56 protein-coding genes (1 of these 56 only partly in view) are annotated in these 57318 nt (G+C 65.8%); 19 read left to right on the forward strand and 37 right to left on the reverse strand.

Features of this window, described 5'->3' with window-relative positions:
- Positions 1-238 precede the first annotated feature (238 nt).
- The 4 genes from NP3_RS12865 to NP3_RS12880 all read right to left on the reverse strand — a co-directional run bounded on the left by NP3_RS12865 (position 239) and on the right by NP3_RS12880 (position 3996).
- Positions 239-1105, reverse strand: a complete 867-nt coding sequence (locus tag NP3_RS12865) for a class II glutamine amidotransferase (protein ID WP_063040982.1) — start codon at positions 1103-1105, stop codon at positions 239-241.
- A 521-nt stretch (positions 1106-1626) separates the two neighbouring features.
- Entirely contained in the window at positions 1627-2322 is a 696-nt protein-coding gene (locus NP3_RS12870; RefSeq protein ID WP_063040984.1) for an NAD(P)-dependent oxidoreductase, read from the reverse strand.
- A 12-nt stretch (positions 2323-2334) separates the two neighbouring features.
- Positions 2335-2907, reverse strand: coding sequence for an NADPH-dependent FMN reductase (locus NP3_RS12875; RefSeq protein ID WP_063040987.1), 573 nt, complete (start codon positions 2905-2907; stop codon positions 2335-2337).
- Positions 2908-2925: 18 nt separating this feature from the next.
- Positions 2926-3996, reverse strand: a complete 1071-nt coding sequence (locus NP3_RS12880; RefSeq protein ID WP_063040989.1) for an NAD(P)/FAD-dependent oxidoreductase — start codon at positions 3994-3996, stop codon at positions 2926-2928.
- Positions 3997-4146: 150 nt separating this feature from the next.
- On the opposite strand from NP3_RS12880, the gene NP3_RS12885 reads away from it, so the two are divergent.
- Positions 4147-5052, forward strand: a complete 906-nt coding sequence (locus tag NP3_RS12885; RefSeq protein WP_245720910.1) for an RNA polymerase sigma-70 factor — start codon at positions 4147-4149, stop codon at positions 5050-5052.
- A gap of 75 nt (positions 5053-5127) precedes the next feature.
- Here the strand turns inward: NP3_RS12885 and NP3_RS12890 are convergent, their stop codons facing one another.
- The 3 genes from NP3_RS12890 to NP3_RS12900 all read right to left on the reverse strand — a co-directional run bounded on the left by NP3_RS12890 (position 5128) and on the right by NP3_RS12900 (position 6405).
- Entirely contained in the window at positions 5128-5757 is a 630-nt protein-coding gene (locus tag NP3_RS12890; protein ID WP_063040993.1) for a hypothetical protein, read from the reverse strand.
- Between the two features lie 113 nt (positions 5758-5870).
- Complete coding sequence (locus tag NP3_RS12895) at positions 5871-6206, reverse strand: SRPBCC family protein (RefSeq protein ID WP_174566209.1); 336 nt, start codon at positions 6204-6206, stop codon at positions 5871-5873.
- Positions 6166-6405, reverse strand: coding sequence for a hypothetical protein (locus NP3_RS12900; protein ID WP_063040995.1), 240 nt, complete (start codon positions 6403-6405; stop codon positions 6166-6168). The genes NP3_RS12895 and NP3_RS12900 overlap by 41 nt, the downstream gene beginning before the upstream one ends.
- 209 nt (positions 6406-6614) lie before the next feature.
- On the opposite strand from NP3_RS12900, the gene NP3_RS12905 reads away from it, so the two are divergent.
- Both NP3_RS12905 and NP3_RS12910 read left to right on the forward strand, forming a co-directional pair.
- On the forward strand, positions 6615-9635 hold the full coding sequence (locus tag NP3_RS12905; protein ID WP_063040997.1) for an alpha-mannosidase: 3021 nt from the start codon (positions 6615-6617) through the stop codon (positions 9633-9635).
- Positions 9636-9829: 194 nt separating this feature from the next.
- The gene (locus NP3_RS12910) at positions 9830-12682 is read left to right on the forward strand and encodes an AfsR/SARP family transcriptional regulator (protein WP_157124282.1); all 2853 of its coding nucleotides are present in this window, start codon (positions 9830-9832) and stop codon (positions 12680-12682) included.
- On the opposite strand, the gene NP3_RS12915 is transcribed toward NP3_RS12910, so the two are convergent.
- Genes NP3_RS12915 through NP3_RS12950 form a run of 8 tightly spaced genes read right to left on the reverse strand, consistent with a single transcriptional unit; the run spans position 12600 to position 19155 of the window.
- Positions 12600-13139: a phage tail protein I gene (locus NP3_RS12915; RefSeq protein ID WP_063041000.1), complete on the reverse strand. Its 540-nt coding sequence runs from the start codon at positions 13137-13139 to the stop codon at positions 12600-12602. The genes NP3_RS12910 and NP3_RS12915 overlap by 83 nt on opposite strands.
- Entirely contained in the window at positions 13136-15112 is a 1977-nt protein-coding gene (locus NP3_RS12920) for a putative baseplate assembly protein (protein WP_063041002.1), read from the reverse strand. Before NP3_RS12920 ends, NP3_RS12915 begins: the two co-directional genes overlap by 4 nt.
- Positions 15109-15528, reverse strand: a complete 420-nt coding sequence (locus NP3_RS12925; RefSeq protein ID WP_063041098.1) for a GPW/gp25 family protein — start codon at positions 15526-15528, stop codon at positions 15109-15111. The genes NP3_RS12920 and NP3_RS12925 overlap by 4 nt, the downstream gene beginning before the upstream one ends.
- Positions 15529-15530: 2 nt before the next feature.
- Complete coding sequence (locus NP3_RS12930; protein ID WP_063041004.1) at positions 15531-15812, reverse strand: PAAR domain-containing protein; 282 nt, start codon at positions 15810-15812, stop codon at positions 15531-15533.
- A 19-nt stretch (positions 15813-15831) separates the two neighbouring features.
- Positions 15832-17664 carry a VgrG-related protein gene (locus NP3_RS12935; RefSeq protein WP_063041006.1) on the reverse strand — a complete coding sequence of 611 codons (1833 nt, stop codon included), beginning with the start codon at positions 17662-17664 and terminating at the stop codon, positions 15832-15834.
- Positions 17665-17666: 2 nt separating this feature from the next.
- The gene (locus tag NP3_RS12940; protein WP_063041007.1) at positions 17667-18416 is read right to left on the reverse strand and encodes a CIS tube protein; all 750 of its coding nucleotides are present in this window, start codon (positions 18414-18416) and stop codon (positions 17667-17669) included.
- A gap of 1 nt (position 18417) precedes the next feature.
- A complete protein-coding gene (locus NP3_RS12945) occupies positions 18418-18855 on the reverse strand; it encodes a phage tail protein (RefSeq protein ID WP_063041010.1) in 438 nt (145 codons plus the stop codon).
- An 18-nt stretch (positions 18856-18873) separates the two neighbouring features.
- Positions 18874-19155, reverse strand: coding sequence for a hypothetical protein (locus NP3_RS12950; RefSeq protein WP_063041012.1), 282 nt, complete (start codon positions 19153-19155; stop codon positions 18874-18876).
- 799 nt (positions 19156-19954) lie between these two features.
- On the opposite strand from NP3_RS12950, the gene NP3_RS12955 reads away from it, so the two are divergent.
- Positions 19955-20404 carry a hypothetical protein gene (locus NP3_RS12955; RefSeq protein ID WP_157124283.1) on the forward strand — a complete coding sequence of 150 codons (450 nt, stop codon included), beginning with the start codon at positions 19955-19957 and terminating at the stop codon, positions 20402-20404.
- Between the two features lie 1112 nt (positions 20405-21516).
- Here the strand turns inward: NP3_RS12955 and NP3_RS51145 are convergent.
- From NP3_RS51145 to NP3_RS12980, 5 genes are all read right to left on the reverse strand, one after another.
- Positions 21517-21723, reverse strand: a complete 207-nt coding sequence (locus tag NP3_RS51145) for a DUF6760 family protein (protein WP_063041016.1) — start codon at positions 21721-21723, stop codon at positions 21517-21519.
- On the reverse strand, positions 21672-22118 hold the full coding sequence (locus NP3_RS12965) for a hypothetical protein (RefSeq protein WP_218024848.1): 447 nt from the start codon (positions 22116-22118) through the stop codon (positions 21672-21674). The genes NP3_RS51145 and NP3_RS12965 overlap by 52 nt, the downstream gene beginning before the upstream one ends.
- Positions 22118-22561, reverse strand: a complete 444-nt coding sequence (locus NP3_RS12970) for a phage tail protein (protein ID WP_040699500.1) — start codon at positions 22559-22561, stop codon at positions 22118-22120. The genes NP3_RS12965 and NP3_RS12970 overlap by 1 nt, the downstream gene beginning before the upstream one ends.
- A gap of 21 nt (positions 22562-22582) precedes the next feature.
- Entirely contained in the window at positions 22583-24124 is a 1542-nt protein-coding gene (locus NP3_RS12975; protein ID WP_063041018.1) for a phage tail sheath family protein, read from the reverse strand.
- 251 nt (positions 24125-24375) lie between these two features.
- Entirely contained in the window at positions 24376-24831 is a 456-nt protein-coding gene (locus tag NP3_RS12980) for a MarR family winged helix-turn-helix transcriptional regulator (RefSeq protein ID WP_063041020.1), read from the reverse strand.
- 89 nt (positions 24832-24920) lie between these two features.
- On the opposite strand from NP3_RS12980, the gene NP3_RS12985 reads away from it, so the two are divergent.
- The gene (locus tag NP3_RS12985; RefSeq protein WP_063041022.1) at positions 24921-25868 is read left to right on the forward strand and encodes a quinone oxidoreductase family protein; all 948 of its coding nucleotides are present in this window, start codon (positions 24921-24923) and stop codon (positions 25866-25868) included.
- Between the two features lie 393 nt (positions 25869-26261).
- The gene (locus NP3_RS12995; RefSeq protein WP_063041026.1) at positions 26262-26870 is read left to right on the forward strand and encodes a DUF8020 domain-containing protein; all 609 of its coding nucleotides are present in this window, start codon (positions 26262-26264) and stop codon (positions 26868-26870) included.
- A gap of 59 nt (positions 26871-26929) precedes the next feature.
- Here the strand turns inward: NP3_RS12995 and NP3_RS47880 are convergent, their stop codons facing one another.
- Positions 26930-27148, reverse strand: coding sequence for a hypothetical protein (locus tag NP3_RS47880; RefSeq protein WP_157124284.1), 219 nt, complete (start codon positions 27146-27148; stop codon positions 26930-26932).
- Between NP3_RS47880 and NP3_RS13000 the strand changes: the two genes are divergently transcribed.
- The 3 genes from NP3_RS13000 to NP3_RS13010 all read left to right on the forward strand — a co-directional run bounded on the left by NP3_RS13000 (position 27139) and on the right by NP3_RS13010 (position 28664).
- Positions 27139-27372 (forward strand): DUF6879 family protein, encoded by a 234-nt coding sequence (locus NP3_RS13000; RefSeq protein WP_063041028.1) that lies wholly within the window; start codon positions 27139-27141, stop codon positions 27370-27372. The genes NP3_RS47880 and NP3_RS13000 overlap by 10 nt on opposite strands.
- Positions 27373-27816: 444 nt before the next feature.
- Positions 27817-28182 (forward strand): NsdA family TPR-like regulatory protein, encoded by a 366-nt coding sequence (locus NP3_RS13005; RefSeq protein WP_063041030.1) that lies wholly within the window; start codon positions 27817-27819, stop codon positions 28180-28182.
- A gap of 11 nt (positions 28183-28193) precedes the next feature.
- On the forward strand, positions 28194-28664 hold the full coding sequence (locus NP3_RS13010; RefSeq protein WP_063041032.1) for an SAM-dependent methyltransferase: 471 nt from the start codon (positions 28194-28196) through the stop codon (positions 28662-28664).
- A gap of 21 nt (positions 28665-28685) precedes the next feature.
- Here the strand turns inward: NP3_RS13010 and NP3_RS13015 are convergent, their stop codons facing one another.
- From NP3_RS13015 to NP3_RS47885, 10 genes are all read right to left on the reverse strand, one after another.
- Entirely contained in the window at positions 28686-30041 is a 1356-nt protein-coding gene (locus NP3_RS13015; RefSeq protein ID WP_063041034.1) for a TerD family protein, read from the reverse strand.
- A gap of 283 nt (positions 30042-30324) precedes the next feature.
- A complete protein-coding gene (locus tag NP3_RS13020) occupies positions 30325-30720 on the reverse strand; it encodes a hypothetical protein (protein ID WP_063041036.1) in 396 nt (131 codons plus the stop codon).
- 271 nt (positions 30721-30991) lie between these two features.
- Entirely contained in the window at positions 30992-34654 is a 3663-nt protein-coding gene (locus tag NP3_RS13025) for a phage tail protein (protein WP_063041038.1), read from the reverse strand.
- Between the two features lie 26 nt (positions 34655-34680).
- The gene (locus NP3_RS13030; protein WP_063041040.1) at positions 34681-35400 is read right to left on the reverse strand and encodes an eCIS core domain-containing protein; all 720 of its coding nucleotides are present in this window, start codon (positions 35398-35400) and stop codon (positions 34681-34683) included.
- 6 nt (positions 35401-35406) lie between these two features.
- Positions 35407-37491, reverse strand: a complete 2085-nt coding sequence (locus NP3_RS13035) for a PASTA domain-containing protein (protein ID WP_157124285.1) — start codon at positions 37489-37491, stop codon at positions 35407-35409.
- 113 nt (positions 37492-37604) lie between these two features.
- Positions 37605-39647 (reverse strand): ATP-binding protein, encoded by a 2043-nt coding sequence (locus tag NP3_RS13045; RefSeq protein WP_063041046.1) that lies wholly within the window; start codon positions 39645-39647, stop codon positions 37605-37607.
- Entirely contained in the window at positions 39644-40258 is a 615-nt protein-coding gene (locus tag NP3_RS13050; protein ID WP_063041048.1) for a Pvc16 family protein, read from the reverse strand. The genes NP3_RS13045 and NP3_RS13050 overlap by 4 nt, the downstream gene beginning before the upstream one ends.
- Before the next feature lie 13 nt (positions 40259-40271).
- Positions 40272-40886, reverse strand: a complete 615-nt coding sequence (locus tag NP3_RS13055) for a helix-turn-helix transcriptional regulator (RefSeq protein ID WP_040699842.1) — start codon at positions 40884-40886, stop codon at positions 40272-40274.
- A gap of 84 nt (positions 40887-40970) precedes the next feature.
- Positions 40971-41561 (reverse strand): hypothetical protein, encoded by a 591-nt coding sequence (locus NP3_RS46670; RefSeq protein ID WP_063041050.1) that lies wholly within the window; start codon positions 41559-41561, stop codon positions 40971-40973.
- Positions 41562-41570: 9 nt separating this feature from the next.
- The gene (locus NP3_RS47885) at positions 41571-41717 is read right to left on the reverse strand and encodes a hypothetical protein (protein WP_157124286.1); all 147 of its coding nucleotides are present in this window, start codon (positions 41715-41717) and stop codon (positions 41571-41573) included.
- A gap of 22 nt (positions 41718-41739) precedes the next feature.
- Between NP3_RS47885 and NP3_RS13065 the strand changes: the two genes are divergently transcribed.
- The 6 genes from NP3_RS13065 to NP3_RS13090 all read left to right on the forward strand — a co-directional run bounded on the left by NP3_RS13065 (position 41740) and on the right by NP3_RS13090 (position 47045).
- Positions 41740-43209, forward strand: coding sequence for a peptidoglycan DD-metalloendopeptidase family protein (locus NP3_RS13065; protein ID WP_084508542.1), 1470 nt, complete (start codon positions 41740-41742; stop codon positions 43207-43209).
- Positions 43206-43715, forward strand: a complete 510-nt coding sequence (locus NP3_RS13070; protein ID WP_063041052.1) for a hypothetical protein — start codon at positions 43206-43208, stop codon at positions 43713-43715. The genes NP3_RS13065 and NP3_RS13070 overlap by 4 nt, the downstream gene beginning before the upstream one ends.
- A gap of 10 nt (positions 43716-43725) precedes the next feature.
- Positions 43726-44220: a hypothetical protein gene (locus NP3_RS13075; protein ID WP_063041054.1), complete on the forward strand. Its 495-nt coding sequence runs from the start codon at positions 43726-43728 to the stop codon at positions 44218-44220.
- 94 nt (positions 44221-44314) lie between these two features.
- Entirely contained in the window at positions 44315-45556 is a 1242-nt protein-coding gene (locus NP3_RS13080; RefSeq protein WP_063041056.1) for a cytochrome P450, read from the forward strand.
- Between the two features lie 48 nt (positions 45557-45604).
- Complete coding sequence (locus NP3_RS13085) at positions 45605-46471, forward strand: LLM class F420-dependent oxidoreductase (protein ID WP_063041058.1); 867 nt, start codon at positions 45605-45607, stop codon at positions 46469-46471.
- A 106-nt stretch (positions 46472-46577) separates the two neighbouring features.
- Entirely contained in the window at positions 46578-47045 is a 468-nt protein-coding gene (locus tag NP3_RS13090) for a PaaI family thioesterase (protein ID WP_040699891.1), read from the forward strand.
- Positions 47046-47089: 44 nt separating this feature from the next.
- Here NP3_RS13090 and NP3_RS13095 read toward each other — a convergent pair whose 3' ends face one another.
- Genes NP3_RS13095 through NP3_RS13120 form a run of 6 tightly spaced genes read right to left on the reverse strand, consistent with a single transcriptional unit; the run spans position 47090 to position 52022 of the window.
- Entirely contained in the window at positions 47090-47932 is an 843-nt protein-coding gene (locus NP3_RS13095; protein WP_063041060.1) for an acyl-ACP desaturase, read from the reverse strand.
- A gap of 9 nt (positions 47933-47941) precedes the next feature.
- Entirely contained in the window at positions 47942-48775 is an 834-nt protein-coding gene (locus tag NP3_RS13100; protein ID WP_063041063.1) for an SAM-dependent methyltransferase, read from the reverse strand.
- A complete protein-coding gene (locus NP3_RS13105) occupies positions 48772-49032 on the reverse strand; it encodes an acyl carrier protein (protein ID WP_063041064.1) in 261 nt (86 codons plus the stop codon). The genes NP3_RS13100 and NP3_RS13105 overlap by 4 nt, the downstream gene beginning before the upstream one ends.
- Complete coding sequence (locus tag NP3_RS13110; RefSeq protein ID WP_063041066.1) at positions 49029-49556, reverse strand: PaaI family thioesterase; 528 nt, start codon at positions 49554-49556, stop codon at positions 49029-49031. Before NP3_RS13110 ends, NP3_RS13105 begins: the two co-directional genes overlap by 4 nt.
- A 3-nt stretch (positions 49557-49559) precedes the next feature.
- The gene (locus tag NP3_RS13115; RefSeq protein WP_063041067.1) at positions 49560-50348 is read right to left on the reverse strand and encodes a ferritin-like domain-containing protein; all 789 of its coding nucleotides are present in this window, start codon (positions 50346-50348) and stop codon (positions 49560-49562) included.
- Between the two features lie 24 nt (positions 50349-50372).
- On the reverse strand, positions 50373-52022 hold the full coding sequence (locus NP3_RS13120) for a fatty acyl-AMP ligase (protein ID WP_063041069.1): 1650 nt from the start codon (positions 52020-52022) through the stop codon (positions 50373-50375).
- A 225-nt stretch (positions 52023-52247) separates the two neighbouring features.
- On the opposite strand from NP3_RS13120, the gene NP3_RS13125 reads away from it, so the two are divergent.
- The 4 genes from NP3_RS13125 to NP3_RS13140 form a co-directional block, all read left to right on the forward strand.
- Entirely contained in the window at positions 52248-53486 is a 1239-nt protein-coding gene (locus NP3_RS13125; protein WP_063041104.1) for a cytochrome P450, read from the forward strand.
- Positions 53483-54694, forward strand: a complete 1212-nt coding sequence (locus tag NP3_RS13130; RefSeq protein ID WP_063041071.1) for a cytochrome P450 — start codon at positions 53483-53485, stop codon at positions 54692-54694. Before NP3_RS13125 ends, NP3_RS13130 begins: the two co-directional genes overlap by 4 nt.
- A gap of 50 nt (positions 54695-54744) precedes the next feature.
- The gene (locus tag NP3_RS13135; RefSeq protein WP_063041072.1) at positions 54745-56097 is read left to right on the forward strand and encodes an FAD-dependent oxidoreductase; all 1353 of its coding nucleotides are present in this window, start codon (positions 54745-54747) and stop codon (positions 56095-56097) included.
- A 91-nt stretch (positions 56098-56188) separates the two neighbouring features.
- Positions 56189-57318, forward strand: the 5' portion of a protein-coding gene (locus tag NP3_RS13140; RefSeq protein WP_063041074.1) for a cytochrome P450. It continues 133 nt past the right edge of the window; 1130 of the gene's 1263 nt are visible here — the first part of the coding sequence; it begins with the start codon at positions 56189-56191; the stop codon falls past the right edge of the window.

Consider the following 57318-nt stretch of genomic DNA (forward strand, 5'->3'; position numbering starts at 1 on the left):
CGGTCGGTAGATCTCGGCCGTGGATCGCCAAACCCACCGCTCGACCTCGGGCCGTGCGCGCACCGCCTCGGCGAGCGAGGGCTCGCGCAGCACCCGTCCGGCGGGCCGACCATCCTGCTCGAGCGGACACAGAGTCGCACCTCCGTCGCCCGTTTCCGCTACCGCCCATCTCACCTCCCGAGTCTTGCACTGGGGTAGGACATCTACCGCGGTAGCGGGTTCGGAACAGGCAGGTTGGTCACCGACCCGACTGTGCTGCCGCCGCACGGGTGTCGAGTTGTGCGAGCGAGAGTGGGTGGCGCGGTGCGGAATCCAGGACGGTGGTCGATCGGACGCGTAGCTGGTCGTCGACGTGGAGTAGTTCGCCGGGTGCGAGTGCTCGCCAGCGTGGGTCCTCGTCGGTGCGTTCGCTGGCCACCACGACCGCGGGGAATTCGCGCAGGTGGCCGCTTCGGGTCCGGATTCCGGCTCGTCCGGCTTGGTCCAGGTGCCGGTCGCCCTGCGGGCCGCCCGGTTCGCGTTCGAGGACGAACAGGCCGTGTGTATCGGGGTATCGGAGTGCCCACAGGTCTGTTGCCGTGGTGAGTACCAGGTTGAGGGCGTAGACGGGCAGTCGGTCCGCGATCCACCTGACCGCGTCGGTGATACCGGCGGTGACGTCGCCGTCGTGCTGATCGGTGCGCTTGGTGATCAGGGCGAAGAATCGTTCGGAATCGGTGTCGCCGTGTACCAGGTCCAGGTAGTCGCCGAGTTCGGAGTCCAGTTCGTCGAGGCCGTGCAGCACACCGTTGTGGGCGAACAGGCGGCCCCGTTGTTCGAACGGGTGGGTGTTGATGGGTTGCAAGCCACCCGTGGTGGCGTAGCGGATGTGCGCGACGAACGTCATCGATTCTCGTTCGCGCGCCTCCCGAGCGAACTGGACGTCCTGGTACGCGGCGATCGGTTGTTTCTCCACCAGCGGGGCCTCGTCGGCGGTGAAGGTGCCGAGGCCGACGCCGTCGGGTTCACGTCTGCTCTGTATCGACAGACTGTCCGGCGCATCCAGCAACCAGAACGTGGCCCGCACACGCCGCGGCGCGGCCGACAAACCGAACAAGCGACACATGGGACTCCTGCCTGGGCGTTGTCCGCGTGTGATGACTGTCCTGCGATCGTAGTCCCGGATCAGCCGATCTTTGCGTTCCGGTCCGAAATCCCCGGGTCCGGTCCGGATTTCCTGTCCGGCCAGCGGACCAGGCAGTTCAGGGTGCTGGCCGATGCGGCTTCTCGATCGAGAAGGAACGCGCTCATATCGTGATCACGACGCATCAGCGGGGGCGGGATGTCGGTAACCCCATGTGCGCAAGTGATTTCGATTCTCAGGGGGACTGGTTATGTGGGAGTGGAGCAAACATGTCGCAGAACACGCCGCCGCGGCGTGGACCCGTCGACAAGAGGAGTACCGACCGACGATTTGCGACCCGGAACCTGCACCAGACCGCACGAACAACGGCTGCGCCGCAGCTGAGGACGACGGTGGGGAACATCCGGCAGACAGTGCCGAGTAGGCGTCAACGTTCGACCGGAACCACCGTTGTCCCTGTGGGTTCGGCGTCGCAGACGGTGTCGACGCCGAACCCGGTCGGTTCAGCTCTTGGCGAGTGCTTCGCGGCGAATCCACTCGAGCAGGGTGGGGTTGTCGGCCGTGGTGATGACGCCGATGGTGGTGCGGACGTAGCGGTGGTCGTCCAGTAGGGCGAGCATGCTCGCGGCCAGGTCCGCGCGGGCGGTGAATCTGCCGTCGGCGTGGCCCTGGACGACGGTGTAGTCGGTGACCGACGGCAGGTGGTAGAGCCCGCTCGGGCGCACGATCGTCCAGTCCAGATCGGTGGATTGGATGAGGGATTCCATTCGCCGCATGTCGTCGTACAGGGTCTTACCCGCCACCCGCGTCACATATGGCAGTAGTAGGCGGTTGAACAGGAATCCGCCGTCGGAGTACGGGTGCGGATCGACTCCGCTCGAGCTGACCACGGCGAGCCGACGCACCCGATGCCGTTCCATCGCGGCGACAATATTGGCCACACCACGCGAATAGGTGCTGATCGGTTCCTTCCCCGCGGGCACCCCGAGCGTCGATAGCACCGCATCCCGCTCTGCCACGGCGGTGTCGACGGCCGCCGGATCGAGCACGTCGGCACCGACTACCTCGAGCCGATCATGTTGCAGTGGAAACGAATCCGGCTGCCGGGTGACCGCGGCGACCTCATGTCCGGCGGCGAGTGCCTGGCCGGTGAGCAGGCGGCCGGTGGGACCGTTTGCTCCGAAGACTGTGATACGCATGAAGATTCGCCTCTACGACACCAGAGCCGTGCGCAGCGGGGCCAGCGCCAGCGCCCACGCCAGCAACTCGTCGACCAGCCCGTGTACCGCCGCGACGTGCAGCTCACGCGGCTGGAAGTCGGTGAAATTCACGAAGTCCTCGCGCAGCGTCAGCGCCACCTGCGGCCCGATATCGGCCATCCGCAGCACACCTGCCTGCGCGCGCAGCTTCTGCACCGCCATCACCGCGCCGTAGATGCCGTAACCGACGTAGGCGACCGGCTTGCCGCCCCATTCCCTGTGCAGGAAGTTTATGGCGTTGGTCAGGGAGGCGGGCGGGGCGGAGTTGTACTCGGGCGTGACGAAGATGAAGGCATCACAGGAGTCGATGCACTCGGACCATCGCCGGGTGTGCGGCTGTCGGCCCGGCGCGCGGCCCGCCGGGACGGGCTCGTCGAGCAATGGCAGCTGGTAGTCCTGCAGGTCCACGAGCTCGAAATCCGCGCTGTCGCTTGCATATTCGACTGCCTGCTGCTGGACCCATCGGGCCACGCGGTCGCCGATGCGGCCGGGACGGGTGCTGCCGATGATGACGCCGATCTTCATATTCGATTCTCCTGCTGATCAGAAACTGGAAACGCCCGCGCGGGCGGACGAGAACGCGCTGTGGGTGGTCATTTCCTTGAGCGCGACCGCGGTGCGTCCGGCGACGTAGGCGCGCCGGACTGTGTCGTCGGTGTGGGTGAACTGGGCTACCGCGTCCTTCCTGCCCAGCGAGAGGCCGCGGCTGACGTACGGGAAGGAGTGTGGTCTGGGCTTGCGGCCCGCGAGCAGGCGAGCGAAGTTGTCGGCGGCGTGAATGGCCTGCGGTAGGGCGGTGTAGCAGGCGAAACGTGCTCCGGGCACGGCAGCGCAGTCACCGACGGCGAAGATCCGCTGGTCGCTGACGCTGCGCAGGAACTCGTCGACGACCGCACGCCCGCGAACGTCGACCTCGAGACCGCTGCGCGCCGCGAGGTCGGGTACGCCCGACACGATCGCCCACAGGGTCAGGTCCGAAGCCATCTCCCGACCCGACCGCAGCCGCACGACATCCGCCGCGCCCGAACCGACTTCGGCCACCTCGTCATCGATGATCTCGACGGTCAGTCGCTCCAGCCCGGCACGTACCCGCCGATGGGCCCCACTCGAAAGGCCGCCGCCCACCGAGGTACCGATCAGCCGCACGCGCAGATCGGATCTGGCCTCGGCGATTTCGGCCGCGGTCTCGATGCCGGTCGGACCACCCCCGATGACGGTGACATGGTCACCCGCGGTGAGCGCCGCCAGCGCCGCGCGAGCTTGCTGCGCGCCTTCCCATGTGCCCACCGGCACGGTTCCGGGGATGGGCGACGCCGTGCTGCCCACGGCCAGGAAGGCGTAATCGAAATCGATCCGCTCGCCGTCGGCGAGGGCGACGGTGCCTTCGCCGATCTTGTCGACGGTGCCTACCCGTGCCGTGATCCCTTTCCGTAGTACCTCCGCGAGAGGTGTTGCCGCCGAGTATGTTCCCGCGATCTGCTGGTGCAGCCGGACCCGCTCCACGAAGTCCGGGCGCGGGTTGATCACCGTGACCTCGGCATCCTTGACCTTCCTGGCCACCCGGTTCGCCACGAGCGTGCCCGAATAGCCGCTGCCGACTACTACGACCTGCATGTCAGCCTCCTGTCTTGGTAACTGGACGAACACAAGACGCTCGTGACCACGGTCCTGTGACATCCGCGCTCGAGTGACGTGCGTCACTGACGGTGGGTGTCACAAAGTGGGCAGGACCGGCGTCTCGTGTGTATGGCACAGTCGAGAGCAATGAGTGACGTGAGCGAAGCCGAGCGCCTGGACCCGGCCACCGAAGCCTTCCTCGCGCACCGCAAGCTCCTGTTCACCGTCGCCTACGAAATGCTCGGTTCGGCCGCCGACGCCGAAGACGTCCTGCAGGAAACCTGGCTGCGGTGGGCCGATGTCGATCTGACCACGGTGCAGGACCAGCGCGCCTACCTGGTCCGGATCACCACCCGCAAGGCACTCGACCGGCTGCGCACCCTCGACCGGCGCAAAGAGTCCTACGTCGGCCCATGGCTGCCCGAGCCGTTGCTCACCGCTCCCGACGTGGCCGACGATGTCGAACTGGCCGACAGTGTCTCGATGGCGATGCTGCTCGTGCTCGAGACGCTGGCCCCGACCGAGCGCGCGGTGTTCGTACTGCGCGAGGTATTCGACCTGGCCTACGACGAAATCGCCGAAGCCGTCGACAAAACCCCCGCCGCGGTCCGCCAGATCGCCCACCGCGCACGAGCACACGTCGCCGCGCGCCGACCCCGCGGAGTCATCTCCTCGGACCAGACCCGTGACGCGCTCGCCGCCTTTCAACGCGCGGTGGAAACCGGCGATCTACAGCGCCTGCTCGAAATCCTCGCGCCCGATGTCGTCGCCCTCAACGACGGCGGCGGAATCAAACAGGCTCTCCCGCGCCCTGTCGTCGGGGCTGAGCGAGTGGCTCGGCTGTTCGCCGCCTACTGGAACACAATCGGCGCCGCGGCGACACTGCAGCCGACACAGGTCAACGGCTACCCGGCGCTGATCATCCGGCTCGACGGCGAACTCGACACCGTCACCGCGGTGCGCATCGACAATGGCCTCATCAGCGGCATCTACTCCGTGCGCAATCCGCAGAAGCTGTCGCATATGCAACGTGAAACCTCGCTGCATCGCTGAGTCCGGAGCACTTCACCGCCGAAGCCGAAACTGTCGCTGATCGATTGTGCGCCAGGGGCATCGAGGTGCTGATGCCTACGCGAAGATCGCCGGATCGGCGAAGAGGGGATCGCGGGCGATTTCGCTGAAGTAGGACTCGCTGAGATTCTCGGAGGACTCCTCAGCCTCGGCCAGGCGGCCGATGAGGTCGAAGAAACGGGCTTCGGCCGGGCGCAGGTCGGCGACTACGCTGGTGAGATCGATCTCCGCGATGAATCGTGACTCTTTCGCACCGACCGCGAGTACCGCCAGCCAGCCGGGCCACTCGGCATCACACAAAGAACCGCTGGTCTCCGCCCAGAACAGCACGGTGCTCGGCTCGGATGAGAACCGCCCGGCCGCGGCGAACATGAGCAAAGCGGTGTACACGTTCGAATCGATGAACCCGAAGTGCATCAGATAGGCCTCGAGCGCGCCATCGCGGTGCAGGACAACGTAAGTCGAGGCGTGGCCGCCCCCTTCGAGCGTGTCTGCGAAGAATTCGCGTGGTGTCCGGCCCACGTCGGCGTACTGCCAGTCCGCCTGCTTGCCGTCCCAGAACCAGCCGTGGTACATCGCCTCCGGATTGGCGATCGCGCTCGGGTCGGGTGCCGGTGTGTCCAACCAGCGCTCGAAATCCGCTCGTGTCATACGAATTCGGGTGGCCAGCAGGAAACTGTCCGACACAATGGGCTCCTCGTCGATACGACAACCGCCGGGCGGTGATCCGGTTCGCAGTGCGACTACAAGATCACGTTCGGGCGGTGCGGTCCAGCCTCCGGTCGACGACTCTCCCGGCGTCAAGGCAGTCGGTTCGGTGCCGATGCTTCGATTGCCTGTTGCATTTCCTTGATGCCGTACTCGGTGCGGATTCGGATTTCCGGGGCGATGGTGTCGGGCAGGACGTCGGTTATCCAGATCAGGCGGCCGCGCTCACCTTCGCTTCGGACCTCGAAGGACGCGTGGTGGTAGTCCAACGGCGGCCTGGCGCCTTCTACGACGGAGTAGGCCATTCGGCGGGTTTCGTCGTCGATGGAGACGATCAGTTCCCGGATTATGTGGCCGTCCGGAAATGTCGGCTCGCCGCGCTGGGGTTCACCCGAAATCGCGCGCCAGGACGGCTCGGGCGCGAGCATCGGCCAGAAGCAGGCCCGCTTCTCGGCGCAGTCTGCCGAGTTGGCGACGCTGCACGGCGTCGGGGGCTGTGTTCTCGAGTTCGTGGTCCAAGGAGCCGAGGGCGGATTGCAAGTCACCTACTGTCTCAACAGTCGTCCCGGTGCCGAGGTTTCGTGCTTCCTTGATGAGCTGGGCCAGTCGACCTTCCAGACTGAGCATTTCGCCTCCCGAGCGCGCACAGCTGCATGTCCGTCGGCGTCGCCGAAGTCCGGTCCGCCGATTGAATAAACCGCATCTATTGAGCCGTTAAATAACGGTACATCAAACGATGGAGTGATGAAAGGGGCTGGCATCACCCGGAATTCACTGTGTTGTCGGACAATGGGGCGGTTGGTGATCACTCCTCCGGTCCGATGGGAGCCAGCGCTGTGCACGATGACCGTCGGTTGATCGAAGACCGCCTCGGGCGGGTCCTCACAGAGCGGATCGTTCCGGCGATCTATCCGGAGTCGGTGCCGCTGCGGGCATCGATCTGGGTTGCGCCGGACGAACCGGTGCCGGTTGCCGATGGCTTGGGCGCGCCTCGGACGCCCATCGAATCCGGTGCCAGGTGGGGCGCGCCATGGGGGACCAGCTGGTTCACGGTCGAGGGTACGGTGCCTGCCGAGTGGGCGGGCAAAACCGTCGAGGCGATCATCGATCTCGGATTCGACCGGAATATGACGGGCTTCCAGTGCGAGGGTCTGGTCTATCGGTCGGACGGGTCGCCGGTGAAGGGACTGCACCCGCGTAACCAGTGGGTGCGGGTGGCGTCCCCGGCGGTCGGTGGCGAGCATGTGCTGTTACATGTCGAGGCGGCTTCGAACCCGATCATCCCCTTCTTTCCGCCGAACGCTCTCGGTGACAAGCTCACCGCTGGTGACGAGCCGCAATATCGGCTGGGCCGAATGGATCTCGCGGTTTTCGATGACGAGGTCTGGCAGCTGGTGCAGGATCTGGAGGTCCTCGGCGAGTTGATGCACGAGATGCCCGAGGAGCCTGCCCGCCGCTACGACATCGTGCGTGCGATCGAGCGCGCACTCGACGCCGTCGATCTACAGGATGTGAACGCCACCGCTGCGGCGGCGCGCGAATGCCTGATCGATGTGCTGGCCAAACCCGCGGTGCCGTCCGTGCACACGATTTCCGCGGTGGGGCACGCGCATATCGATACGGCGTGGCTGTGGCCGCTGCGCGAGACGGTGCGCAAGGTCGCGCGTACGACCTCGAATATGACCGCCCTCCTGGCCGACGAGCCCGAGTTCATCTTTGCGATGTCCCAGGCCGCGCAGTTCGACTTCATCAAGCAGCATCGTCCCGAGGTCTACGAGCGGGTCGAGCAGGCGGTATCGGAGGGACGGTTCGTGCCCACCGGCGGGATGTGGGTCGAGGCGGATACGAATATGCCGGGTTCGGAAGCGATGGCGCGGCAGTTCGTGCACGGTAAGCGGTTCTTTCTGACGGAATTCGGTGTGGAGAACGAAGAGGCGTGGCTGCCCGACACCTTCGGGTTCGCCGCGGGGGTGCCGCAGATCATCAAGGCGGCCGGATCGAAATGGCTACTGACACAGAAGATTTCGTGGAGCCAGATCAACCAGTTTCCGCACCATACCTTCTTGTGGGAGGGGATCGACGGAACCCGGATCTTCACCCACTTTCCGCCGGTCGATACCTACAACTGTTCGATGCACGGTCGTGAGATCGCCCACGCCGCACGGAATTTCAAGGAGAAGGGCCGTGCGTCGATATCGCTCGCGCCGACCGGCTGGGGTGACGGTGGCGGCGGCACGACACGGGAGATGATCGCGAAGGCCGCCAGGATGGCCGATCTCGAGGGTTCACCGAAAGTGGTGTGGGATTCCCCATCCGGTTTCTTCGCCAAGGCCGAGGCCGAGTACGAGAACCCGCCGGTGTGGGTGGGGGAGCTGTATCTGGAGTTGCACCGTGGCACATTGACGAGTCAGGCGAAGACCAAACAGGGCAACCGTCGCAGCGAGCACCTGCTGCGGGAGGCCGAGCTGTGGGCTGCCACCGCGGCGGTGCGGAAGAACCTCGAGTACCCGTACGCGGCATTGGACCGAATCTGGAAGATGGTGCTGCTGAATCAGTTTCACGACATTCTGCCGGGCTCGTCGATCGCATGGGTGCACCGTGAGGCGGAGCAGACGTATGCGGCGGTGGCCGAGGAGTTGTCGGCGATTATCGAGCGGGCGCAATGGGTGCTCGGCGGTGAGCGGGTGGGACCGAATATGTTCAACCCGACGCCGCACACCTGGCGAGCGATTCCAGCCGGTGCGGCCGCTCCGGTGGATTCGGGTGATTCATGCTCGGTGGTCGAGCGTGCGGGTGGCGGGTTCGTCCTCGACAACGGTCTGTTGCGGGTAGAAGTGGACGCGCGCGGGCTCGTCGCATCGGTTTTCGACCTCGAGCACCAGCGCGAGACGCTGCCACCGGGTTCATTCGCGAGTCTCCTACAACTACATCCGGATTTCCCGAACTCTTGGGACGCTTGGGATGTCGATCTCTTCTACCGAAACCGGGTCACTGACCTGACCGAGGCGGAATTCGTTGTGGCAGAGCCGGTTTCGAAAGACGAAGCGGCCGTGCGGATCGGCCGCTCATTCGGGTCTTCCAAGGTCGAGCAGACGCTGACACTGCGGCCGGGTGCGCGCGGTCTGGATATCGACACCACCGTCGACTGGCACGAGACCGAGAAAATCCTCAAACTTGCTTTCCCCCTGGACATCCACGCCGACCGCTATGCGTCCGAAACCCAATTCGGGCATGTCTTCCGACCTACCCACACCAACACCAGCTGGGAGTACGCGAAGTTCGAAGCCTGCAATCACCGCTTCGTCCACTTCGCCGAGCCCGGCTGGGGTGTGGCACTCGTCAACGACTCGACCTACGGCCACGACGTCACCCGTACTGTTCGAGCGGACGGCGGAACAACGACAACACTGCGGTTTTCACTATTGCGGGCACCCCGGTTCCCCGATCCGGAGACCGACCACGGTTCCCACCACTTCCAGCACGCTCTGGTCCCCGGCGCTTCGATCGGAGATGCCGTGCGCGCGGGTTACCGCGTCAACCTCACCACCTCGCGCCCCGGTGTCGCCGAACCCGTTGCGCCACTGTTCATCATCGACAACGACGCCGTCGTGACCAGCGCCGTCAAACTCGCGGACGACGGCAGCGGCGATGTCGTGCTCCGCGTCTACGAGGCCCACGGCGGCCGAGCCTCGGCACTGGTAACCACGGGCTTCGACAACGCCGGATTCCAAACCTGCGACCTACTGGAACGCCCCCTGCCAGAAGACACCTCCACAACCGCGGAGGGCGCAGGAGTTCGCCTGCAGCTACGCCCTTTCCAACTCCTCACCCTCCGGTTCACCTTCCCGCAGGACTGACGACCGCCATGCGCTGGTGTCGGTGGCTCTCGCCCGATGCCGCCATGAGCGCATGATGATCGTTTGACCAGCATGGAGGAGGTGGGTTCGCGCGAGTCAAGTGGGAAAATTGCGTAGTCGAATACCCGTGTCCGGGTGCTCGACTCGGCGCAAACTCGGAGGTGACACCGGGGATGGCCGGGAGGAGGTGTTGCGTGGTCGAATCAGGTGCCACGGCATCGTCTGAGGGCGGGCGGCTGGGATTGCAGCGGCCCAGGTTGCTGCGCCGGATGGCGGATGCCGATGTCACGGTGGTCATCGCGCCTGCGGGCTCGGGGAAGACGCACCTGCTACAGCAGCATGCCGCGGCCGATGGCGATGGCGTGGCTTGGTATCGGGCCGATCCGGACGATATCGATGCCGAGCGTTTCGTACGGCGGCTGCGGGCGGCGTCGGAGCACGGTCCGCGAACACTGATAGTGGATGATTTCCACTTCATTGTGGGCGGGCCTGCCGAGGCGGCCTTCGAACGGTTCGCATTATCGGGTCCTGGTGCGCGTGTCGTCCTCGGCTCTCGGGTGCGTCCCACCTTCAATCTGATGCGCGCGGAGATCGGCCGGGTGACCGTGCTGTCCGGTGACGATCTGCGCTTCCGCTGCTGGGAGGTCGAGGAGCTGTTCGCGAGCGTCTACGGCCATCGCCTGCCGCCGGACGAGGCGGCGGCGCTGTCCCGGTTCACCGACGGCTGGGCGGCGGGCTTGCACCTGTTCCACCTCGGCACCCAGACCCTGGGCGCTGGTGCGCGACGCGCGGCGATCCGTGCGCTCAGCGGGCGGGCGCGGTATCTGCAGGGCTATCTCGCGCGCACCGTGCTCGGTGAGCTGCCCGCCGAATTGTGTGAATTCCTGCGCCGCACACATGTTTTCGAGACACTGACCGCCGAGCGCTGCGACCGGCTGCTCGATCGCACCGATTCGGCGGCGCTGCTGGCCGAGTTGGAGCGGCGCCAGGCACTGACCAGTTCGGACGACGACGGCCACAGCTTCCGCTACCACGAGGTGCTGCGTCAGCATCTGGCCTCAGCCCTGCGCGAAGAACTCGGCGCGGCCGAGGCGGCCCGATGGTGCCGCAAGGCCGCGACTCAACTCGAGGACGAACACGCCTATCCGGAGGCGGCACGGTTGTTCGCGCGCGCGGAACACTGGGCCGAGGTGGCCAGGCTGCTGAACACGCACGGGGCGCGGGTGGTCGGCGATCCGCGGAGTCCGGTGTGGTGCGCGGGTTTGCCCGCATCGGTGGTAGAGCAGGATCCCTGGCTGTCGTTGGCGACGGCTCGCCGTGAGGTGGCGGCCGGAAATCTGCGGCGGGGGTCGCAGCGGTATCGGCATGCCGAGCGGTTGTTCTCCGAGCCCGATCTGTGCGATGCGGCCGCGCGGGAACGGCGTCTGGTCGATATCTGGCTCGATGCCGCGCCGCAGGTCGAACTACATTGGCTCGATCGAATCCGGGCCGCATCGATGCGTCGTCCATTGGACTATGCCGACGATGACAACCACAGTGCCGGTGCGGCTTTCGCACACACGTGCGCCTTGCTGCTGGCCGGTCACGTGCGTCGAGCCGGTCAGCAAGCCCAGCTGTCGGTGGACGATGCGACGGTCCCGATGCTCGAGCTGTGGACACAGTTCGTCGGCACCATCGCGACGATGGTCTGTGGCGAGCACGTCGGGATGCGCGTCGAGTTGCTCGCGGGTGAGGCCGAACGCGCGGGTGCGACGGCGTTGCTGCGGCAGTGCCGCGCGCTGTCACAGCTCGGCGGCTCCGAGGTCGCCGCGGAATGCGATGCGGCAGGCGATCATTGGGGAGCCGCGCTGGCGGCGGCGATCGCGGCGTATCGGGCATTGCTGGCGGGCGAGCCGTCGATGTCGTTGTGGCGGGCGGTCATCGAGCGGTGCGTGCGGCTACGCGCGGATACGCCGAAGGCGTGGGCGTCGGCGTTCGAAGCCTTGGCGGCCGCGGCCGAAAACGCGGCGGATGCCGAAACCAAGGCGACGCGCGCCGAGGCCTTCGCTCGTGCGACCGGCGTACCCGGTGCGCGCGCGATCGCCTTACTCGCCAACGCCGTCCGAACCGGCAACGTCGCCGCGGCGCCGTTCGCCGCCGCGCGTGCACTCGCCGTGGAAATCGGTATGCCATTACCGCAGGCGCTCGTCGACCGTGTTCGTGAGGCGAAACCCGTTGTCACGCTGCCGATCCCGGAGAACGCGCTGCTGCGGCTGCGCTGCCTCGGCGCTTTCGTGGTCGAGGTCGACGGCATCGAATTGGATCCGCGGACCCTCCGGCCACGCGCCGCCGCTGCCCTTCGCTACCTATCGATGCGCGCCGGGCGGTGGGTGCATCGTGACGACCTGGTCGCGGCGCTGTGGCCCGATCTGCCCGAGGCGCAGGCCCGGCAGAGCCTGCAGGTGAGCGTATCCGCGGTCCGGCGTTTCCTCGAACCCGATACCGGCCGCGGCAAATCGACGCTGCTGATGCGCCGGGGCGAGACGTATTCCCTTGTCCTGAACGGCCGTAGCACCGCCGACGTCGTCGCCTTCGAGACTGTGCTCGAGACGGGCCGGTCCGCGCTGCAACTCGGTGACGAGGACCGGGCGCACAGTGCGTTCACGGCGGCGTTGGCCGAGTACCGCGGCGAACTACTGCCCTCGGATGGAGCCGTCGAGTGGGTTGTTGCCGAACGCGACCGGCTCCGAACCCAGGCGTCACTCGCCGGTGTCACCCTCGCCGAACTCGATTTGGGCCGCGATCGTGCCGCCGCCGCGATCGATGCGCTGCGGCGCAGCCTGGATATCGATCCGTACCTGGATCGCGCCTGGCGGCTGCTGATCTCGGCTTACCAGCGCGCGGACGATCTGGCTGCCGCGGAGCGAGCCCGGCGCGACTACGCGAAGATGCTCGCCGAGCTGGGCGTTCAATCCGCGAATCCGGTTACCGTGCTTGCCGGGCCAACTCGAACGGCACGTGCGCCGGGCACATCGCCTCGACCGCGCGTGCGATCCGCTGCCGGGTAGGCCCATCCCAGCGGTCGGGGGGGACCAGCACGATCAGGCGTGACACCGTGTCGCCGGGGGCGACGGTGTCGGGTGTGCGGGACCATCGTGCGCCGCCGCTTTCCACCACCTCCACCTCGCAGCCGCACACCCTGCGGATGTGCTCCTTCATCGCCGCGACACCCCCGCGACGCGCGTGCATGCCGACCGCGGCCGCGACGACGGCCCGCAGCCGATCCGTCGGCCACTGTTCGTCGGTGTCGGCATCGACCCAGCCCGCGAGCCAGGTCAGGAAGTCGGCGGGGGCGAGCGCGGGATCGACGTAGGTGTGCAGGGCGTCGAAGGTGAGGAAGACCGGAGCGAGGATCTCGTCCATCCCGTTCGTCCAGCGCTGAACGAACGGGTCGTCGAGGTAGATGCCCGGCAGGAACTCGCCGAGCGGATGCGCCGACGGCAGCCCCGCGACCGTGCCCCTCATGACGTGACCTTGATCTGATGCTCGAACGAATACGCCAAACCATTGGGCGGCAGAGTGATTCGCTGGGTGGCTTCACCGCGTGTGCCATTGATCGGATCGGCGGGGTACAACCGCAGGTCGTCGATCTGCTCGACGCCGTCGATACCCTGCAGTACCGCATACAGTTCCCCGGCCTGCACCGACCTGCCGAGCGGCCAACCCTGACCGCTCGGACCATCGGTCACCGGGTGCAGATAGCTGTTGAGCGCGCGGATCGCACTCGCGCGGACCCGAGCCGGATCGATGGTCGCACGTGCGCGCACCGCGCCGACGACGGTCACCCCGCGATAGCGCGGCGGTTCGACGATCAGGCGCGCCCCGATCATCCGCCGTTCGTCCAGATACGCGACGACACGCTGCAGCAACTCGTCGGACGGCTGGAGCCGTTCGAACGGGACGGTCGCCGTCTCGTCGCTGTCCACCTCGGGAACGATCAGCACCCGGACCACCGCCGCGTCCTGGCCCGTGCCCGCAAGGCAGTGGGCGCGGGCTACGCGGGGCGAGGACGCCAGCGCGAGCAACTCGTAATCCCTTGTGGTGACAGCACGTTCGCGAGTGCGCAGCATCATCGGCGCGCGCAGTTTCGCATTCTCGACCGTCTCGCCGTCTACACCGCCGGTACCGGGCCTGCGGTTCTCGATGCGCGAAACGTAGGGCAGCGAGCTGCGCAGCGAACGGACGGTGCCGCGCGCCACATTGCCGCGACGCCCGCCACCGGTCCGGTAGCGCGGTACCCGGATCGGGGCACCCTTCGGCGGCACCGAACCGTAGTGGGTGACCGAGCCGTCCGGCTGACGGATGGCGGGTCCGAAGACGATGACGCCCGCGGCGGCGTCGAGGGTGAAGTGCCGGTCATCGGGTCGGCTGTCACCGAAGTGCTCGACCCGCATCCACTGCTGCCAGCCATCGCCCGCAGCTACTTCGACGACGATATCCTCGTCCGGCTCGGCGACGACTGGTCGCTGGTCGAGCGGAAACTCTTGTGCCGGAATACCTTCGGACATGCCGATGATCTCGTCGCGCATGATCTCGGCGTAGCGGGCGTCGACGGTTCCACCGATGGTGAAGGCCGAGGCGGCGAACACCCGGGGCGCGGCGGTATACGGCGGTTGGCCGGGGCGCACGGGCACCACGCGGCACCGCAGCCAGCCCGCCGTGCGCCGTTGGATCGGCGATGCGCGGTGCGAGGGCGGCACGTGCAGCACGATATCGCCGGGGCGGTTGAGTCCGCCGGTGTCATCGCGTTCGAGTTCACAGCCGGTCCAGCGGCGTCCGTCCCATGCCTCCCACACGAGTGGTGGCTGGCGCGGATCGACGCCGACACCTTCGACGCGGCAGTCGAATCGCAGTACAACGGCGCACGAGGGCACCGGATTCGACAGCCCTACGTACATCGTGTCGTCGGGCGCGGGTGTGGGGGAAAAGCACGCGAATTGCGCTCCGGTGGTGAGCTCGTCGGTGCGATCGATTACGGGGCCGCCCGCGGCTCCGGTGGCGATGGCGGTCAATGCGCACGGCACGATCGGCAGGTCGACGGCGGTCGCGAAGACGACGGGTTCGATTGTCTCGGTGCGCCATTGGTCGGGTCGGCTGGTGTCCTCGCGATCGGTGGCGGTCTGCGTGCCGACGGGCACCAGCACGACCTCCTCGCGCGGTGCGGAGAGCCAGAAGGTGACCGGCACGGTGGCGGCCGCGGGTGGGAACAGTCGAATGCCGAGGAGTTCGAGGAATTTCAGGTAGAGCCGGTCCGGCACCCGGTTGAGCCGGTAGAGCAGTTGGTCGACCACCATGGCGTACGTTTCCAGCAGGGTGACGCCCGGATCGGAGACATTGTGGTCGCTCCATTCCGGACAATGCTGTTGGACATAGCGTTTCGCGTCATCGACGAGGCCCTGGAAGCTGCGGTCGTCGAGGTTGGGCGCGGGCAGCGTCACGACGCACCACCCGATTCCGCGTGCTCCGGAATGACATAGAACGGGAACACCAGATTGCGGGGGTCGTTGCGGCCCCGAATGCTGTATCGGACATCGATATACAGCGTTCCGCTGTCCACATCATCGAAACGCACCTGCACGGCGTCGACGTCGATGCGCGGCTCCCACCGCTCCAGCGCGGCCCGCACCTCGTAGACGATCTGTCCCGCAGTCGCGGCGTCCGCCGGTGCGAATGCGAATTCATGTATGGCACAACCGAATTCGGGACGCATCGGACGTTCCCCCGGTGCGGTACCCAGGATCAGCCGGATGCTCTCCTTGATCTCTTGGTCCGCGCCCACCAACGCGATGGCGCCGGTGTAATCGGTTCGCATGGGAAAGAACGCCCAGCCCGCGCCGATGAACTGTTCGGCCATGGTCATCCTCCGATCAGGACGGTCGGGCAGCCCATGGCGATCGGCGCGCCACAGGCCGACAGATCGCCGACGCGGGCGGCGGGCATCCCGCCGATTAGCACCGTCGGACAGCCGGGACCCGCGATGGCCGACGGCGGGTGGACGGCAGGCGGCGGAAATGAGCAGATATGCGGCGTGCCGACGGTGGCGGCGGGCATCCCGCCGATCAGAACCGTAGGCACACCGGGTGGTCCGATCACGCCGGGGTGCGCGGTTGGATCCGCAACGCGAGCGGCGGGTGGCATATCGACCCCTTCCTTTCCGTCAGTTGATCCGGACCATGGCGGCGCGAACGGTCGCGGTCGCTCCGGCCGTCAATTCCGCACTGGCGCTGCCATTTACGGATACGGTTGTGCCTCGCACCTCGATGCCCGCGGTGCTGGAGACTTTCACCGGTCCGGCGCCGCCGTCGAGCGTGATCCCGGACTTCGCGCCGAGTGAGATGTCGTTGCCGGTGAGCTTCAGGGTTCCGGTGCCCGCGTCGACCGTCACGCCGTTGCGCGCCGAAACGGTGACGGTTCCGTCGCTGTGGACGGTGATCGTGGTCTGCTGCTGGTCCAGGTCGAGGGTGAGTTTCTGGTCGCCGGTCGCCACGTGGACGCCCTGGCCGCCCGCCGCCTGCTCACGGAATTCGACCCGATGGCCGGTGCGGGAGACGATCGAGCGCCGGTTCACCGCGCCGCTGGTGCGGTCCACGAGATCGCCCACCCCGGTCGGGGGTGTGTCGACACCGTTGTACAGGCCACCGATGACGTACGGACGTCTGAAGTCGCCGTGCTCGAAGGCGACGAGTACTTCGTCGCCGACCTCGGGCAGGAAAAGCGCGCCGCGTTCGTGGCCCGCCCCCTGCTGCACGGTCCGAGCCCACACGCTGACGAAACCATCGGCCAGCCAAGGGAAAGTGATGCGGACCCTGGCCATATTCGCCGGATCGTTGTTATCGCTGACCTGTCCGATCACCACACCCGCGAAACTCGCGCGAGCCGAATTCGCTTGTGCCGCACCGCTGACCAGTCCGGCGAGCGTGCGATCACGCCGTCCGCTGACGATGACGCTGGTCGTATATCCGGTCTCCGGATCGAAGGTGTGCCGCGACGCCGTCACGGTGTACTTGCCCTCGAACGGTTTACCGGCATTGGCGAGTGCGACGGCTGTGCCCGCGCGCACCTTCGGGTTGCCGCGCAGCACCGCCTCCAATTCCGCGAATCCGCTCGCGACCTGTTCGGCCAGTGCCTTACATGCGACGTCCACCTCAGCCTGCGTGCCGTACGGGGCTTGCGCACCAACGAGTTTCGGTGCTTTGAACAAGCTCGCGAGGTCGCCCGGTCGCACGCCGTTCTCGGCTGTCGCGGTTTTCGCGGGTGCGTCGGCGACGACGGCTTTCTTGCGCGTCACATCCCAGCCGCGGACCTGAACGCCAGGTACCTGGTCGGCCGAGGTGACAATGGCGCGCAGCCGCAGCACATTTCGCCCCAGCTCCAGGACGAGCGGATCCTCGGTCGCCTTGGCCTCGGTGCGCGGCGCGGTGTCCGCGGTGGTGGGTTTGCCGAAGTCGAGTTTGCCGTCGGTTACCGCAACCTCGACGCCGCTGTCGGCCGCGAGCTGGCGCAGCAGCTCCCAGTCGCTGACATTGCCCTGCGAAATCTGTTCCAGCACAGGACCACTCGCCGCGATCTTGCCGATATCGACACCCGCGTCGCTCGCGATCCGGCGCGCGACGTCCGCGGCCGACATGTGCTCGAAGCCGGTCACCCGCCGTCCGCGTTGCAGCCGATGCGATTTGTCGAGGCCACGCACGGTGGTGAAGGTGCCGGTGCCGTCGAACTCCTTCTCGATCGCGGTGACCTCGGCCGACAGCAGCGGCACCGGGGTGTTCGCCTCATTGGACGCGACCCCGAGTTCGATCGGAACGCCGATTTCGATATTCGCCTTGTCGAGGACAATGTTCTGGGGGTCGCGGAAGCGCAGCACGAAAAGGTCTGGCGCGCTGCGGTTGTCGTCGACCATGCCGTAGGTGAGCAGTGCCGCGATATCGGCGGGCAGTGGTGTGCCCGCGATGCGGACGAGCAACTGGTTCGTGAAGTCCTGGGCGGGCACGGTTACCCCAGCTCGTCGGCGGCCGGGATGAGCAGTTCCGTACCGGGTCGCAACCGCATCGGGTCGTCGATATTGTTGGCGGTCGCGACGGCGCGCCAGCGGCTCGGATCGCCGTACTCGCGCCAGGCGATCGAGGCGAGGGTGTCGCCCGCGATGACGGTGTGCATCGTGCGCGCCGTCAGGCTGCCCGAAGTGGGATTCTGTTTGGGCTGATCGGCGGCGATCTCCTCGATCGTGACCGTCGCGGTGCCGCGGATCGGCAGACCGCCCGCGGTGAACAGGGTGTATTTCACCGCCACCGAGCTCACATATGCCGTGAATCCGGTCAGCCCGCCCCAGTGGAAGATCACCCACGGCGGGCTCGACTTCTTCTTGTCGTGGCTCTCGTCGGTGGGTACGCAGCAGGCGAACAGCCGCTCGACCGTGTCGACAACCTTGGTGTCCTGCTGTGGGCCCGCGTCGAGAAACATTTCGAGCGTGAGCTTGGCGGGGTCGGCGCCCTTGAACTCGGGCACGCCGCTCTTCTTGCTGCCCTTCTGCGCATCCCGATTCCACTTGGCGGACTTGGTAACCGACAATTCCTTCGGGTTGAACTGGAAGTCGATCTGACCACGGCGCGGGCCGGGTTGCAGCGATCCCTTTTCCACCGGGGGATCGCGCACCTCGAGGAACGCATGCTCCAATTTCGGTCGGCCGCTGCCGGATCGGTCGGCGCCCGCACTGCTGGCTGCGAAGGCGATCGGCGCGGGCATCTCAGGCCTTCCCCGGCTCGACGAAGCCGTGATGGGTGATCTCGATGGTCTCCACAGCGACCTTCGGTGATTCGGCATTGAGCGAGGGACCGGTCCAGCGCACCGGCATCACACCGAGCAGACCCCACTGGGCGACCACGGTGCCGTCGGCGGTCATGGCCCGAATCTGGCCGGTCTTCGCGCGCACACCCGTCGCGACGCTGCCGAACCACGCGGCCACCTTCGCCGTATCCGGGGTGACCGGACGGCTCAGTTTGATGGTGGAGAACTTGATTCGAGTGGGCAGCTGCCAGACGTAACCGTTATTGCCGCCCTCCTCGCGCTGCTCCATCACCACCTCGCAGCCGAGGCCCTCGCAGCTGTTGAATGCGCCGAGGCTCATATTGTCGATCGTCACGACGAAGCAGACGCTGACCGCGGGGTCGAGATCGGTTGGCATGGTGGTCTCCTCGGGTGATCAGAGGGTGAGGTCGAGGGCCGTGCCCGCCCGTTCGCGATCGAGGCGCAGTTCGGCCTTGAGTTTGCGGACGATCGGGTCGTACAGGCGGGCGACGAGTGCGTCGATGTCGGTGGGGGAGGTGCCGGAGGGTATTGCGTTGGTATCTGTCGAGGTATTGCTCGGCTGATCAATGGGCGTGGGGTCGGAAACGACGGCGGGTTCTGTGGTTTTCGGTGGTTCGGGAGGGCTGCTCTGCGCGGGCGTGTCGGCGACATCCGGGGTCGGTGTCGGCGCTGCCACAGTTCGTTGTAGGGGCATCGGGGACCACACAGGCTGGATCGCGCGGTTGGCGGTGTGTGCAGGGTCTGGCGCGGATGCGGTTCTGGTGTCCGACGGAGTGGATCCAGTCGAGATGCCGAAGTCGAAGACGCGCTGAAGGGTTGGCGGGGCGAGGAGGTCTGGAGAGCCTGCGAGTGGGCGAGCAAGTGTGGCGGTGGTGGGGCGTGCGTGCGTCGCGGGTTGGCGCTGCGCAGTGATTGTCGTCCGGGGTGCGGAATGCGCCGGTGCAACTGGCTGCCAGCCCGCTGAGCGTTGCAACATCGTGGGTAGCGCCAGCGTGCCGACTGTCCTCACTACTGGGGTTGCGCTGGCCGATGATTCGGTGGACCCAGGGTCTGGTGCATGGTTGGTCAAAGCGGATGTGGCCGGGTTTGGCGAGTTCGTATCGAACTTCACAGCGTCGCCGAAGTATTCGGGTGTCGGCTCGGACGTCGCGCGCTGCACCGTGGTCGAGGCTCGGGGCGGATGTGGAGCTGCCGGGAGGTCCGTAACTTCAGGTCGAGTTCGGAGTTGCAGGGTGCGCGTCGCGAGTACTGGAGCAACGATGTCAGGCGACGCTAGGGGCGTAAATGCCGGGAGTGCAGCCGATTCGGAGTTCGAGGTGTGGCTCGCCGATGAGTCCGCCATGAAGTCGGGCTCATGCGGTGGCGCGGTCCATTGGGCTGACTCGGATTCGGTTCCGGGGCGCGGCGTGGTATCGGGAGATATCGCAGGTACAGGCAGCGGGCCGTCGACGGAGGTCGCTGTGTCGATCGCTCCGATGGTCGGCGCTGTTCGGCCGGAGATCGGCACCAGTTCTTCAGAGATCGGCGTCGGTTGCTGGGAGCCGGGATTCAGCTGCTCAGGGGTGCGCATTGGCTGCTCGGGGGCGGGTATCAGTTGCCCAGAGTTCGTCACCAGGTGGCCGGAGGTGGGCACTGGCTGCTCGAAGGTGGGTATCAGCTTCCTGGAGATCGGCATCGGCCGCTCGGCGGTCGCGGAGGTGGGCGTCGGCTGCCCAGAGGTGGGTGTCGGCTGTTCGGAGTTCGGTACGGGCTGTAGGGAGGTGGGTGTCGGCTGTTCGGAGTTCGGTACGGGCTGTTCGGAGGTGGGTGTCGGCTGTGCGGAGGTCGGTACGGGCTGTTCGGAGGCGGGTGTTGGCCGCTCCGAGGTCGGCATCGGCTGCCCGGAGGTCGGTACTGGTTGCCTGGAGGTCTGCACGGACCGCTGAAAGGTCGGCATCGAGCGCTCAGGTATCGATGCTGATTTCCCAGAAGTATCTGGAGCCCAACGGATTTCGGGGTAATTGTTGTACGATCCCGCGCGCTGAGGGGGCAAAGTCGCGCTCGCGCCCATCGCCTGGTGCGTCGGCGGTGAGACCGGTTCTGTTCGTGCGTCGGCCGATCGTTCGACCGCGCGACGGATCACGTCGTGTGTGCCGCCGACGTAGCTCCGCTGAATGCCGGGCGGTTCGGCAGACTGCGGGTATGCGGGTCCCGAATCGCCTTCGCCAGCGGACCGTTGAACGAACGGCGTCGAATGCGCAGGGTCGTTGGTCTCCGGCAGGGGAGCGCCGAGCCCGTACCGCCGTGAACGCAGGGGCGAGATCGAGCGCTGTACCGGCACCGTCGAATCGGGATGCGTCGGTACGGGTTCGGACGATGTATCGACCGCCGCGGTGGGGACATCTACTGGGCTCTCCGGCTCGTCACCCACCGAGCTCAATGGCTCAGCCGATTCCGAATCATACTGCGCGACTGAAGAATCGATCGTCGATGAGGAGTCCTGCGGAAGTGGCGCTATTGACTCTGGTGTCGACGATGGCGGAATCGTCACGGTCGGCACCGGACGAATCTCCGGTTCGAAAACGCGCCTGGCCGACACGAACTCGTTCCCAGGCTGTTCGAGTCGGGCGAGGACCACCGGACCTGCCGAGCCCACTGGACCTCCGGAGCCCAACGGACCTGCCCAGCTCACTGGGCCAGCGGACCCCGCCGGTACCGCGAACTCGCGCAGCATCACCGCTGGCTGGTGCTCACTCGCCACATCGGACCCATCCGAGTGTCGCTGCACAGCAACCGGATTGCGATCGAGCCCACCCGCGAACCCAGACGGCGCCTCGGCATCGACGGCATGCATCACCGGCCCCCGAAAGGACGGATCCCGATGCGAGACCAGCCCATCCGCGAACCGCACCGGACCACTGATCAGCGATGGCGTTGCAACAGTCCGCTGCACCGGCAGCATCGCGGGCCAATCACGAACCCGCACAGCAGGTTCCGTCGCACGCACCGACTCGGTGCCCCGCCACGGAAACAGCCGTTCCAACCACCCCATCGCTGATCACCTCCCTCGGGCTCTGGTATTGATGCGGTCGATCTCATCGGCGAAGCGCCGCCGATCCGGATGCTCCAGGTCGAGGATTTCGGCGAGCGGCCAATGGAAGTGGTAGGCGACGTACGAGATCTCCTGGAGCAACGAATCGACCCCGTACGTCGTTATTCCCCCACGCGGCTGCCCGCGAGGTCGATGGTGAATTCGTGCGCGCACTCCGGGCAGGTGACCCCGGCCCTGCTGTGTCCCTCGGCATTGATCCGCTGGTACAGATCCTGCAGAAAGGCCAGGTCGGATGCGAACAGATCCTCGACGATGCCCGCGTGGATATCGATGAGGGTGCCCAGTCGGGTGATCACCCGGGCGATCAGCACGACCGACAGATACGCCGGATTCTCCCGGACGCGATCGTCGCGCAGGGGCACCAATTCGTCACGCGCGGTGGCCAATCGCATGGTGCCGCTGCGGTGCACAGTTCCCGACGCGTCGAGATAGCCGCGCGGCAGCACGAACGGAAACTCCGTCCGCATTACCGGCTCCGGCGTCGGCTCGACCCGCGTATCCACCGCTACCGCGCCGAGTCGGTCGATCCCACTGTGCACGCGGCGCATTACTCGACCTCGAGGTTTTCGTAGGTGATGACCAATTTCTCGGTGAGCACGCTGGTGTCGCCCGCCTTCAAGGAACCGATTTCCAGCGACTTCGGCCAGGCATTCGTCAGCTTGTAGCGCTTCATCGCTTGACCCTCGTAGTCGTAAACGATGATGGCCCCGCCCTTGCGCGCCGCGCCCATCTTGCCGAATCGCGAATCCTTGACCCACTTTTCGAAGCTGTTGTCACCGGTGAGACCGCGGGTCAGGGTGACCTCGCCCGCCTTGTATCGGCCGGGCAGCTTCTTGATGACGTACTTGCCATCGGCGGTGTTCTGCTTGAGTTCGATGACGTCCTGTTCGAGCTTGAGGCCCGACACTTCCGAAATTTGTTTGATCACAACACCGTCGATCTCCAAACCGAAGGAATGGCCGACCGACGTGTCGAGGTCTGGGAGCGCCATGATGTCCTACTTTCTGTGTGGTCATTCGTTGACGAGGCTGGTGCCGCCGGAGATCTGGGCGAGGCGGAAGACCACGAATTCGGCGGGTTTGACCGGGGCGACACCGATTTCGCAGACCACCTGGCCGACATCGATCGCCTCGGCCGGATTGGTTTCGCGGTCGCATTTGACGTAGAACGCCTCGTCGGGGGTGAGACCGAACAGTGCGCCCTTACGCCATTCGTTCACCAGGAAGGCACTGATCGTGCGCCGGATGCGCGCCCACAGCGCGTCGTCATTGGGTTCGAACACCACCCACTGGGTGCCGTTCAGGATGGATTCCTCCATGTAGTTGAACAGCCGCCGGACATTCAGGTACCGCCAGGCCGGATCCGAGGACAGCGTGCGCGCACCCCACACCCGGATTCCGCGCCCCGGGAAAGTGCGAATGCAGTTGACGCCCAATGGATTCAGCAGATCGTGCTCAGGTTTGGTCAGCTGCACCCCGAGGGTGAGCGCACCGCGGACAACCTCGTTGGCCGGAGCCTTGTGCACACCACGCGACTCGTCATTGCGCGCCCAGATTCCGGCGATATGACCGCTTGGCGGGACAAAGCGCCCGGTGCCCGCGGCCGGATCGAACACCTTGATCCACGGGTAATACAGAGCCGCGTATTTCGAGTCGTACCCGGCCTTTTCGACCCGCCACTCCTTCACCTGCTGCGGACCGAGTGCAGGCGGCGGATCCAGGATCGCCACCCGATCACCCATCAATTCGCAGTGCGCGATCATCGCGAGCTGCACAGCCTGCACCGATTCGAGATCGATCGCACCCCGCTCGTAGGCGCTCATGAGATCGGGCACCGCGACCATCGTCACCTCATCGATCGCCTCCAGCCCGGAGAAGCCGGTGCGATCGGCGACATCACCGACGTAATCCTCGGCGCACACGCGGTCCGGCGTCGGCTTCGGTGCGGGCGGCACGGCGAGGGTCACGCTGCCGAAGTCCGGACGGGCGAGTGCGCCACCGGAACTCAGCTCCTCGATGGAAATGAGCTTCGACTGTGCCCGCACGGCCGTCACCACATTGTCCTTACCGCGTTTGGTGGTGACCGGCCCGATCGTTTCCTCCACCTTCGGGCCCCGCTTGACGATGATCGTGAACTGATCCTCCGGCGCACCGTCACCCGCCGCGGCAACCTCGACGGTGATATCGGGCTTCACATTGCCCGGGTCCAGCGCCGCAACCCGATACCCGCCCAGCACCGCCTGACGCGTACCGGCGGGGAGTTCCTTATCCCCCTTCCCATTCCCATTGCCGTCCACGCCGACCCGGATCACATAGCAGGCGCCACCGCCATTGCCGAAAAACCCGTACACCGCATGCGCCAGATAGCTCCCATCGACGAAATCGCCGAACTGCTGACTGAACTGGCTCCAATTGGTGATGAGCGTCGGCTCGTCGAACGGCCCACGCTCGGCGAACCCGACGAAGGCCGCCACCGCCGTACCGACACCCTCGATCGGTCGCGACCCGGCCTCCACCTCCTCGACATACACGCCAGGCGACAGATAGGTGGGCATTGGGCCTCCTCATTCCGAGGTGAACTGTTCCCACCTAGCGTCGTACGACCGCGGTCCTCGCAGTACGCCCGCGCGGCGAGCCGATGGGGAACGTCGAGCTGCCCCATCGTGCAGTCGGACGCGGAGGCTCGAACTCGAGCGATGTCCAATCGGTTTGCTAGTGGTCAGGTATCTCTCCCCGCTGGCGGCCAGCAGATATAACACGTTGGCGGACAGTGGGTTTCCCCATGCCGGGCGTCAGGTGGGGATGGTCAGTTGGTGTGGGTGGTGGGGGTCTGTTCGATGAGGGTGGCGGTGGCGCGGTCGAGGAATTCGCAGAACTGCTTGTGCTCGTCGGGGGTGAATCGGTCGGTGAGGGCGCGTTCGAGCACGATGACTTCCTGGTAGGCACGGTTGAGCAAGTCGTGGCCTGTGGGAGTGAGGGTGGCGATCATGACCTTGGCGTGCACGGGCGACGGCTTGCGGTCGATGAGTTCTTTGTTCTGCATGCCGGTCAGGACGGTGGCCATGCTCTGCTGGGTGACTCCGCATGCGCGGGCAAGCTGAGCACCTGACATGGCGTCGTCGCGGAACAGGGTCAGCAGCACCGTGTATTGGGTCATGGTCAGCCCGTAGCCGCGCAGCACGGCCTCGTGGTGGGCCATGAGCGCCTGCTCGGCCCGGCGGATGCGGGTGCACACATATTCCTCGACTGGCACGTCAGCCATGTCACAACTCCCTCAGTTGACTCAATTAGCTGATACTGCTTAAGTTCCTGAGTATCAGGATACTGAGTCAACACAGAAAGTTGTATGTGATGAAGGCTGTAGTGCTGGACACCGATGATCAGTTCCGGATCTCGGAGATGACCGAGCCCGTGGCCGGGCCGGGCGAGGTCGTGATCCGGGTCGGCTATGCGGGGGTGCAGTACGGTGACGTGCTGGTGCGCGGCGGGCACTTCCCGATCCCGCGCCCGTTCGTGCCGGGCTTCGAAGCTGCCGGAGAGATCATCGCGGTGGGCGAGGGCGTGGACAAAGCCCGGATCGGTGAGCAGGTCGTCGCGCTGATCGGTGGCGGCGCCTACGCCGAGATCGTGACCGCGCCGACAGTGCTGGCGATCAATGCGTCGGGCGTGGACCAGCGGAGGGCGGCGGGGTTCGGGTGGGTGACGCCGACCGCCTACGACCTGGTCCACACCGTCGGCGGGGTCCGTGGCGGGGACAGTGTGCTGATCCATGCCGCGGCCGGGGGTGTCGGGTCGCTGGCCGGGCAGTTCGCCGCCGCGGCCGGCGCGCAGCGGATCGTCGGGGTGGTCGGTAACCCCGGTCAGGTCGAGTACGCGCGCCGGTTCGGCTACCACGAGGTATTGACGCGAGATCAGTTCCCCGAGGTTTTGGGTGAGGAGACCTTCGATGTGATCCTGGACCCGATCGGCGGGCCCACCCGGATCGCGAGCCTGGCCCGGCTGGCGGCGCACGGCCGGATCGTGGTCTACGGCAACATCGCTACCTTCGAACCGGTCACGGTGTCGGCCAACGACCTTCTGATGCGCGGCCAGTCCCTGCTGACCTACAACAGCAACCTGGCCAGCCAGACCCACCCGCAGCGGCTCGCCGACAGCGCCGCTCGCGCCATGGCCCTGGTCGCAGACGGGTCGGTGCGCATTGATATCACCGCCGAATACACCCTCGCCGACGTCGAGACCGCGATCACGAACCTGGCGAGCGGCGTCACCCACGGCAAGAGCATCGTCCACATCGGATGACCCATCGTCGGCGATCCGGCGCATGACACCTCCTCACATGTCCTGCGCCGGATCGGCGACCGTGCTGGCAGCGATGGCGCCTGCGTCGGCCACCGCTGCCGTCGGCGCGGGCATGACTGGCACCCAGGCCCCGCCAGGCGGGGCTTCCGCAACCCCATCGCCGGGAAATCTGCTGACCGCCACTGTGTTCCACGAACTGGCCGCCGCCGGGGAGGACCCCCTGGCCGCTAACACGGTTTCGCCCGTCTTCGGCGTCGGTGATGCGTCAGTGACGTCGCTGCTGTCGTCAGATCTGTCGTCTGCTGTGTGTGGCGTACCACACACCATTGAATTCGACGCCTAAGGTCTGACTCGGTCCGCCCATCAGGGGCAGTTGAGTGGAGGGTTCGAAGAATGAAGTTCGAGAAGATCACTGCTGCCGTTTTCATGGCCATCTCGGCCGTGGGTATCACTGCGGCAACCGCCCATGCAGAGCCGACCGTGACGGAGCAGCCGACTGCGGGGGACACGACTTCCGGTGTGGATCATGGAATCAACTACCGGATCACCGTTTCGCCGGTCGACAGGGTCGTTATCGCCACCGTCGAGAATGGCAAGTTCGAGATCGCGCAGAACGGTGCGGTGGTGCTCGAGTCCGGCGACGGAGCGGCGGTGACCGAAGTGCCGCAGTGGTACGCCGTCGATGGGCGTTCAATCGCGATTGCGCAGCACATCGGTGCGGACGGCCGCACCCTGACGCTGAAACCGACCCCGACGGCAGAAGATATTGCGCAACTGCATGACATCAGCTCCTACGACCGGCTCAAGGAGCAGATCAACAAAAACCTGCCTGGCGTCGTCGGCGGTGCCATCGTAGGCGGCCTCCTCGGAGCGTGCCTGCCCCTGATATGGGGGATCAGCATCCCCGTAGGTGCGCTGATCGGTGGAACCGTCGGCGGATACGTCATGGGCGGCCCGGAGTTCATCGAAGCCGTACAAGCGCTCGCCACCGGCCAGCCGTGATCACGGGCTAATGCAATAGCCTGATGCGAGATCCCCTTCCGGATCGGGCCTTTCGTACCTCAGCTGCGCCGCCGCGCCAGCGCGGCGGCGATCAGGGCGCGGGCTTGGTCGCCGTAGGCTGCCTGTTGGTGGAGTCCGGCCCACGCCTTCTCGTAGTACGAGAGTTCCGACGGTGTCGTGACCGTCAGTTCCGCGCTGATCGTCTCGACCAGCGCCATGCGTGCGTCATAGATAACGAATCCGGTTGTCGTGTACAGGAATCTGTATCGTGTCGGCACGATACCGAGTAGCAGGCGCGGATCCCGACAAAAACGGGGCCTTCGTTCTGTACGGCATAGTTACCGGCCGATTTGTCCTGTTCAACCACTTCGCTGGTGACGGCCAATGGTTCGGCAACGAGCAGACCAAGGATTCGGCGGTGGTTGCCCGGTGCCGCGCGGCATTCGAATCGGCCGCGGAGTTGGGGACTCCGCACACTGAATATCACCCTGCCCTGAAGTGACCAGCAGCAGTGCCAAGCAGCTCGCGAGGCCCGCGGCAACCGGCTTCGTGAGATCAGGTTGGATGCGCGAATCTCGGTGCGAGAGTTGGTATCTTGCGCCGGATGGCACTTCACCAAGATATCGAAGTTCGAGAACGGCATATAGGCAGGACGTCCGAGAGTCGGCCGCACGACGGCGTAGGAGGTTTATGCTCCTCCGGTACGTCTCAATTCTGTTCCCGCCCGAGCCTGCGTTGACGTTGGCGTTCGCGCTGCTGGTGTGTGGAACGGTCCCTTTCAGCCGAAACGCGTGCCTTTGCCTGGTCAGCATCGATCATCTGGTGTGGGCTGTCGCTGTTGAGTCCCATAATTCCCATGATCTCCGGCGATAGCCCGGCCTCTCTAGCTAGCGCTCGGACGTTCTCGCGTTCCTGCTCCGGCGTCCGCTGCGGTACGCCCGCTCGGGTGTTCTTCTTCTCCGAAGCCAGCCTCGCCCACGAAACCGCGTGCGCGCTACGTGATTCGGGTGACATGGCCGGTGCCGCCGAACAATTCCAGCTCAGCGTCCGTAAACGCAAAGCCACGACGTTTACCCGGACCCATGCGGTAACGCTCGGCTACCTCGGTACCGTGCAGGCCCGCAGCGGCGAACTCGAACAGGCTTGCGCAACATGGACATCCGCGCTCGACGCAATGGACGGCGTCCGTTCGGGGCGCACCAGGAATGTTGCCCGGGAGATACGCGCAACCGTGGCACCGTATCGGCATCTTGCGGGTGTGAGCGAGATCGGTGAGCGGGCAGCGGATTATCTAGCCGCCAGTGGAATGTAGGACAGGGTCATATGAAAGACGAAGTATTCGAAGTTGTTCCGATCGTGCATGTGATCGGTGGCCGAAGCGAACCGACAGACGATCACTGGGGAGGTACCGAGACAATCATCCGCATTGATGACCCTCGGTTCACCGAAGAGTCCGTGCAGGGCTTGGACGCGTTCAGTCACCTCGAAATCGTCTTCCGGTTCCATTTGACCGATCCAACGGACTTGCACTTCGGTGCACGCAGTGCCCGCGACAACCCGGCATGGCCCAAGGTCGGGATCTTTGGACATCGAAATATGCGGCGCGTCAACTGGCTCGGGGTTTCCCGGACTCGACTGCTTCGCGTTGACGGCTTGGACCTGCACGTAGCCGAGCTGGACGCGGTGGACGGTACTCCTGTGCTGGACATCAAGCCGTGGTTTGCGGAGTTCGGGCCGCGTGGCGAGATCCACCAGGCTCCATGGTCAACCGAGATGCTGAAAGACTATTTCTAAGTAACGCAAAGCGCTAAGCGATCAGAGGGTGGTCAGCACGAACCGCTTGCCCGGGTCCACCATTTTGCGCACGGTCATGCCCTTGGCGTATTCGCCGAGGGCCGTCATATTCCAGCCGTGCGCGCCGCGGGTGAGCATGCACATGAATACGCCCGTGGTCGGCTCGCCCTTGGATAGTTCGAAACGCACCAGCTCCATGTCGGATTGATCGTCTACCAAGCGGCAGTATGCCCGGTTCACCTGGTCGAACTTGTGGCCCGCGAACGAGTTCACGGTGAAGACCAGTGCATAGACCTCGGGTGGCAGCGCGGTGAGGTCGACCGTGATGACCTCGTCGTCGCCTTCGCCGTGGCCGGTCAGGTTGTCGCCGGAGTGCCGGATGACGCCTTTGAACGCTTCCTGTTTCAGGAACCAGACATTGACCAGCTTCTTGGCTCGGTTGTCGTATGCGATGACCGACGCGTCCAAGTCGATATTCCGGCCGTGTACCGCCGGGTCCCACCCCAAACCCATTCGTACCCGGCTCAGCGGTGGCGCGCCGTGTTTGGTGAGCGAGACGGTTTCATTCTTGCGCAACGAGACTCGGCCCTTGTCGAGGCTCAGGGTCGGCTGCCCGAACTGCGGTGCTGCGGCCGAGTGCTGTGCTGGGGTTGAATACGGCGTTGCGGCCGAGTGCTGCGCTGGGGCTGAATACGGCGTTGCGGCCGGGTGCTGTGCGACGACGGGTGCGGCGGCTGGTTGCTGGGCGAAGTGCTGTGGTGCGGCGGGCAGTTGTTCGATGTACGGCTGTGGCGCGGCGTATGGCTGTGGTGCGGCGTGCTGCTGGCCTGCCGGTGTGGCAAGGGGCGCGACGGGCGGTGATACCGACTGGCTGGTGCTCGTTGGGGCGTCGTCGACGGTGATCCCGAAATCGGCTGCGATACCGGCCAATCCATTGGCATACCCCTGCCCGACCGCGCGCACTTTCCAGGCACCCTGACGCCGATAGAGCTCACACGCGATCAGGGCGGTCTCCGAGCCCAAACCGGTTGGCACGAAGGTGGCGATGACCGCCCCGGTGGCACCATCGGTCACCGAGATCCGCAGCGGGCCAGCCTGTCCCCAGTCGGCGGGCCCGGAACCGTCGAGGCTGGCGGTGACGACAATCTTGTCGATATCGCCAGGCACCGCGCCAGGGACAATGCGGATGGCGTCCGGGGGATGCACGTCGACGCCAGGCGCGGTCGGCTGGTTGTAGAAGACGAAATCGCTGTCGGAGCGAACTTTCCCGGTGGGCGTGAGCAGCAGCGCAGCCACATCCACAACTGCCGCCGCAACCACCGCGACCCGGACCTCACCCGCAACAATCGGCGCGTTCGCACCCTTGACCAATTCCATGGCTGCCCTCCCTCGGTACGTCCTACCGTATCGGCTGGCGACCGGGGCATGGTCGGTAATCGGGCGTCCGCGCGCCGGTCACCGGTCCTTGTTGCTAGGAGAATTGCTGTATGTCCAGCACCCACACCGTGCCACGCGACATCGGTCCGCGGTCCTGCTCTTCCCGCGCCTGCACAAGAGAATCGGGCGTCGCGTACTTGTGGGTGCCCACACTGTGGCGCGGCAGTAGTCGGCCGGTACCCCGAGGTGTCGATCGAGCATGGTCATTCCGACCAGGCGGAGTTCACATGGATGCGGATGCTCGGCGGAGGGCGTCGAGGGTGGTCTCGGGGGAAGTGTTGAAGCAGAATCGAATTCCCGGGGCCGCCTCGACTATGGCGTTGATGATGTGCTCGAACAGCAGGGTGTGGTCGGGGAGGGCTCGTATCGCACCGCCGATCATGACGAGGTCGAATCGCTGGTTGGCGAGCAGGGTTCGGATTTCGGTTTCCGCTTCGTCGGGCGATGCGCCGACCAGGTATGGGGTGATATCGAATTCGGTGTCCCGCAGGGCATCATTCGCGGCGCCGATCCTGGCGGTCAGTTGTGCCTCGTCCAGGTCGGGGAAGCGGTTGTAGTCCATGGCTTGTGGATGCAATCCGATGGTCAGTGCCCTGGGCCGTACGACTGGTTCGGACATTGGTTCTCCTCGGTGGAGCGTGGGGCCCGCGCGGTCGCGTGGGATCATGAGGTCAGGTTCGACGTAATTACTTTGTAAGCAAAGGTAATTTACCGGGCAAGGTATGTCAACGGAGCCTGGTCTATCCCTGGACCACAGCGTTCGAGCCATCGCGCTGCTCATGCCACGGCTGGTCGGGCGTGCGAAACGCGTGCCGATTCCACAGCTCGGGTTGGCGCCGCGTCATCTGTCGTCGGTTCGGGTCACGGCAATCGGGGAAGCGGACGATGTGTCATTTGCCCGCCGCAGCTTTGACCTCCGACGCCAGCTTGGACAGCGCATCGGCCGTGATCGCGACGTTCTCGAATTCGGCTTTTACGCCTTGTTCCGCGAGCCGCGCCGGGACGGTGTCACCGGGCTTCACATCGCTGGGCAGGACGCCCACCGTGACTATCTGGTGCGGCGAGAATGCGACAACGGTATAGGGCTTTCTGTCGATGGTCACGACGGCCGGGATATCGGATCCGGTCTTCATATCGACGTCGGGGCTGAACCGCTCCCGATTTCGTACCGCCTGGCCGGTAGTGGCCTCTCGGTACTTGGCAGCCATAAGAGATTCGAGCCTCGACTTGAACCTCGTGGTCACCTTGGCCTGCGCTGACTCGTACGGTTCGCCAGGGTAGTGCTGCGCGATGAGATCTTCGATGACTTCTTTTCGGAGGAAGTCCTTGTCACTCATCTGGTGCTTGCCCTGAGGCGTGGTGGACATGCGGCTGTAGCGATCGTGCTCCTCCGCGAGCTTGTACTTCTGGCGCTCGCTCGACTTCGCTTCGTAGATCTTGTGAATCCTGACCACACGCTGGTCGTTCTCCATGCCGAGAGTTGCGAGAATCCCGTCGGTGAGAGACCGGCCGCCCATGCTGAGACGACGTCCCGCTATGAATTCCGGCTGCGGTCGTCCCTTGGCATCCTGCGCTGGTTTGCCAGGCTTCGAGGGATGCGTCCTGGCTTTGGCGCGGGCCAGCATTCCCTCCATGATCGCCGACTTGATCAGATTGATGTTGGGCGCTTGGTCGAAGACATGGGTGATCTCAGCTCGGTCGAGTCCGCGGGCCTGCAGCTTTGTCGCAGGGGGTTTATCCCATTGGATACCTTTGCCCGCTTTGGCGGCCGTCACCTGGGTCGCGCGTTGTACTTCCGCGTGCACCGCCCAGTGATCGCCCTGCTGCACGGGCTCGACCACCTGCAACCCGTACCGCAGCCGGACCGCGCTCAGCAGCGGTCGCAGCACACTTTCGCCGACGGTCTTGCCGGAGAATCGGTTCGCGATCGACACACCGGTCGCGAGTCCACTCTCGAGCCGCTTCCGCTTGCCCTCCGGGCTGTCGTCGCCTCCCCGAAGCTTGGCCTTCACCTTGTCCGCGGCTCGTCCGGCCGCCTTCCCGAGTTTCGAATTCTTCAGCTTGCCCAGGAACTTCTTCCCGTACTTCACCGCGACGCCGATGAGCTTGTCGACCACCTGGCCGACCGGTTTCTGCACCGTCTCCAGGATCTTCTTGATCTTGTCGGCGATGCCGCCGAGGCCGAGCAGGCTGGCCAGACCGCTGATGAGCATGGGGACGGTCTTGGCGAGGGTGCCTTCGATCAGGGCGGCGACTCTGCCGACACCGCCGGAGGCGATCGATTCGACCGAATCCAGTACCGAGTCGACGAATTCCTTAAGACGCTCGGCATTGTCCACGAACCACATGACCGCGTCGTAGATCATTTTGCAGGCCTTGACGAAGGCGGCCGCGGGGTTGAGCAGTGAGATCAGCCAGGTGATTCCGGCCGTGATCACCTTGCTGATCACGAATTCCCGGATCTGCCCCAGCACTTGCTCTTTGAGGTCGGTGATCTTCTGCGCGATCCACTTCCACAGTCCCGGGATGCCTTCGGTGACGATCGCCTTCACGAAATCGACGGCGCCTTCGATCTTCTGCATGGCGGGTTCGCCGACCACCTTGACGATGCGCGCGCGGATCGAGTTCCAGGTGAGGCCGAGCAGTGAAAGCAATAGCGTAATAATGCCTTTGAGGTCGAACTTCGCCGGAGTCTCGATGCCTGCCTCGGCGAGGGCGCCGAACAGCCAGCCCTGCAGCCCCTTCTTCAGGTGCGTTCCGATATTCGACATGAAGTTGCTGATCCCGGCCTTGACCGCATTGACGAAATTGCCGAGGAAGGCGATCGGATCCTTGATGATCTTCTCGACCGCGCCCGCCGCCCGCGCCAGTACGCCCAGGAGCATGTCCTTCAGCTTTTTGATCGTCTCGATCGCGCCGCCGACCGCATCGATCGTCTTGCCGACCAGTCCCTTGTTCTCGTCCTGAAGTTTCTTGATCTCCTCGTCGATTCCGTCGCGCGCCTCGCTGTAGCGGGTCGCCAGATCGTCGACCAGCGACTGCTGTTTCTCGTCGACGGATTTCTCCAGATCCGCGAACTGTGAACCGATTTCGTCGACGGCCTGCCCCGCGAGCTTCTGCAAATTCGCCGGTTGTTCGGCGACGAACTTCTGAACTTGTGTGCGCCCCTGCGCAATCCGCTCTTTGGCGCGATTCAACTCGGTTCCGACGGTGTCGGCGATATCGCTGATCACCGCCGACATCTTGGACTCGTAGAGCTTCTTGGATTCCAGGAAGAGGTTGTTCGCCTCGGCGGGCATATCGAGGAGCAGATCCTTCACCCAGAGCGTGGGGCCGAGCGGACCGCCATAGCGGCGCAGCTTGTACTGCCACATCCGCTCCTTCTGGTCGGCGGTGAAGGCCTCCTTGGCCTTGCGTTCGCCCTCCTCGAACTTCTGGGCCACCAAACCGTCCAGACCGGTGAGGATCTGTTCCACTTCGGTCTTGGTGGCCTCGAAGATCTTCTTGATCTCCCCGGTGATGCGCGCGCGTTCGGCCTCGTCCTTGGCTTTGGTGGCGTCCTTGCCTGCTCCCGTGGTCTGTAGTGCGGCCGACTTCGCCGAACCCATGGCGGCCAGACCGGTTTTCGCGCTCGCACCGGCTTGATCCTTGGCCGCGGCGAGGGTGGCGGCTTCCTGCTGGCGGAATTGCGCGGGCGCTGCGGCGTCGTGGGCCTGCAGCTCCTTCTTGGCGTCCAGCGCGCCGGTGAATTCGGGCTCGTTGGATTTGGCGAGTTGTTCGTCGGTGACTCCGGCCTCGGCCATTTTCGCGTTGGTCTCGCAGCTTCCCGCGCCGAGCTGGACCTGTTCGGCGGGTGCGGGTTTCGGTGCTGCCGCCGCTGGATCGGGCGCGACGGGTTGGCGGGCCGGTGGCGCGGCGGGCATCGCGGTGACCGGTTTGTCTTTGGCCACGGAGGAATCCGGTGTCGCCTTGGTGGTGTCGGCGACGTTCTTCGCCGAGGCTTCCTTGCCCGCGCCGACCTTGCCGAGCACCTCGTTCTTGACCTGGTCGGCCTTGCCCGATGTCGCGAATTTATCGGCCTCGTCGAGATTCTTGGGCGCTTTGGCCGCGATCGCGGCATTGACCGCGGCGATGAATCCGGCCTTGTCGAAGCCCGCCGGTTTCGCTGCCGCCATGGTCGCGGTGTGGGCGGCTTTGGCCTGCGCGTCTTTGTCGTCGGCCGGTGCGACGGCAGCGTCCTGGGCCGCCTCGACTTCCTTCGCCGGGGCCGGATGTGCTTTTGCCGCAGCCGATTCTGTCGCTATCTGATCGGACGCCGCGGCGAACTTCGGATCCTGCTTCGGTGTCATCGGGGTCGGAGCCACGGTGGGCGGCAGACATGCCGACGCACCCTCGCCCGCGCCGAGTCGCTGAGCGAACAGCGCGGCGACGGCGCCGTTGCCAGCGGTCGCCTGCAGCCGCTGCATCGCATTCGCGGCGCCGACCGCGCGCACCGGAGTCGCCGGATTATGCGGGGGCCGAGGCGGTTTCGATTTGCGGGCGGGCTCGGGCATGCTCTGACTCCGATCGAATCACCGGCCTACGCCGACTCCTCTTCCTCTTCGCTCTCGGCGCGCTGGACATACGTTTGCGCCGTCGGCTCCTCTTCCTCCTGCTCGGCGGGCGCTTCGGCCCGCTGGACCTCGGCCGATTCGTCGGCGCAGCGCTGCACCGCTGGCCCGGCCGTCACCGATGGAGCGGACATCACGCGGTCGGCATTGGCTACGGCCTCCCGTTCGAATCGGTCCGACGGGTCGCTGACCTTCACGCCCCCACCGGCGTCGGTGCCATCGACCGGGCCGCTGCGCTGCTGCACCACATGGGTGAGTTCATGGGCGAGGGTGTGCCGTCCGGCATCCGATGACGGATCGTAGGTGTCGCGCTGGAAGACGATATCGGAGCCCACCGTGTAGGCGTGGGCGTTGACGGATTTCGCCGACTGATGCGCGCGATCATCGGTATGCACACGCACATCGCCGAAATCCTGGCCGAAGCGGGATTCCATATCGGCGCGCACCTCGGGCTCGAGCGGGGCGCCGCCGCCGGATCCGATGACACCGTGCACCGGTGACTGTTCGTCGAATAGCGTTGTCGCACCGGCATTTCCGGCGGTGCGCTGCAATCCGAGCAGACCGCTCGGGGTTACCGCGTCCAGCCGTCCCGACAGTGCCGCGCGCAGTTGCGCCGCGGTCGGGTCCTCGATCCGGCTCGACTTGGGGCGAACTGTTTCCTCGGTGGTCTCGTGGTCATGTGCTCGCATGATTCCTCACTTGGCGTGTCGATCCTTGTCGGCTGCGTTATCCGTCGCGGCGTCGGTACGGGATTGCGGTGTGACGCAGACGTGGTCGTCCTTCACCGCCTCCCGCCACACATAGCCCTGGATGCAGGTATCCGGTCCATAGGTGTGGTCGGTAGTGCTGACCCGTGAAGTGGCTTGGCTGTTCTCCGTTTTGGTGCGATCCGCGATCGTTTGGGCGACACATACGTGGTCGTCGGGCTTCGCGAGCCGGAAGACGAAGCCCGGCTTGCACGGTGGTCCTTGCGAGACAGTCACGGTGACCACAGTGTCCTTGGCGACCGCTGTCTTCGCGACGGGGTCGGTCGATATCACGGCACCGTCGGCGATCTTGGTATCCGGCTGTTCGACCACCTTGGTCTTCAGCCCGGCAGCGCTCAGAACCGAGAGTGCGTCGGCCTTCGGTTTCTTTGTTACATCGGGGACGGGGATGGGCGCTGGACCGCTCGAGACGGCGACATTGACCGCGGATCCCTTGTCCACCTTGGATTTTGCTGCGGGATCGGTGGCGATGACCTTGCCAGCGGCAACGGTGGCGCTCGACTGTTCGGCGATGTCGACGGTCAAACCGACGGCCTGGATCTTCTCGGTCGCTTCGGCTTTCGGCTTTCCGACCACATCGGGTACCTCGACCTGTTCCTTACCGCCGGTGCCGCCCGTACCGCCGGTCGTGGTCGGGGGAGCCACCGTGGTGGTCGGTGTGGGACCGGTCGACACCTTGAGAACGATCTTGCTGCCCGGTTCCTTCTTTTCCCCCGCCGCGGGACTGCTCGAGATCACCAACCCTTTGGCAATGGCCGGATCCGGCACTTCGATGGACCGCTCGACCTCGAATTGCCCCGCTTTCAACGCGGCCTCGGCATCGGCCTGCTTCAACCCCTCCACATTGGGCACCTCGATCAGGCATCCGCCGTCACACGGCCCGATCGATACGAACAACTGAACCGGCTCACCGTGCTTCAACTCATATCCCGCAACCGGTTTGGACTCGATCACCTGGCCCAGCGGCACATTCGGATCGGCCCGCTGCACGATGACCGGCTTATAGCCCGCGTTCTCCAGGATCTGCTCGGCAGCGAGCTGGATCATGCCGGTGGTCCCCGGCACCGTGTCCTTGTGCTTGGGCACCAGCGCGATAACGGCCAACGTCAGCGCGAGCAGTACCACCACCGCGGTCGGCACCCACCACGGGAAGACGGGAACCTGATTCCGCACACCGTTCAGCCCGATCGGGGGAGCGCCGTCGGCCGGACTCACCTGAGCAGTGAAGGCATGAGAATCTGTGCGGCCGAACCACTTTCGCGAACCGCCGACCATTACCGGCGTTTCCGCACTCGCTCCCGGCGCGAGGGTGGTGATGGCCTGCGGTGGCTCGAAGGTCAGCGCGCCGGCCCGGTCGGCGAGCACCACCTGCACGCCCAGCGCAACATTGCCGAGATTCGTGGCCACCACGGTATGCCGCGCGGGTTTGCGCCCGCGACTGGATTCCGGTTGCAGCGCCGCCTTCAACTCGGTGAACGAGCCCATGGTCACCGTGCCGGAGACCTTGTCCTCGACCCTGGCATTCACCCGCGACCGCGCGCCCACCACAAATGGCGCGCGCCCGGCCCGCACCCCGGCATCGCGTGGTGGTGCGAACCGGAGCACCGCGGTGACCTTCGCATCCGGATATACGCTGAGTACAGCGGGTTCCAGATGTGCGAACGGTCGCAGCGGACCGGCGACGCCGAGTTCGAACTCCTCCACCCGGGTGCCGGTGTTGTGCACGGTCACCGTGCTGACCACGGCCGCGCCCGGATCGACGCTCAACTCGGGCGGGTCCATGGTCACCCGGACCCCGAAGCGCTGTGGGCTCGACGGTGTCGCCGGACCGTTCGGTTGCCGAGGCGCCCCGGGGAAGACCCCGGCCGTCTCGGCGCGCGTCGGGTTCGGCGGCTTTGCCGCCGGATCCGAGAACGCCGTGGTCGCCCAGCCCAGGTACGTGCGGCACTGCGGATTCACGCAGAATTCGGCATTCTCGGAGTTGGGCTGTCCGCAGTTCGAACATTCGCGCACGGCCGATCTCCTTGTCGTCACGTGAGTCGAGTATGCGTGGCGGCGACGCCGCCGACAGTCGACCGGCGTGACGGCGAAAGGGCAGCCGATACTGCCCGATCGGGCAATCCCGACTAGCGCAGGGCTTCGTGGTATTCGCCGAATTCTGTTGCCAGAGTGAGTCTTCCGAGCTTGCGATACTCCCGGTGCACACCGGCGACGAGGTCGGCGGTACGCAGTTCCCTTCCGGCGTCGGCGGCGAGGTAGGCGGCGGTGACGACGGCCGAGCGGATATTGCCGCCGGACAATTCGAAACCGCGGGCGCAGAAATCCAGGTCGAGGTCCGTGGCCTGGGGAATCCTGGTGCCGATGCAGCGCTCCCACAGGCTGCGCCGTGCGCTCTCGTCGGGCAGCGTGTAGTTCACTACGACATCCAGGCGGCGGGTGAACGCGTCGTCCAGATTCGCCCGCAGATTCGTCGCGAGAATGGCCAGTCCGTCGAAGGATTCCATGCGCTGCAGCAGATAGGCGCTTTCAATATTCGCGTAGCGGTCGTGTGAGTCGCGGACCTCGGTACGACGGCCGAACAGGGCGTCCGCCTCGTCGAACAACAGCACCGCGTTCACACCCGCCGCCGCGACGAAGATGCGCTCCAGATTCTTCTCGGTCTCGCCGATGTACTTGTCGACGACCGTCGCGAGATTCACGGTGTAGAGGTCGAGTCCGAGATCTGCGGCGATCACCTCCGCCGACATCGTCTTACCGGTGCCGGAGTCGCCCGCGAACAATGCCGTGACGCCGCGGCCACGTCCGCCGCCCGGCCGCATCCGCCACTCGTCGAGCACCAGCGCGCGCTGCCTGGCGCGCAACGCGACCTCGCGCAGTTGGTCGAGCACCGGTGCGGGCAGCACCAGATCCGGCCAGCCGACGCCGGGTTCGATTCGGCGGGCCAGTCGCTCGAGGCCCGCGCCGTTCTGGGCGCGGGCGCCGCGGCGTAGATCCGCCGCCGAGACCGGCCGCCCGGACAGTTCGGCGTACGCGGCGGCTGCGGCGGCGGCGCGCGCGACTTGTTCTGGGGTCAGCACGAATTGCATGGTCGCGGCCGCCGGGTCGAGTTCGTCGGGCAGTCGGTCATCGAGGGTGCTGCGCCACATGCGGGTGCGGTCCTCGGCATTCGGCGGCTCGATATCGAAGGTCAGCGGCTGCCGGGTCACCCATTCCGGATCCCATACCGCCGTGCCGACCAGTACGACGCAGGTCGATGCCTCGGCGATCTGCCGGATGGTTTCGGGTCGTTCGGTGAAGACATCGATACCGGCCGCGATCAGCACCGCTCCGGTCAGTCGTGCCTCGAGCACCGCGGCGGACAGCAGGTCCGAATGTTCGGCGACCCGGCACAGGTCGATGATCAGTGCGGCGCGATCGTGGTGTCGCGCGGCTGCGACGGCGGCGGCGGCACCGCCCCCGCCGGGACGTTCCCGTAGATAGAGCAGCGGGGAGCGGGTCCGCAGTGCCGCGACCAGTCGGGAATCCGCGGTGTCGGGGCACGGCGGTTCCGGCGAGATCGCTTGGCGCAGTTCGGATTCGGGTGTGTTGTCACCCAAGAGGTATCCGACGACGCGGTCCGGGACACGCAGTGTCCTCGACAGCAGCGGACGGTCCGCGTCGTCGACCGCGAGCAGACCCCCGCGCACCAGCGCCCCGGTCGCGGCGAATCTGGCGCGCCCCTCCGCCGCTGCGGCGGGCACACCACACAGCGAAAGGGCGAGGCCCACAGTCGCTCTGCGACGGGTCACGTCGTCGTTGAGATAGCCGTACAGCCATTCGAATCTGGCATCCACATCCGGTATCAGTGCGACGAGCAGGATTTCGACATCGAGGGCATCGAGTCCGAACGCGTCGACCACCTGCGCGAGCCGCACGTCCTTGCCGTCGGCCCGCGCCGCAGCGGCCGCGGCGTCGGCATCGGTGACGCACTGTGACTCGGGTTGATCCGGTCCGACCGGCTCATGCCGGGTCCGCAGCAGCCGTTCGACCGCGTCGTCGGAGAGATACAGGCCGCGAAACGGGTCGTCCGGCTGCGGGTCGCCGACGCGGCGCTGCGCGACCGCCCGGCGCACCCTTGCCTCGACAATTCCCAAGCGGGCCAACAGATATCGCAGACTCGACGTACTCACCGCGATACCGCCTTGCGTGGCGCGTCGACGGTCGCACCGTCGCGGTCCTGCATACCGACCGTGACACCATCGGTGGCGGGCGGCGCGGCAGGCAGCCGTCGGCCACCGTCCGCGGGGGCGGTGACGACGAGATCCAGCGACGGCTTCAACTCCCCGCCGAGTGCCGACCAGACGTCGGCGAAGGAGCGATCCTCAGGCGGTGGCAAGGCGATATTCAATGCCACCGGCAAGCCCATATCGCCCAGCGTCCCGGTCAGCGAGGCGGGTGGAATCTGGTCGTGGCGCAGGAAACACGACAGCAGCGCCGACAGCAGTCGATGCTCGTCCTCGGGCCGCTGGGTCCATGCCGTGATCAGGTAGGAGAGTTTGAAATACCGGGGACCTTGGTGTCTGTTGACCACGACACCGCGGTCGTCGTACTCGTTGATGAGGCCGCGCTGGCGTCGCCGCAGGTCCTCGCGGATGTCGTAGAGAAACATGTTGACCGTCGGCGAATTGCGCCGCGCGGCCCAATCTTTGGTCGGCGCGTCGAATACCACATCGACCTCGTTCCGATCGACCGCATCGGCTCCGATCAGCGTCCGCAGCGCGTCGTCCACCTCGACGAACACCGTGTCACCAGCCTTAGATCAGGCCCTGGCGCAGCGCGTAGGCCACGGCATGGGACCGGTTGCGCAACTGCAGGCGGCTGGTGATGTCGTGCAGCGCATTCTTGATGGTGCGCTGCGAGTAGCAGAGTTTGGCGGCGATCTCGGCCGTGTCATCGCCCTCGGCGACCAAGCGCAGGATCTCGATCTCCCGCTGCGAAAGACCGGTCAGGCTGAGTCCGCGCGGATGCAGCACTTGGCGCTGCAACCGGCCGACCTGATCGAGCAGCCGGCCGAGCAGGTCGGGCGGCACCGTGCCCTCGCCGCGCGCCGCGGCACATGCCGCACGGGCCAGACGTTCGGCCGAAGCGTCCTGTCGGCGCACCAGTCCCGCGATCCCGGCCTCGACCGCCGCGGCCAATCCGTGCTCGTCGAAGTCGGATGCGACGAGTACCGGACGGCAGCTGCCGCGCTGCAGGCGCCGCAGCGTCTGCAGGGTGGACTCGTCGACGGTATCGGCGACGACCAGTGCGACGACGGCCCGCGTCGGATCGTCGGCGACCAGCACCTCCGTCCGCGATCGCAACTGGGCGATGAGACCGGCGCGCGAGATCGGGTCGCGCGCGTCGACATAGACCGCGGTTCTCTCCATCGGAGCACCTCTCGTGAGGACTGGGCTTCGAGTGCTCTCGATGCCTGGAACTCGAGCATCCGCGGACTTCTAACCGTGCACTCATCAAGAACTAAACGTGCAGGTCGTTGCCCGTTCGGGCATGGTGTTCGAGGGCATCGGCGCAGGTAGGGGCCGATACTGTTCGCGGCGCTCACGACCGAGGCGGCTGCGTGCTGGCGGATCGGGCAGATGCGGTGCGGTGGGTGCGCGGCCACGCTGTTGTCCATTCCGCATTCGAGCGCGTGGGGACACCTGGATGGGATCGATTCGTAATAACCGTGAACCGCATCGTCGGCTGGCGACGGTGCTGCTTTTTGTGGCGATGGTCATCGTGATGGCGGTGGGTGGTCTGCTGTCCGGGAATCGGATCGGGTACGCGGGTGCCGCGCCGGTCTCGACCTCACCCGGTCCGGCTCCGGTCACCACTTCACCGGGTCCGGCTCCGGTCACCGTTGTCACCGGGACGACTGTGCCGCCGGTAGTTTCGTCATCTGCTCGGGTCGAGCCGACGACCGCTACGACATCGGCCGTGCCGTTGCGAACGACGGTTGCCGCCACGACGGTGACTTCGTCTGGGACCGCGACAAGCACCGGGGCGACGACAAGCACTGGGCCGACGACCACGACATGCCCGAGCACGACAGGACCGACCACTGCGACCGGTCAGCCTTGCGGCGCCAAAGTACCGGTTTGTCCAACAGTCACAACAGCGGTCACCAGCTCGGCCGTTCCGTGCATCGAAACCAAATCAGGTATCTCCTCGACGATTTCGACCATCGTGACGACGACGATATCGACAACGGCGACCACGACCACGGACCGTCCGGTGGTCATGACCAATGACGTGCAGATCCCACCGCCGCCGCGCAATCAGCCCGCCCCGGAACGCACGGTCCCCGACGATCTCTCGCAATCGTCGCCGTGCGCGGTGATCACCGGCCCGATGGCCAAGGGCCAGTATACGGTTTCGTCGCCGTTCGGTCAGCGCGGCGGTGAATTCCACCGCGGCATCGATCTCGCCGCGCGAGAGGGCACTCCGATTTATGCGGTGCTGGACGGCAAGGTCTCGGCGGCAGGACCGGCGACCGGATTCGGGAACTGGATCGTCATCGACTCGACGACATCCACCGGTCAGGTCTCGACCGTCTATGGACACATGTACGACAACGGTCTGCACGTCAAAACCGGTGACATCGTGAAGGCGGGCCAGCACATCGCCGATGTCGGCAGCAATGGCCAATCCTCCGGCGCCCATTTGCATTTCGAGTTGTGGCAGGGCCTGCGACTGGGCAGCGGTAAGGCCGTCGATCCCGCGCCGATGCTGGAGCAGGCCGCGCCCGCGGCATCGCAGTCGGCGCTGAAGATCGCGCATGCGATAGCCGACTGCGCCGTGCGTCCGGGGACGGGCCTCGCGCCGGGCAAGGTGCCGCAGGAATTCGTGCCGTGGCTGGTCAAGGGTGCCGCCGAATGCCCGAACAGCGGTATCACCGCGCCGCTGCTGGCCGGACAACTGAAGGCGGAGAACAACTTCAACTACGGTGCGAACGCTCCGGTGTCGTCCACTGGTGCGAGGGGCCCGGCGCAGTTCATGCCCGGCACCTGGGAGACGTGGAAGGTCGACGCCGACAACAACGGTGTCGCCGATATCAACAGCATTGCCGATTCCGTTGTGGCACAGGCGCATTTCATGTGCAAGAACTGGAAGGACACCTCGGCGGGGGTGAACAGCGGTTCGCTGCGGGGCGATGCGGTCGACCTCGCGTTGGCCGCGTACAATGCGGGCTTCGGGGCGGTCCAGGCCGCGGGCGGCATGCCCTCCGGCGGTGATTACACCACGCAGACCCGGCCTTATGTGCGCACCATCAGGGATCTCGAACGCCAATTCGCCTCGACCGACTTCAGTGCGACGCCGGATCAGCAGTCTGATCGCACGGCCAAGGCGGCACAGGCGGCGAAGGAGTATCTCGGCACCGAATACGCCTGGGGCGGCGGAAATACCAAGGGCCCCACGCTCGGTGGTTTCGACTCACCCGGTTTGGCGAGCTACGTGACCTACGTCGCGACCGGTGGCGGCACCACGCTGCCACGTACCGTCCAGCAGCAATGGGCGCAGGGCCATGAGATAGCCACCGATCAGGCCAAACCTGGCGATCTCGTATTCAGCGAATGGAATTCGAACGGAACACCGCGGCATGTCGGCATCGCGATCGGCGACGGCCGGATGGTGCACGCGTCGAGCACCGACGGCGCGGTTGTCGAGGCGGCCATTGCCGCCGATGCCAAGGTACGGAGCATGTCATGAGCATTCGCCGAATCCTGTTCGCCCTGCTGTTCGCGGTCGTCGGTATCGCGTCGATCAGCGCCTGCGGTTCAACGGTGCGCGGTCTCGCACTTCCGGCCCCGCTCGCTGCCGCTGATACTGCGGATCCGAATATTGTTCTGCGCGATGGCTTCTCGACGATGTTCGGTTGGCGACCGCAGAGCGACAACTCACCCGACGACGCTTACGCCCGCGCCCGTCCGTACCTCACCGATCAACTCGGCGCCCGCGCTCGCGAGACCACCTCCGGCGGTTCGAAGACGCAGTGGAAAGCGTGGGCGGACGCCAAGGCGAAGGTCGAGGTCACCGTGCAGGTCACGACCGACGAACATCCGGCGGATCAATCCGCGCGCATCGATCGCGTGGTGCTGATCGGCCAGACGATCACCGATGCCGCGGCGAAACCGATCGAGAGCATCGAAATCACGGTCTGGGCAACCGTTGTGCAGACCGAACAAGGCTGGCGCATCCACGCCATGCACTTCTGAGGAGGTTGCCATGTCCAAACCGCGGTACGCATTCATCCTGCTCGCATGGCTCGCCGCAGCACTGTGCGTCGCGTGTTCCTCGACGCCGTCCGGTAGCGATGACAAGCCCGCCGACAACGCGGCGATCGAGACCATCACCTCCGGCCTGCGGACCATGTTCACCTGGCACCCGGGGACCGATACCAGCAGGCTCGACGCATTCCGGCGCGCAACGCCCTGGCTCACCGACAAGTTCGCGGCGACCTCGGCGACGACGTCCGAACGGGGCCCGGGGGTGCAGTGGGATCAGTGGGCGCGTGCGCGTTCCACCGTCGAGGCCACTGTGCTGATCCTGGGTACCGAGCACGGTGCCGATACCGATCAGCGGCTCGATCGGCTGGCGATGATCACCCAGGATGTCAAAGCGCCCGACGGCACCGTTATCGACAGCATCGACCTCACCGCCAAGGTGACCCTGCAGCGCTCCGGCCGGGACTGGCGCATCGATTCGGTCGAATTCGTCTGAGCATGCGCAGGTGTTATAGGCGTTCGGGGTGCGTGGGGATGGATGGGTGCATAGGCTCACAGGGCTTGTATTTCGATTGCCTGGAGTTTTCTCGATGACGATGCCGTCTTCGGCGCACAGCCGTGCACCGTTCACCTCGCCGATCGACACGGATGGGCCGCGGGTGGCGTTGTACATGCCGGAATTCGCGGCGGATCCGCATCGGGCGTATCGGGATATGCGTGAGCGGTACGGGGCGCTGGTCCCGGTGGATCTGGCGCCGGGAGTGCCCGCCACATTGGTGGTCGGCTATTACTCGGCGCTGCAGATCCTCAATGATCCGGACCATTTTCCGGCCGATCCGCGCACCTGGCAGCAGAGTGTGGCCGCGGACTGCCCGGTGCTGCCGATGATGCGGTGGCGACCGAACGCCTTGCGCAATGCCGGTGAAGCGCATGCCAGGTATCGGCAGACCAATGTCGCGGGCCTGGAGAAGGTCGATCAGTACCACCTGCACGATACGGTGGCGAAACTCGCTGTTCCGCTGATCAATTCGTTCTGCGGCGACGGGACGGCCGATCTGGTGCGCCAGTACGCGTTTCCGTTCTCCTTCACGGTGCTCAACGCCATGCTCGGCTGTCCGGACGATATCGCGCAGCAGGCCGCGACCGGTATGGCCGCGATCTTCGAGGGGATCGATGCCGAGCACGGCAGCCAGTTGCTCGTCGGGGCGATGCTGGAATTGACCCAGCTCAAACGCGTCGAGCCCGGCGACGACATCACTACCCGGATGCTGCGGCATCCGGCGGCGCTGAGCGATACCGAGATGGTGCACCAGTTGGGCACGCTGTACGGCGCGGGCATCGAACCGCAGCAGAATCTGATCGTCAATGCCCTGCTGCTGATTCTCACCGACGAGCGGTTCGGCGGCAGCGTGCTCGGCGGGACCATGTCGACCAGGGACGCGCTCGACGAGGTGTTGTTCAACAATCCGCCGATGGCGAACTTCTGCATCACATTTCCGCGCCAGCCGATCCTGATCGACGATGTCTGGCTACCCGCCCACCAGCCGGTCGTCATCAGCATCGCCGCCTGTAACACCGATCCGGCGATCGTCGCGAATCAGTACGCGGGCAATCGCTCCCATCTGGCCTGGGGCGCCGGACCACACGTATGCCCCGCGAATTCGATGGCCTACCTGATCGCCCAGGACGCCATCGACCAACTACTCGATGCACTACCCGAGATCCGCCTCGCGGTGCCCCCCGAGCAGTTGACCTGGCGGCCGGGCCCCTTCCACCGCGCACTCACCGCACTCCCGATCGCCTTCCCGCCAGCCCCGCCGCTAATGTCCTAGGACTGACGGTGCCTCCCCGGCGCGCCCCGGTCGTGCCAGGCTCGGTTCATGCGACTGAGTATTTCCCTTGCCGACTTCACCTGGCCGGATTCGCCGGGTGCGATCGGCTCGCGAGTCGACCGGATCGTGCGGGCCGCCGATCAGTCCGGGCTCGACTCGGTATTCGTCATGGATCATCTGTTCCAGATCGGTTCGAACGGCCCGGCGGAACACGACATGCTCGAGGCCTATGCCGCGCTGGGGTACATCGCGGCGCGGACCGAGCGAATTCGGTTCGGCGCTCTGGTCACCGCCGTCAGCTACCGGGATCCGGGTTTGCTGGTCAAGAGCGTCACGACCCTCGATGTGCTCTCCGGTGGCCGTGCCTGGCTCGGCATCGGCGCGGCCTGGAATGGCGATGAAGCCGCGGGTCTCGGCCTGTTCTTCCCGCCGACCTCCGAGCGATACGAGCGCCTGGAGGAAACCCTGCGGATCGCGAAGCAGATGTGGGCGGGCTCCGAAAAGCCTTTCCACGGTCAGCATTACACGCTCGAACGCCCGCTCAATGTTCCCAACGCGCTGACCCGCCCGCACCCGCCCATCATGATCGGCGGCCAAGGTGAGCGAAAGACACTGCGCTTGGTCGCGCAATACGCCGACGCTTGCAATCTGTTCGGTGAATCGGCCGAGACCGTCGCGGCCAAACTCGAAGTCCTGCGCGGACATTGCGAAGCCGTCGGCCGTCCGTACGAGGACATCGAAAAGACCATGGTCGCGTACTGGTACCCGGATAAATCGGTTGCCGAGCAGGCGGATTCATTCGCCCGCTTTGCGGATGTGGGTATCCAGCACGTCGTACTCGGCCGCTCCGGCCCGTTCGTGGATGAGGACTTCGAGCAGATCGCCGAATTGGTGCGCGCGGTCGCCGACCTCTGATTTCGATCAGCCGATCGAAGCTGGATATGCAGTGGGTCGTGGCCAGGTGCAGTTCACCGGGCGCTGGTCGAATGGGCTGGCATTGTTCGCCAGGGAGGAAGAGGCCATGACCAGCATCGATACTCACAGCAATGGGACCGTCGCCACCCGCGTCGAGGAATTGACGGCGGTATTCGAGCGGGGGCTGCAGGAGAATCTGGGGGTCGGCGCGTCGCTGGGGATTCGGCTGGAGACGGCGGGGGACGGGTACACCCGGTACTACCTCGATCCGAATCCGGCCACCATCAACGCCATGTTCACGGTGCACGGCGGGGTGATCGCGACGCTTATGGATACCGCGATGGGCAGTGCGGTATTCACGAAACTCGGTGACGGCGTGGCCTATACGACGTTGGAGCTGAAGGTGAATTTCATTCGGTCGGTGACTTTGGACGGATCGCGGCTCACCTGTGAGGCCAATGCGATTCACGTCGGGCGACGCACCGCGACCGCGGAGGGGCGGATCGTGGATGCGAACGGCAAGTTGATCGCGCACGGCTCGACCACGATTCTGGTGCTGAATCCGGAGCAGTGAAATAAATAGCCCTGCCTCCGAACATGTGGAGGCAGGGCTATTTGTCAGGCCAGCGCGTTGCACTCGCCGATGAAGCGAACCAATTCGTCGAGCCGGTCGGATCTGGCATCCACCGTGCGGTCGATCACCTTCACCAGATGCTCATAGGCTTCGGTGTGATCGTAGGAGGCCACATCGGCGATCTTCAGCGCCCACCGCCAGTAGCCGCCCATGGTATCGGCCAGTGGCATGCGGAAATTGGCGATGACATCGCGGATCGGCTCCACGGTCGCATCGCCCTGCACCCGCAGATACCGTCCGACCACATCGGCCATGAAGCTGAAATGCCTTGCCTCGTCCCGGGATAACCGGCCCAGCACCGCCGCGAGGATCGGGTCGTCGACCACATCGCGCAGGTGCTGATAGTACATCTGGGTCGCCTTCTCCTGCACCAGCGCGTAGGCGAAGAACTGCACCGGATGGTCGTAGGGCAGATCGAACGGCTTCTGTCCTTCGATCGCCAATTCTTCACGGAGAGAGCCACGTTCAGCGATGCCGGATGCTTCCTGATACCGCGTGAGTGCGCGTGCGTGGGTATCCTCCTCCAGCGCCCACCGCACGGTGAAGTGGTAGAGCTCGCGGTTGTGGACGAAAGTGGCCCGGTCCACGGTGTCGTCCACCGGGAAATGCCGGTGGTACACATCGAAATAACCGGGCAGATGATCCTCGATGAGGGTGACGAACTGCACCGCCGAGCGCTGCCCCTCGGTGAGCCGCCCCGCATCGGCCAGCGACCAGTCGAAGGCGGTCTCCACATCCCAGGCCCGCGTGGCCGGGGAGGCGGCGAGGAAGCCGTCGACCGCGGCGGCCACCTCGTCGACCGGAATCAGAGCTGACTCCATATTCATCCGCGTCTCCTACCGGGCATTGCGACAGGTCAGCGCGTAGTGCTTGGTCGTATAACCCCATCCAGCATTGGCGATCTCCAGGTAGTGCCGCAGCTTCGCGGCCAGCCCGGGGCCGTGCGCGTCGATGCGCTCGGCGGCCGCGTCGACATTGGCGATCCAGTCATCGATGGTGCGGCGGTAGTGCTCGGTGAGGTCGTCCACCGCGATGATCGAGAAACCGGCATCCTCGGCGGCGGTCAGCAGCTCCGACAGTGGCCGCAGATCTCCCCAGCCGAAAATATCCTCGCGGACGAATTCGGTGCCGACGCGGGCGTCGAAGGCATTGCGGGCGGAGGCATTTCGAAAACAGCTCTCCGAGACGTAGAGTGCGCCACCACGCCGCAGCACCGCCCGTGCGCGCCGGAAGACCGCGCCGAGGTCGGGCATATGCACGATCGAGCCGAGCAGGGTCACCGCGTCGAAGCTGCGCACCGGCAGGTCGAGCTCTTCGAAGTGTCCGACCTCGGTGTGCACCCGTTCGGCGACACCACGCGCGACGGCCTGTTCGGCGATGTACTCGTGCTGCCGCGGTGCCGGGCTGACTCCCATTGTGTCGCAACCGAATTCCTCGGCCATGAACAGGATCAGCGAACCCCAGCCGCAGCCGACATCGAGCAGTCGTTCCCCGCCGCGCAGTCCGAGCCGATCGGCGACGAAGCGCAGCTTCTGCCGCTGCGCCTGTTCGAGGGTATCGGTCGGCGAGTTGTACAGCGCCGAGCTGTATTTACGCAGCGGATCGAGGAACTGGCCGAAGATATCGGGATCCAGGTCGTAATGCTGGTTGGTATCGGCGGTGACGGTCATGCCGCCGCCTCGTGCAGGGCCCGATCGACCACCTTGACGACATCGGCGAGCGTCGAGAGACCGAACACGTCCTGGTCCTCCAGCTCGATGTCGTAGGTGCGTTCGATCTTGGCGACCATGCGCAGCACGCGCACCGAATCCACGCCCGCCATGCCGCGCAGGTCGACGTCGGGCCGCAGTTCGGCCTCGGCGATGCCGGTCTCGGCGGCGGCGATATCGGTGACGGTGCGCAGGATGTCGTCGGCGGTGTGGGTCATTGCTGAACTCCATTCGAAGAGAGGGCATTCGCGGTGGTCAGTACGTGCGATAGCAGGGCGACCTCGTCGTCGCGGAGGGTGAGTTGATGGCGGACCGCATCGAGTTCGAACGGCTGATAGGCCGCGCTGGAGGTGGCGCAGACGGTGCCGTCGGCGTCCAGGATCTCGGCCGATGCCTGAATCGGCTGCTGCGACTCGGATAGTGCTGCCACACAGCGGTATTCGTGGTCGATCAGCAGCGGGGAAATGAATCGGGTGCGCTGGGAGACCGTGAATGCGGGATGGTGGCGGGCCAGCACGATGAGGTTGCCCATCACCTCATCGCAGATTACGCCGATGAGCCCGCCGTGGACAACCCCCGGGTAGGACTCGAAGCTTCGTCCGAGCTGGAACCGGGCCTGCAGGCCGTCCGGATGCGGTTCGAACTCGAGCCGCAGCCCGGACGCGTTGTGCGGGGAGCAGCCGAAGCAGTGGTAGTCCGGAATCACCGACCACGGCACCTGTACCGAGCTGTGTCGCTCCATGAGCTAGGCGATCGCGTCGGCGAGGGCGCGGCGGACCTTCGCATTGGAGGACAGGTCGAGGCCGGTCATATTGGCGAAGGTGCGGCGCACCTTGTCGTGCAGCACCTCCAGCTCACCCTCGGCGGCGACCTGTTCGAGGAACAGATCGAACCCGGTGTCGATGGTCTCGTGGTCGCCGAGTTCGCTGATGCCCGCCTTGAAGGTGCTCACCGGATGCTTGATCTTGGCCTCGGAGCTGTAGACATAGAGGGTCTCCAGCACCGAGGGCAATTCCTCGGGCCGCCGCTCGAGCCGCTTGGTGGCGTAGTGGATGAATTCGCGGGCGTGTCCGGCCTCGTCGCGGCTCGCATTGAGCAGCAGGCCCTTCAGCACCGGCTCCTGCACCCAGCTCGCGACGGCGCGGTAGATGTGGTTCACCGTGAGTTCGGAGATGATGTTGGTGGCCAGGGTGGCCGATGGGGTGCTGCCGGGCGCATACGGCTCGCGCATGGAGTCGACGGCCTTCTCGTCCACGCTCTCGCCGACCGCGCCGAGCCAGGAACGAAATGCGTAGTGGTGCTGCACTTCCTGATAGCCCCACACCACGGCGAAGGTGGAGAAGTCGTAGTCGTCGACGAATTCGTTCATGAAACCGTGTACCGCGGCGATGACATTGGATTCGCCCATCGTCGCGCTCTTGGCCAGGGTCACGTATTCGGGACGGACCAATGCGCGGTCGACGGCGTCGAGGTCCAGATCGGTCAGCCGCCAATGCAGGCGCTCGTAGTGACGGAAGACTTCATAGCTGTGCACAGGAGGCTCCAGTTCGGTCGAAGGTCATTGCCGTGGGGAGATGAGGTCGCGTGCGGCGAGGCGCTGCAGTTTGCCGCTGCTGGTGCGTGGAATGCTGCGTGGTGCAACGAGATACACCTCGACCGCGGCGAGTCCGAGCTCGGTGGAGATGCGGCCGCGGATCTGATCGGCGAGTTCGTCTGCCGCGGCGCCGGTGCATTCGGATTCGGCGATCAGCGCGATGACATCCGCGCCGTCGGGATCGGTCGCTGCGGTGCAGCGGCCCTTGTAGATGCCGTCGAGGTCACGCACGGCGGCCTCGACATCCTGGGCGTAGTAGTTGACGCCGCGCACGGTGATCATGTCCTTGCAGCGGCCGGTGACGAAGAGTTCACCAGCACGCTGGTAGCCGAGATCGCCTGTGCGCAGCCAACCCTCGGTATGCAGTCCCGCGACGCTCGACGGGTCGGCCGTCAGATAGCCCTCGGTCACCGAGGGCCCCTGGATGTGGATTTCACCGACCGCGCCGTCCGGAAGTTCCGCACCGGTACCGAGATCCACAATCCGCAGTCGCAGATCGGCTACCGCGGAGCCGACACCGGCAACGGCGCGCGCACCTGGTGTCTCGGGCGAAACAATCTGTGCCCGAGCATCTTCCGCGAGTATCGTGCGGTCGACCCACTCGAACAGCGGCTCGCGCCCGAGCGGTGGGAAGGCCACCGCGAGGGTGGCCTCGGCCATGCCGTAGACCCCGAACATCGTCGAGGGCGCGAAACCGGCTGGCGCGAAACGCTCGCGGAACGCCTCGACCACCTCGCGGGAGATCGGTTCGGAACCGTTGAAGGCGATGCGCCAGCGCCGCAGGTCGTAGTCGGTCACCTCGTCCGCCGGGATGGCGTTGAGCAGCGCCTCGTAGCCGAAATTCGGCATGGCGGTGATCGTGATGCCGCTGGCCGCGAATTCCGCGAGCCAGCGGGCCGGATCCTTGACGAACGCCAGCGGCGACCAGACGTGCGCCGGAATTCCGCGCAGGATCGCCGACAACGTGCCGAACAGGCCCATATCGTGGAACAGCGGCAGCCAGAACCCGCCCTGATCGGTCAGGTCGAGCGCGATGCCGGTGCGAATCGCGGCCAGTCCGCTGAGGGCGTTGTGATGGGTCAGGCGAACGCCCTTGGGGGTGGCGGTGCTGCCGGAGGTGAACTGCACGATGGCCAGGTCGTCGGCGTCGATGGCGGGCAGCGGGGTGCTGTCCTCGGTGGATAGCGTTGCCGTGTCGACCAATTCGACGTTCACCGCGGTGTCGAGCAGCGCGGCCAGATCGGCGAAGCGGTGCGACACCAGCACCGTGCGCATCCCGGCGGCCGCCACAATGGTCGCGAGCTTCTGCGGATATCCGCTCAGCTGCGCGGAACCGGCGGGCAGAGGCAGGGGAGTCGCGGCACCGCCCGCTGCCGCGACACCGAACAGCCCGATCAGGAATTCGGGTGCGTTCGGGCACAGGATGCCGATGGGCTCGCCCCGCTGAATTCCGCGCCGGACCAGCGCTGCGGCAGCTGCGCGGGAGAGCCGGTCGAGTTCGGCGTAGGTCAGCGTTTCCGAAACCGACCAAAATGTGGCGGCCACCTCGGGGTGCTCGGCCGCGATCCGGGCCAACCGGCCCGGCAGCGTTTCGACCGATTCCGCAGAATTCATGTCTGCCACGACAACAGCGAATTGTGACAGCGCCTTGAACGCATTGTGAATTACGGCCTGCGATAAACATCCGCGATCATTCAATCGCGTTGCCCGATAAGCTATTCGGGCTATGGCGCGATAGGAACGGGCAATCGTCGCCGTACCGCCGGGCGCGACGGCACCACGATGGACCGGAATTGTTTTCGCCCGGTGTCCATTTCGCATTCCATTCAGGAGTTGCCGGTGAGTTCCGACCATTCCGCGGTCGAGGAGTCGACCCCGGTGCAGCTGGCGGTCGTCGAGAGCGTCGCACCGCATATGCGACACAATCCGTATGACAGTTATGCGGTGTTGCGCGACGCGGGCCCCTTTGTACCCGGACCGCACGATATGCACCTGGTGACCCGTCACCACGAGGCGCAGACGATCATGCAGGACCCGCACTGGAGCCACGCCGAGGAACCGCAACTGCTGCACGGCGACAGCGATGTCGAACTGCCCGGCTCGTTCCTCTGGATGGAGCCGCCGGAGCACACTCGATTGCGCGGACTGGTCAGTAAGGCATTCACCGCGCGCACCGTCAGCGGCATGCGGGACCGGGCCGAACAATTGGTCGACGATCTGCTGGCGAAGATGCTCGCCGCGGGCGAGGTCGATCTGCTGGATGCGCTGGCCTATCCGCTCCCGCTCACCATGGTGTGTGAGCTACTCGGCGTCCCGGCCGAGGCGCATGAGCACGTACGTCAGATCTCGACCGGCATCGCTCGCGGACTCGATCCGGACCTGCTGCTCTCGCCCGAGGAATTGGCCGCGCGCACCGCGGCGGTGCACGCCTTCCTGGAGTTCTTCGGCGATCTGGTGGAGCAGCGCCGCAAATCCCCGCGCGACGACCTGATCACGGCGCTGGTGCAGGCCGATGACGCGGGCGCCCGGCTGACCCGCACCGAATTGCTGGGCACGCTGCTGATTCTCGTGGTCGCCGGGCACGAGACGACCGTCAACCTGATCGGCAACGGGGTGCTCGCGCTGATCCGCAATCCCGAGGAGTTCGAGCGGCTGCGCGAATTCCCGGAACTGTGCGAATCCACCGTCGACGAGGTGTTGCGCTACGACGCGCCGGTGCATCTCACCACTCGCACCGCGCACGACGTGATCACCGTTTCAGGACGTACTTTCGCGCCCGGTGACGCGGTGATCGTCCTGCTGGCCTCGGCCAACCGCGACCCCCGGGCCTTCCCGGACGCCGACAAGTTCGATATCGCGCGATACGCCAGGGGGCGAAAGGCCGAGCGGCACTTGTCCTTCGGCCTCGGCCTGCACTACTGCCTCGGTGCGCCACTCGCCCGGCTGGAGATGCAGGTGGCGCTGCGTGCCATCGCCGATCGCGTCGCGGCCATGACCCTGCTCGAGGAACCGCGGTATCGGCCGAATGTGGTCGTGCGCGGCATGTCCGAACTTCATGTGCGGCTGGAGGGAAAATGAACACAGCCATTCCGATTACCTTCGATGCCTTCGATCCCAGCGAGCGCGCGGACCCGTATCCGGCATACCGTCGGGTGCGCGATGCCGCCGCGCTGTTCCCGTACGAATTCGGCGATGTGCCGGTCACTTTGATCACCCGCTACGAGGAATGCGCGGCCATCCTGACCGGCTCGGACTGGGGTCACGGCTACGCCGCCGGAATCAGCCCGTTCCGCGACACCACCGCCGCGATTCCGGGTTCGTTCGTCCGGATGGATCCGCCCGAACACGGCCGCTACCGCAAGCTGGTGGCGAAGGCGTTCACGCCGCGGCTGATGGCGGAGCTGGTTCCGGTCGCCGGTCAGGTGGTCAGCGACCTGGTCGACGCGGCGGTGCGCCGTGGCGAACTCGATGTGCTCGACGATCTCGCGGTACCCCTTGCCGTGGCGATGGTGCCGGTGCGGCTGCTCGGCGCCGATCCGGCCGATGGCGCACTGTTCCGCGAGTGGCAGCTGGCGATCGCGCGGGGCAGCGACCCGGATTCGCTGCTCGGCCCGGACGAGGTGGCCGCACGCGGCACCGCGGCCATGGAGTGCATGGGTTACTTCGCCCGGTTGATCCGGCAGAAGAAGGCGAATCCGACACCAGATCTGTTGAGCGCGCTGGTTGCCGCGAGCGGTGAGCAACTGACCGATCCCGAGGTGATCGGGATCGCGCTGCTGACGCTGGTCGCGGGCATGGAGACCTCGATCAACCTGATCGGCAACGGCATGCTCGCGCTGCTGCGCAATCCGGCTCAGCTGCAACTGCTTCGGGACAATCCGGAGTTGATCGGCCCGTCGCTGGACGAAATGCTGCGCTACGACGCCCCGACCCAGTTCACCATCCGCGTCGCCCTGGCCGACACCACCGTCGGCGAGCACGAATTCCGTCGCGGCGACGGCGTGGTCGTACTCACCGCCTCGGCCAGCCGGGACGATCGGGTGTATCCGGACGCGGACACCTTCGATGTCACCCGCTACTCCGGAAACCGCCCGGCGCGCAAGCATCTCGGCTTCAGCCTCGGCATCCACTACTGCGTCGGTGCACCGCTGGCGCGAATCGAGGCGGAGGCGGCTCTCGGCACCCTGGTGGACCGGGCTCCGGAACTCGAACTCGCCACCGATGCTGTCGAATACCGCCCCAGCCTGATCCATCGCGGCATCGTGTCGCTGCCGGTGTCCCTGTGAGCGAGCGAACCGAAGACACAGCCGGGCACCGAGCGCAGCGAGGCGAAGGCATGAACGAGCGGCGGCACGCGGTGGTGCTCGGCGCGGGCATCGCCGGATTGCTAGCCGCCCGGGTGCTCTCCGAGCACTATGCCCGGGTCACCATATTCGATCGCGACATGGTGGCTGGCACCGCCATGCGACGCGGTGTGCCACAGGCACGGCACCTGCACGGGTTGCTGGATCGCGGCCGGACCATCATCGAACAGCTGTATCCGGGTTTCACCAGCGAAATGGCCGACCGGGGCGCGACCACTGCGGAGGCTTTGGTCGGAACCCGTTGGTACATAGGCGGATTGCGGGCCGCGCCGACTCCGACCGGACTCACTTCGGTAATCGCGACCAGGCCGCTACTGGAAGAGGTACTACGGCAGCGCACGCTCGCCACACCCGGCGTGCGCCTGTGCGAGGGGATGGCGCGCGGCCTGATCGGCGATGCGGCGCGGGTGCGTGCGGTATCGGTCTCCGGCGGCTACGGTGCGGAGGCGCACGCCACCGACCTCATCGTCGACGCGACCGGCCGTGGCTCCCGGGCGAGCGTGTGGCTGGCGGCCCTCGGCGCGCGGATCCCACTGGAGGAACGCCTCGAGGTCGATCTCGGCTACGCTTCCGGATTCTTCCGCTGGCGGCCCGGACAATTGGGCGGCCAATCCTCGGTGATCATCTCCACCGGCCGGAACGGCCGTGGTGGTGGCGCGATTCGGGTCGAGGGCGACCGCTGGCACATCACGCTGGCAGGCATGCTCGGCGACCATCCGCCGACCGATCCGGACGGCTTCGCCGAATTCGCCGCCACCATCGCCGCACCCGATATCCACGAACTCATCACCACCTCCGAACCGCTCGACGAGTTGGTGCCGCACCGGTTCCGCGCACCGGTGCGGCGCCGATTCGAGCGGCTTTCCACTGTGCCGCAAGGCTTTCTGGTGCTCGGCGACGCGCTGTGCAGCTTCAATCCGCTGTACGCGCAGGGTATGGCCGTCGCCGCACAGCAGGCCCTGGTCCTGCGTGACTGTCTGCGCGCCGGATCCGAGGCCGGGCTACCCGCCCGGTTCTACTCCGCCGCGGGCAAAGTGGTCGATGTCGCGTGGCAGCTCGCGGCGGGTGCCGACCTCGGCCATCCGGGCGTCATCGGCCCGCGTACGGCGCGCACGCGCCTCACCAATGCCTATGTCGCCCGAGCGCATCGTGCCGCACATGTCGACCCGCAGGTCGCGCGCACCTTTCTGCGGGTCGCCAACCTCGTCGAGCCACCCGCGGCCCTCCTGCACCCGTTGATCGCGGGCCGAATCATGCTGCGCGGCAACACAAAACCGGCCGCAGTAGCCGAACGCACACCGATCCTCATCGAACCGACGAGGTGACGGGTCCGCAATGTCGCGCCCCGCACCGCCACATTCCGACCGGCCGCACCGCCAGTTCGGCGGTGCACCGCACAGAAGGGACCACCCCGACATGTCGCAAGCGAATACGGCGGTGGCGGATCAGGATTCCGCCATCCAGACCGCCATCGCCCACTTATTCGGGCCGGAAGGCAGGCCCGACCCTTACACACCCGCACGGGTCCTGCGCGAAGCGGGCCCGCTGCATCAGACCCCGCTCGGCCACCACCTGCTGACCCGCTACGAGGACTGCACTGCCGTGCTGTCGACCACCGCGTGGAGTCATGCGGAAGAGGCCGCGATGATGCATCCCACCGTGTCACCGGATGATGCGCCCGAGGAACTGCCCACTTCGTTTCTCTGGATGGAGCCGCCGGACCACACCCGGCTGCGCAATCTGGTGACCAAGGGCTTCACCCCGCGCATGGTGACCCGGCTGCGCCCGCGCATCGAGCAGCTCACCGAGGAGCTCGTCGACAATGCTTTGGCCGCAGGCGAATTCGATCTCGTCGAGATGATCGCCTACCCGCTCCCGCTGGTCATCGCCTGCGAGTTGATCGGCGTGCCGCCGGAGGCCTATGAGCAGGTGCACCAGTGGTCCCAGGACCTGGCGCGCGGGTTCGATCACGACTACACGCTGCCCGAGGAGGCGCTGAAGGCCCGCAGCGCCGGTTCGCGCGGCTTCATGGGTTACTTCCGTGAGTTGCTGAACGAACGGCGCCACGATCCGAAGGACGACCTGCTGAGCGTGCTGTCGCAGGTCGAGGACCGCGGCGATGTGCTCACCGAACAGGAACTGCTGGCCACCTGCATCACCACCTTCGTCGCCGGGCACGAGACCACCGCCAATCTGATCGGCACCGGCATGCTGCAGCTGATGCGCAATCCGGGCGAAATCGCGGCCCTGCGCGCACGTCCCGAGCTGACCGCATCCGCACCCGACGAACTGCTGCGGCTGGAGCCGTCGGTGCAGATCACCACCCGCGCCGCCACCCGGCCGATCACCGTCGCAGGCCATGAGTTCGAAACCGGCGAAGGGGTTGTGGTGCTGATCAATTCGGCCAACCGCGACGATGCCGTCTTCGCCGACCCGGACCGAGTCGATGTCGCCAGGTATTCCGATCCGATGAATCCGGCCAAGAAGCACCTCGGCTTCAGTCTCGGCATCCACTACTGCCTCGGCGCACCCCTGGCACTGCTGGA

Source organism: Nocardia pseudovaccinii NBRC 100343 (assembly GCF_001613225.1).
Taxonomy (GTDB): domain Bacteria; phylum Actinomycetota; class Actinomycetes; order Mycobacteriales; family Mycobacteriaceae; genus Nocardia; species Nocardia pseudovaccinii.

Bases quoted from the DNA above. Each gene is read 5' to 3' on its own strand.
- NP3_RS13025 (WP_063041038.1), bottom strand. From the start codon at position 34,654: ATGCCCGAGCCCGCCCGCAAATCGAAACCGCCTCGGCCCCCGCATAAT.
- NP3_RS13010 (WP_063041032.1), top strand. From the start codon at position 28,194: ATGAAAGACGAAGTATTCGAAGTTGTTCCGATCGTGCATGTGATCGGT.
- NP3_RS12985 (WP_063041022.1), top strand. From the start codon at position 24,921: ATGAAGGCTGTAGTGCTGGACACCGATGATCAGTTCCGGATCTCGGAG.
- NP3_RS12940 (WP_063041007.1), bottom strand. From the start codon at position 18,416: ATGCCCGCGCCGATCGCCTTCGCAGCCAGCAGTGCGGGCGCCGACCGA.
- NP3_RS12930 (WP_063041004.1), bottom strand. From the start codon at position 15,812: ATGCCACCCGCCGCTCGCGTTGCGGATCCAACCGCGCACCCCGGCGTG.
- NP3_RS13085 (WP_063041058.1), top strand. From the start codon at position 45,605: ATGCGACTGAGTATTTCCCTTGCCGACTTCACCTGGCCGGATTCGCCG.
- NP3_RS12945 (WP_063041010.1), bottom strand. From the start codon at position 18,855: ATGCCAACCGATCTCGACCCCGCGGTCAGCGTCTGCTTCGTCGTGACG.
- NP3_RS12925 (WP_063041098.1), bottom strand. From the start codon at position 15,528: ATGGCCGAACAGTTCATCGGCGCGGGCTGGGCGTTCTTTCCCATGCGA.
- NP3_RS12995 (WP_063041026.1), top strand. From the start codon at position 26,262: ATGAAGTTCGAGAAGATCACTGCTGCCGTTTTCATGGCCATCTCGGCC.
- NP3_RS13105 (WP_063041064.1), bottom strand. From the start codon at position 49,032: ATGACCCACACCGCCGACGACATCCTGCGCACCGTCACCGATATCGCC.
- NP3_RS12965 (WP_218024848.1), bottom strand. From the start codon at position 22,118: ATGCGCCGCGTGCACAGTGGGATCGACCGACTCGGCGCGGTAGCGGTG.
- NP3_RS13120 (WP_063041069.1), bottom strand. From the start codon at position 52,022: ATGAATTCTGCGGAATCGGTCGAAACGCTGCCGGGCCGGTTGGCCCGG.
- NP3_RS13020 (WP_063041036.1), bottom strand. From the start codon at position 30,720: ATGTCCGAACCAGTCGTACGGCCCAGGGCACTGACCATCGGATTGCAT.
- NP3_RS13080 (WP_063041056.1), top strand. From the start codon at position 44,315: ATGACGATGCCGTCTTCGGCGCACAGCCGTGCACCGTTCACCTCGCCG.
- NP3_RS12880 (WP_063040989.1), bottom strand. From the start codon at position 3,996: ATGCAGGTCGTAGTAGTCGGCAGCGGCTATTCGGGCACGCTCGTGGCG.
- NP3_RS12870 (WP_063040984.1), bottom strand. From the start codon at position 2,322: ATGCGTATCACAGTCTTCGGAGCAAACGGTCCCACCGGCCGCCTGCTC.
- NP3_RS12975 (WP_063041018.1), bottom strand. From the start codon at position 24,124: ATGCCCACCTATCTGTCGCCTGGCGTGTATGTCGAGGAGGTGGAGGCC.
- NP3_RS13100 (WP_063041063.1), bottom strand. From the start codon at position 48,775: ATGACCGTCACCGCCGATACCAACCAGCATTACGACCTGGATCCCGAT.
- NP3_RS12885 (WP_245720910.1), top strand. From the start codon at position 4,147: ATGAGTGACGTGAGCGAAGCCGAGCGCCTGGACCCGGCCACCGAAGCC.
- NP3_RS12865 (WP_063040982.1), bottom strand. From the start codon at position 1,105: ATGTGTCGCTTGTTCGGTTTGTCGGCCGCGCCGCGGCGTGTGCGGGCC.
- NP3_RS13135 (WP_063041072.1), top strand. From the start codon at position 54,745: ATGAACGAGCGGCGGCACGCGGTGGTGCTCGGCGCGGGCATCGCCGGA.
- NP3_RS12895 (WP_174566209.1), bottom strand. From the start codon at position 6,206: ATGCTCGCGCCCGAGCCGTCCTGGCGCGCGATTTCGGGTGAACCCCAG.
- NP3_RS13015 (WP_063041034.1), bottom strand. From the start codon at position 30,041: ATGGAATTGGTCAAGGGTGCGAACGCGCCGATTGTTGCGGGTGAGGTC.
- NP3_RS13070 (WP_063041052.1), top strand. From the start codon at position 43,206: ATGAGCATTCGCCGAATCCTGTTCGCCCTGCTGTTCGCGGTCGTCGGT.
- NP3_RS13065 (WP_084508542.1), top strand. From the start codon at position 41,740: ATGACCAATGACGTGCAGATCCCACCGCCGCCGCGCAATCAGCCCGCC.
- NP3_RS12875 (WP_063040987.1), bottom strand. From the start codon at position 2,907: ATGAAGATCGGCGTCATCATCGGCAGCACCCGTCCCGGCCGCATCGGC.
- NP3_RS13090 (WP_040699891.1), top strand. From the start codon at position 46,578: ATGACCAGCATCGATACTCACAGCAATGGGACCGTCGCCACCCGCGTC.
- NP3_RS12970 (WP_040699500.1), bottom strand. From the start codon at position 22,561: ATGGCGCTCCCAGACCTCGACACGTCGGTCGGCCATTCCTTCGGTTTG.
- NP3_RS13055 (WP_040699842.1), bottom strand. From the start codon at position 40,886: ATGGAGAGAACCGCGGTCTATGTCGACGCGCGCGACCCGATCTCGCGC.
- NP3_RS13130 (WP_063041071.1), top strand. From the start codon at position 53,483: ATGAACACAGCCATTCCGATTACCTTCGATGCCTTCGATCCCAGCGAG.
- NP3_RS12915 (WP_063041000.1), bottom strand. From the start codon at position 13,139: ATGAGGGGCACGGTCGCGGGGCTGCCGTCGGCGCATCCGCTCGGCGAG.
- NP3_RS12955 (WP_157124283.1), top strand. From the start codon at position 19,955: ATGGTCGGCGCTGTTCGGCCGGAGATCGGCACCAGTTCTTCAGAGATC.
- NP3_RS12980 (WP_063041020.1), bottom strand. From the start codon at position 24,831: ATGGCTGACGTGCCAGTCGAGGAATATGTGTGCACCCGCATCCGCCGG.
- NP3_RS13095 (WP_063041060.1), bottom strand. From the start codon at position 47,932: ATGAATATGGAGTCAGCTCTGATTCCGGTCGACGAGGTGGCCGCCGCG.
- NP3_RS12900 (WP_063040995.1), bottom strand. From the start codon at position 6,405: ATGCTCAGTCTGGAAGGTCGACTGGCCCAGCTCATCAAGGAAGCACGA.
- NP3_RS13110 (WP_063041066.1), bottom strand. From the start codon at position 49,556: ATGGAGCGACACAGCTCGGTACAGGTGCCGTGGTCGGTGATTCCGGAC.
- NP3_RS13075 (WP_063041054.1), top strand. From the start codon at position 43,726: ATGTCCAAACCGCGGTACGCATTCATCCTGCTCGCATGGCTCGCCGCA.
- NP3_RS13030 (WP_063041040.1), bottom strand. From the start codon at position 35,400: ATGCGAGCACATGACCACGAGACCACCGAGGAAACAGTTCGCCCCAAG.